Source organism: Flavobacterium sp. 140616W15 (assembly GCF_003668995.1).
Lineage (GTDB): Bacteria > Bacteroidota > Bacteroidia > Flavobacteriales > Flavobacteriaceae > Flavobacterium.
In genome coordinates this window covers 4,613,706-4,671,376 of the sequence record NZ_CP033068.1, presented here as the reverse complement: position 1 = coordinate 4,671,376, position 57,671 = coordinate 4,613,706, and the positions used below count along the sequence as shown (strand labels likewise).

Here is a 57,671-nt window from a genome sequence, read left to right as displayed (position 1 = left end):
TAAGTGATGCTTTTGAGAAATCGTAATTAACTAAAGCTCTTTCACCATAAACCGTTTCAAATGCATCCAAAGCAGATGATGACGAAACTGCGTCATATACAACATGTTTTGCATTAGGGTTTTTAGCTATAAACTCAGCTATTAATTTTTCAGTCGATGGACTTGCTAAAGTATTTGTTAACAAAACAATTTGTCCACCTTTAGCATTTGCCTCAGCAATACTAGATTTAATTTTTAAATCAACAGCAGACCAAGTTGCATTTTTTCCTTCCAACTTTGGTTCTTTCAAACGCATACTATCATACAATGATAATATAGACGCATGAATTCTAGCATTGGCTGAAAATTTCGCTCCTGAAATTGTGTTGTTGTCAATTTTAATAGGACGCCCTTCACGTGTCTTTACTAAAAGATTAGCAAAATCGAAACCATCAAAAACAGTAGTAGCATAATAATCTGCTATTCCTGGTATGATTTGTTCTGGTTGAAGTACATAAGGTATCGATTTGTGAACAGGGCCTTCGCAAGCTGCAAGCGTTACTGCTGCAGTACTAAACCCAACGTACTTTAAAAAGTCACGACGCGATGTTGAAGAAGAAGCCAAAGCTCCTTCATTTCCTAAAAATTCATCAGTAGGAATTTCTTCAACAAATTCGTTATTTCTAAGCGCCTCAACAATAGAACTATTTTCGTCTAGCTCTTCAACACTTTTCCAGTATTTTTTGTTTGATGACATTGTATATAAATATTAAAATCTTAATAATTTGATTAATAGTGGCATTTACCACACTCTAAACCTCCCATTTGCGCTGCAGTCAATTTCTCTACACCGTATTTTTTAGAAAGCTCTTCGTGTATTTTAGTATAATACTCATTCCCTTCCATCTTAACATCAGTTTTTCTATGGCAATCAATACACCATCCCATTGTTAACTTAGAATATTGTTTCATGATTTCATACTCTTGTACTGGACCGTGACAAGTTTGACATTCAATACCAGCAACTGTAACGTGTTGTGAGTGATTAAAATAAACGAAATCAGGTAAATTATGAATACGAACCCATTTTACTGGTTGCGTTTTCCCTGTATACGTTTGAGTTGTTTTATCCCAACCAACAGCGTTGTATAATTTTTGTATTTGTTCATCGTAAAAAGCTTTACTGTACTCTGGTGTAGCAGTAGTTTCAGCAACCTCTGAAATATTTTTATGACAGTTCATACAAACATTTAAAGATGGAATACCTGCAGTTTTACTTACACGTGAAGCAGAGTGACAATATTTACAATTGATCTCGTTATCTCCTGCGTGAATTTTATGAGAATAATGTATTGGCTGAATTGGCTCATAATTCTGATCAACACCTACTTGCATTAAGTAACCGTAAACAAAATAACCACTTGCTAACAATAAGAATATTGAAGCAACTAAAACCAAAAATTGATTTCTAGCAAACGCTTTCCATAAAGAAACTCTAGGCTCTTTAGGAGTAACATCGATTCCATTTGCTTTAGCAACTTTTCTTAAAACATTGTTTACTAAGTAAAGCATCACTACCAACATACCCATTACAAGAGCAAGTGCTCCTAGGATAACATTATTAGAGATAGAACCGCTTTCTCCCCCTGTTCCTGGTACAGCAGTAGTAGCAGTTGCAGCTGGAGCTTCAGCTTTAGGAGTAGATGTATAAGCAATAATATTATCTATGTCTCCCTCTGACAATTGAGGAAACGAAGTCATTACAGCCTTGTTATGATCTGCAAAAAGCTTCACAGCCACAGGATCACCTGACTTAATCATGTCAGAACTATTATGAATCCACTTGTAAAGCCAAGCTTTATCATGTTTTTCCGCCACGCCCCTTAATTCAGGACCTGTCGATTTTCCATCTAGTTTGTGACATGCAGCACAATTTGCATTAAAAAGTTCTTTACCCTTTACCGGATCACCTCCTTGAGTTGCTACTGGAGCAGCTTCAGGCGCTGCTGTAGTAGCAGCATCTTGTGCAAATGAACTTAGCGAGAAAATTAACGTTAGCCCTAAGCTTAAAAATAATTTCCTTGAGATCGAATTATGGTTACCCACCTTTTCCATATTGTATAATGATTATCAACTAAAATTTGGTACGGTTTTTTCTGTATATTAATTACACAAAATAGAATACCTTCTTTTAAAACTTGCACAAAAATACAATTTAAGAACTATTCTCAAAACCTTAAAACAGCCTTAAATACCAATTTATATCAATTCTAAATAATTTTTCCAATATCCATTTATATATTAAATACTATTTTTGCATAAAAACCATCACATTATGAGAATTTTAACTCCTAGAAAAAAAGCACTTTACACACTATTACTACTAATTTCAGCATGTAACATTAATGCGCAAGATCAAAACATTACAGTAAATCAAGACCCAAAATTCGAACAATTATTAAACGAAAAACGTAAAATTAACGCGTCAATTAGCGTTAATGATAGCTACAAAATCCAGATTTTTAGTGGCAAGAGTGAAGAAGCAAAAAAAACACTTATGGACTTCAAACAAGAGTTCAAAAACATAGATGGCACCATAATTTTCAATACACCAAATTACAAAGTTATGGTTGGTAATTTTAAAAGCAGAATTGAAGCTGAAAGAAACTTAGTTGATATAAAAAGAAGATACAAAAATGTATTCCTCATCAAACCAGGGAAATAAAAAACACAAACATTAAAACAATCATACAATTACAAACAAAAAGCCATTCAATTTGAATGGCTTTTTGTATTTATTACAAGCTCCTAAAACAACATAATCATCTAGTTTAATTCCAAAATTAAAACCGAAATCGATATGCGTTCCAGAAAATAATTTAAAGATAAACACATTAAAAAAACAATCAAAACTAATTTTAATGCCAAATTCAAAAAGATCAGACCACCCAATTTTCATACTCATTACGAAATACAAAACAACCAATTAACAAACATAGAGAAGATAATTTTTAATTTAAAAATTACCCTAACAACAACTTAATTTCGTGTTAATTATTTCCAACTAATAACACCTTCTTATTCCATATACAAGATTACTTATCACAATGTATTTAATAAAAAATGACAAATAATTAACGCTATTATTCAGCCATAAGATCACCTAAAAACACTTCAAAAAAAATATTTTTAATACCCGAATCGCATTATACATCTTAAATCCTGAATAAAATATCATTCCATACTTAAGAAATTCAAAAAATAAAACAAGAAGAGCATCTACCTACACACATCTAAAATTAAATAACCGGTACAAAATTCAACTAAAGACGCATAACGAAATAAAATTTATCACACTTAACAGCAAGACTCAGTCATTCCTCTAAATTAATCTCAACACGAAAACTTCATACTTACAAAAATAAAGCTATACGTGGCGTTAAACATTTACAAAAAACACATACAATTATACCACTTTCACACATTTTAAAAACAATATACAAACCAAAAACAATCCCTATAAAGAAAGCGGCAATCACAACAACCCTCCTAACAAACTAATATCTTCACACTTTCTAAGCACGTGAATAGTAATACAATCTAAAGCAATCACAATAGAGAACCGACAACCACAACATCATAATCGATATACTGTGTATACCGATGCGTCAGCATTAAATATCACCCCAAAAAACTATCATTGCTCATTGATAAAATTCAACCCTTAAACCGCTTGCTCTAAAGTCACATTAACTACTCTGAACCCAGATTACAATCTACTTTTTAATATTATATTTTACAGCATAACAGCCTACCCAAAATTCACATTCAAAAAAATCACCCATAGCAAACAAAATTAAAAAACACTTATACTAATACAACTTAATACAAGGATGCAACCGTTTCCTGCCTCATCAAATTCTTCAAATCCAAACTACGAATCAAAACAACTTCTAAAACCAACTTTACTATTTTAATCTACACCGAATTATTCACGAAAAGGCATCAAATTCAAAAAACTACACCTACCCTATCCGTTGGAGACAATAGCACCTTATTAAATACAAATAAATGCTCATTTCATACAAATACAACTCACTTAACTAACAAACTAAAATACCAACCAAACCCACACTTAAAACAAATATTTAACACAACATCAAGAATTAACTTTAATACAAACATTTCCATAATCAACGTTCGCTACGATTAGAACAATCTCATTTTCGCTTCTGGCATAAAAAAAGCTCAACCTAAACTATATAAAACTCGACTTTTACAACATCGGCAACAGTTATAAACAAAACGGCCTCATTGATAAAATATCATCCTTACCTCCGCTTTCTATACAACCGTAGAAACCGTCTCAAAACTTACCTCATATTAAATCTCATTGCAAACACCAAAAAAGAGATCAATAAATCATCTCAACTTATTCATTTTTGATTCAAAAAAAACTTTCGGTATTAAACAAAAAAAAATCCCGACAAGTCGGGATTTTCAATATGAAATCTATAAAATATTATTTCAATTTCTTTTTTATTGCTACTTCATGGTAAGCTTCAATTACATCACGCTCTTCGATATCATTAAAGTTCTTAATTTGAATACCACAATCGTATCCTTTACTAACTTCTTTAACATCATCTTTGAAACGTTTCAATGCTAATAACTCTCCAGTAAATACAACAACACCATCTCTGATAACTCTAATTTTAGAGTTTCTTGCTATTTTACCATCCATTACCATACATCCTGCAATAGATCCAACTTTAGAAATTTTGAATATCTCTCTAATTTCTGCAGTACCAAGAATTTCTTCTTTCATCTCTGGAGCCAACATTCCTTCCATTGCATCTTTCAAGTCATCGATAGCTGCATAGATAATAGAGTAGTAACGGATATCAATTTCTTCTTTATCTGCTAATTGTCTTGCATTACCTGCTGGACGAACATTAAATCCGATAATAATCGCATCTGATGCAGAAGCCAACATAACGTCTGTTTCAGTAATCGCTCCAACTCCTTTATGGATAATATTAATTTGAATTTCTTCAGTAGATAATTTAGAGAATGAATCAGATAATGCTTCTACAGAACCATCAACATCTCCTTTAAGGATCACATTCAATTCTTTAAATTGACCAAGAGCAATACGACGTCCAATTTCATCTAACGTAATATGTCTTTGCGTACGTACAGATTGTTCACGCATTAATTGAGAACGTTTTGAAGCAATTTGTTTCGCTTCTTTTTCATCTTCAAATACATTAAACTTATCACCTGCAGTTGCCGCACCATCCAGTCCTAAAACAGACACTGGAGTTGATGGACCAGCTTGTAAAACTGTATGCCCTCTTTCATCATGCATGGCTTTAATTTTACCATGATGTTTACCAGCCAACATATAATCCCCAATTTTAAGCGTTCCGTGTTGAACTAAGATAGTTGAAACATATCCTTTTCCTTTATCTAAGAAAGCCTCTACAACAGTTCCTTGCGCTGCCTTATTTGGGTTTGATTTTAAATCTAAAATCTCTGCCTCTAGCAATACTTTTTCTAATAATTCTTTTACACCTAATCCTGTTTTTGCAGAAATATCATGCGATTGGATTTTTCCTCCCCAATCCTCAACAAGTAAATTCATACTTGCTAATCTTTCTTTTATTTTCTCTGGATTAGCATTTGGCTTATCAACTTTATTGATAGCAAATATAATTGGCACTCCAGCAGCTTGCGCATGAGAAATAGCCTCTTTTGTTTGTGGCATGATATCATCATCTGCCGCAATTACAATAATAGCAATATCCGTAACCTGAGCTCCACGTGCACGCATCGCGGTAAACGCCTCGTGACCTGGTGTATCTAAAAATGCAATTTTTTGACCATTCTCTAATGTTACTCCATATGCTCCAATATGCTGTGTAATACCTCCAGACTCACCAGCGATAACATTTTCTTTACGGATATAATCCAGTAAAGATGTTTTACCGTGATCGACGTGACCCATTACAGTTACAATTGGTGCTCTAACTACTAAATCTTCTTCTTTATCTTCAACTACCTCAATAGCTTCTTCAATATCTACAGTAATAAATTCAACCTCATAACCGAACTCATCAGCTACAATTGTTAATGTTTCTGCATCTAGACGCTGATTCATGGTAACCATGATTCCAAGTGACATACAAGTACCAATAACTTTAGTAATTGGCACATCCATCATGATAGCAATTTCTCCTACAGTAACAAACTCAGTAACCTTAATAGTTTTACTTCCTTCGTCTAAAGCTCTTTGCTCATCATCAGATTTCTGACGGTGCGTATCTCTTTTATCTCTACGGTATTTAGCAGCTTTTGATTTACCACCTTTACCTTGTAATTTCTCAAGCGTCTCTCTAATTTGGTTTTTTACTTCCTCTTCAGTAGGCTCAACCTTAGCTACAATTGCAGGACGGTTTCCTTTTACGAAACCTGGTCTTGAACTTCTGTTAGCATTAAATCCTCCTCCTGCTCCTCCAGTATTTGGAGTAATTTTATTAGGATTTGGTGTTCCTGGTGGCACAGCCGGCCTAGGCGCACCTGGCTTAGGAGCAATTCTTTTACGCTTATTTTTATTAGCGTTATTAGCAGCTGCTCCTGGAGCTCCTGGTTTATTAGGAGTTATCTTTGGATCTTCCTTTTTCTTTTTTGGCTTATTAAATTGAGATAAATCAATTGTCTGTCCTGTAAGAGTCGTTCCAGATAATTTTTGATATTGTGTTGTTATAGATTCTTCAACAGGAGGCGTAACTACAGCAGGCTCCGTTTTTACAACAGGTGCTTTTTCTGCAAGAACCACTACTTCTGGCTTAATTTCTTTTTTCTCTACAACTGGTTTTTCTTCTTTTTTCTCAGTAACAGCAACTGGTGGTTGTACAGGTTGAACTACCTCTTTTTCAACAGGTTTTTCTTCTTTTACAACTTCCTTAGGTGTTTCAACTTTTTCTGGCTCTGCTGCTACTGAAGGAGTGTTTGGAATAATTGCAGGTTTTTTTGGATTTAGATTTATTTTACCAACTTGAACTGGAGCAGTTACAACAGCTCTCGCTTTTATAACCTCTTGTTGTTTTTGGCGCTCTTCGTCTTGCTTGCGTTTGTCTTCAATTTCTTTTTCACGTTCTACACGCAATGCTTCTTTCTCTTTTCTCTTTTCCTCTCCAACTTCTTTAGAAGCCTCCTTATTTCCCTTATCGCCCGCAAATTGGCTTTGTAGGATATTAAATTCCTGATTAGAAATTTTTGCGTTTGGATTTGCATCAATAGCAATTCCCTTATCTTTTAGATAATCCACAGCTCTTTCTAATGAAATATTTAATTCCCTTAAAACCTTGTTTATTCTTATTACTCTCTCTTCAGACATAAAACCTTTTTATTATTACCTATTCGTTGTGTTGTGAGAAAGATAGACTAACTATCAAACTCTTCTTTTAGTATACGGATTACATCCAGAATTGTTTCCTCTTCTAGGTCTGTTCTTCTTACTAAATCTTCTACTTCTTGTTTTAAAATACTCTTTGCAGTATCCAATCCTATTTTAGCAAACTCCTCGATAACCCATCCTTCGATTTCATCAGAGAACTCAGTTAATTCGACATCGTCGTCTTCACCGCTTGCTACATCTCCTTCTCTAATAACATCAAGCTCGTAGCCTGTTAATTGACCTGCTAGTTTAATGTTATGACCACCTCTACCGATAGCTTTAGAAACTTCCTCTAATTTCAAGAAAACTTCGGCTCTTTTAGTTTCTTCATTAATTTTAATTGAAGATACTTTTGCAGGACTTAAAGCCCTTGTAATATATAATTGAATGTTACTAGTATAATTAATAACATCTATATTCTCATTTCCTAACTCACGAACAATTCCGTGAATACGTGAACCTTTCATACCAACACAAGCTCCAACAGGATCAATTCTATCATCGTAAGAATCTACCGCTACTTTTGCTTTCTCTCCTGGTATTCTAACTACATTTTTAACTGTAATCAATCCGTCGAATACTTCAGGAATTTCTTGTTCAAATAATTTCTCTAAAAACTTCTCTGAAGTTCTAGACATTATAATTTGTGGCTTGTTCCCTTTTAATTCAACGCTTTCAATAATTCCACGAACGTTATCTCCTTTACGGAAAAAGTCTGATGGAATTTGTTTTTCTTTTGGTAATACAATTTCATTTCCTTCATCATCCACCAAAATTACAACTCTTGGGCGAACATGGTGCACCTCGGCAGTATAAATATCACCAATAATATCTTTAAATTGCTTATAAAGATTAGTATTGTCGTGTTCGTGTATTTTAGAAATCAAATTTTGGCGCAAAGCTAATATAGCTCTTCTACCTAAATCAATTAATTTTACTTCTTCAGAAACTTCTTCTCCTATTTCAAAATCCGCTTCAATTCTTCTTGCTTCTGTCAAAGTAATTTCCTCATTTTCAAAATCAAGATCTTCGTCAGCAACAATTACTCTTCTTCTCCAAATTTCCATATCTCCCTTATCAGGATTTATGATAATATCGAAGTTATCATCTGAACCGTATTTTTTCTTCAATGCATTTCTAAATACATCTTCTAAGATTGCCATAAGCGTTACACGATCAATAAGTTTATCATCTTTAAACTCTGAGAATGAATCGATTAATGCTAAATTTTCCATGCGAATTCTTTAATTAAAATGTTACTGTAACAATTGCCTCTTTAATTTCTGTATAAGGTATTTGCTGCTCTTTTTGAACTGTTTCTTTTCCTTTTCCTATTTTCTTAGGTTCCCTTGCTTCCCAAGACAAAATTATGAAATCTTCATTAGCATCAACCAATTCAGCCTCAATTTTTTCACCATTAGTATTTACAATCAATGTTCTACCAATGTTTTTCTTGTATTGTCTAACCAATTTTAATGGGGATCCAACTCCTACCGAAGCAACTTCCAAAGAAAAATCTTGTTCCTCTCTGTCTAAATTATTCTCGATAGCGCGACTAACATCAATACAGTCTTGCAAGAGCACACCATTATCTCCATCCAAAGATACAATTATCTTGAAAGCATCGGTAATGGTCAAGTCTATTAAAAAAATTGATGGTTTTTCTAAAAGACCCTCAGCTATTAATACGTTTACTTTTTCTTTAAATGTCATACTTTTATAAAAAGAGGGGACATTTAGTCCCCTCATTATTTAGATTTTAATAAATAACGGTGCAAATATAGTGTTTTTTTACAAATCAAAATAAATTGATTGCTCTAAAAATTTTTCTTATCTTTATATAAGTACTAAAACACCGCATTTTTCATATAATTTAACACCTAAAAGTTATGAAACGCATATTAGTTCCCACCGACTTTTCTGAACACGCAGAAAACGCTTTAAAAGTCGCCGCTCAAATTGCAAAAAAAAATAATTCCGAAATAATCCTACTTCACACACTAGAATTACCTAGCCAAATGAACGATGCCATTACTGGAGGAATTAGCATTCCCGAGACTATGCTTTTTATGAAAAAAGCCAACGAAATGCTTGCTAAAATCGCCGAAAGACCCTACCTAGATGGACTTTCAATAACTGAGATGGCAAAACTTGACAGGCCGGCAGAAGGAATTGCCAAAGTTAGCAACGAGCATGAAATAGACTTGATTGTCATGGGCTCGCATGGCTCTTCTGGATTCGAAGAATTAGTCATTGGATCGAATACAGAAAAAGTAGTTCGCCATTCTGAAGTTCCTGTTTTGGTAATAAAACAACACACAAAAGATTTTAAAACCACGAATTTTGTTTTCGCTTCAGATTTTTCAAAAGAAATCGAAAAACCTTTCAAAAAATTAATCGAATTCGCAAAATTCTTTGATTCCAAACTACATTTAGTCATGATTTGCACTCCAAATAGCTTCAAACCAACTCATGTTGCCCAAAAAATAATGAATGATTTTATCACCCCGTTTAATTTAAACAATTATTCAACTCACATCTATAATGACACAAATATTGAAAATGGCATCATAAACTTCTCCAATAGTATTGACGCAGATTTAATCGGGATGTGCACACATGGAAGAACTGGATTTGCACATTTTTTTAATGGCAGTATTAGCGAAGACATAGTAAATCATGCAGTACGCCCAATACTAACTTTTAAAATATAAGCAAGCAACAATAAAAACCACACCACAATAAAGAGCAATAAAAAACTTTAAGTCTATTACATAAAAAAAGCCTCTCGATTGAGAGGCTTTTTATGTTGGTCTACAAGGACTCGAACCTTGAAAGACTGCACCAAAAACAGTTGTGTTACCATTACACCATAGACCAGCAGTGCTGTTAAGCGAGTGCAAATTTAAAGCTTTTTTTGGTTTACACAAACTTTTTTTCAATAACTTTTTTACATAAAAAAAAGCCTCTCGATTGAGAGGCTTTTTATGTTGGTCTACAAGGACTCGAACCTTGAAAGACTGCACCAAAAACAGTTGTGTTACCATTACACCATAGACCAGCAGTGCTGTTAAGCGAGTGCAAATTTAAAGCTTTTTTTAGTTTGCACAAGCGTTTTGAATAAAAATTTTTAAAAAAAATGCTTTTTTTTTAAAACAATCTCAATGAGAATACGAAACCAATTCATATACAAGGAATTACTCCGATCAATTACTTTTTTAGAAAAATATGTTAATGCTCGTTTGATTACACAAAAAAACATTTTCTTTGTATGATTAAATAAGGATAAATTTTTAACACCTAAATATGGCACAATTCAACTTTAATAAATGGAATACAATTATTGGTTGGTTAACTTTTACAATCGCTTTAATAACTTACACACTTACTGTTGAACCCACAATGAGCTTTTGGGATTGTGGTGAGTACATCGCTACAGCAGCTAAACTTGAAGTAGGTCACCCACCTGGAGCTCCATTATACCAAATGATGGGTGCGTTCTTCGCAATGTTCGCAATGGATGATCAACATGTAGCATTAATGGTTAATATGATGTCGGTATTCTCAAGCGCCTTCACAATATTATTCATGTTCTGGTCTTCTTCTATTATTCTTAAAAAAATGATCTCTCGCTTTTCTGAGATCAATACAAACAATTCAATTGTAATCTTAGGAAGTTCTTTTGTTGGAGCACTAGCCTACACTTTTTCAGATAGCTTTTGGTTTAATGCTGTTGAAGCAGAAGTTTATGCTATGGCATCCTTATTAATTGCTTTACTTTTTTGGCTAGGATTACGTTGGGAACAAGACATGCATACTCCAAGAGGTAATAAATGGTTATTAATTATATCATTAGTAGTTGGTCTTTCATTTGGCGTACACTTTATGGCGTTACTTACGATCCCTGCAATTGGATTCCTTTATTTCTTTAAAAATTATGAAAAAGTTACCATCAAAAACTTCATTATCGCCAATATTGTGGTGGTAGCAGTCTTACTGTTCATTTTCATATTATTACTTCCGTTAACAATGGCTTTCTTTGGTAAAACCGAAATCTTCATGGTTAACGAAATGGGAATGCCTTTTAATTCAGGAACTATTTTTGTAAGCTTAGTATTTATTGCTTTCTTTTATTTCGGATTACGCTATACTAGACAAAAAGGACTTGTTTTTTACAACACAATAATACTTTGTATCTTATTCATTTTAATTGGATTCTCTACTTGGTTAATGCTACCTATTAGAGCCAATGCTAATACTGTAATTAACGAAAACAAACCTTCGGATGCAACCGAAGTACTTGCTTATTACAATCGTGAACAATATGGTGTAAACCCATTATTTTACGGACCTCAGTATACCGAAATGTTTGCAGGATTAGACAAGAACACTCCTTATCTTGACAAAAAACCAAATTACGAAAGAGATTACACAACAGGTAAATACATCATTACCAACAATTATAAAAATGCTGTACAAAATATGGATGATGCTCAAAAAGCATTTTTACCTAGAATGTGGAGCACTGATCACGCAGAGAACTATGCAAACTTTACAAATCCTCCTGCATTTAAGATAAATACAAACTATCCTTACGAAGATGATTTGCAAAAATACGGTATCGATCCTAGTCAATTATCTGAAGAAGAATACAACAAAGCAACTGCCCAACTAAGACATGAAGTTGAAAAAACCATCATGGATTTTAAAAAGGCATACGCTCAAAAACAGATTGATAACGACGGTTATATGAAATTTTTGAGAAGCTACCAAGACTATTTAATAGTTGAAAAACCAACAACTGCAGACAATTTTGGTTTTATGTTCGAGTATCAATTCGGATATATGTACTGGAGATATTTAATGTGGAATTTTGTTGGCCGTCAAAGTGATGTTCAAGGAAAATATGACAACTTAGACGGTAACTGGATTAGTGGAATCAAATTTATGGATTCTATACATTTAGGTTCTCAAGACAACTTACCATCTGATGTACTAAACAATAAAGGAAGAAATGCTTATTTCTTTTTACCATTTATTCTTGGTCTAATTGGACTAATGTACCACGCTAATAAAGACTTAAAAAGCTTCTATGTGCTACTCGTCTTATTCTTATTTACCGGTTTAGCCTTAAAAATATACCTAAACGAAAGACCTTTTGAACCTCGCGAAAGAGATTACGCACTAGTAGGTTCCTTTTATGTATTTGCTATCTGGATTGGATTTGGAGTATATGCCCTCTATGAAACTTTACAAAAGTATTTGGCACCAAAAATTGCTGGGCCAATAGTTATTGCGGGTAGCTTACTTGCAGCACCAATACTTATGGCTTCTCAAAACTGGGATGATCACGACAGATCAAACAAATATACTGCTGTAGCAATGGCTAAAGCTTATTTAAATTCATGTGATCCAAATGCTATTTTATATACCATTGGTGACAACGACACTTTCCCATTGTGGTATGCTCAAGAAATTGAACATATTAGAACTGATGTGAAAATCGTTAACACAAGTTTATTCATGACTGATTGGTATATTGATCAAATGAAAATGAAAGCTTACGAATCAGATCCGTTACCAATTTCTTTCACACACGATCAATACGTGGGAGATAAACGTGATTACGTTGCTCACATTCCTAAAATAGACAGCAGATGGGATATTAAAGATTTTATAAACTTTATAAAAAACCCTAAGTCAACTGTTGAAATGCAAAATGGACAAACAATTCACTTTTACCCAACTAATAAAATTCGTCTTACTATAAACAAAGACAATATTATTAAGAATAAAGTAGTTGCTCCAAAGTATTATGACTCTATTGTTCCTTATATCGACATCGATATTAAAGGAAGTGCCATATACAAAAATCGTCTGATGATGCTCGATATATTAGCAAACAACGACTGGAAAAGACCAATTTATTTTAGCGGTGGCGCTTTTGATGATGAAGATTATCTATGGCTAAAAAATTACCTTCAACTTGATGGTATGGCATACAAACTTGTACCTATCAAAAACGTTCCTTCTAAAGAAGGCGGACCAATGGATATGGGACAAATTGACTCTGATAAAATGTATGATATCGTAATGAAATGGGACTGGGGTAACAGCGACAGCGATAAAATATATCATGATCCTGAAACTAGACGAAATAGTATCACATACCGTACAAATCTTTCTAGATTAATGAAACAATTAATTGCTGAAGGTAAAATCGACAAAGCCAAAAACATCATCAATTTAGCAATGACAAAAATGCCATTGGACAAATTTGGTTATTACTCATTAGTTGAACCTTTTGCAAAAGGATATTATGATGTTGGTGAAAAAGCCAAAGCGCATGACTTACTTGAAAAATTAATAAACAAATACAAAGAGAACCTTGACTATTACAGTCATTTAACTCCTTCTGAGCAATCAAGTCTTGCTATCGACATCATTACTGATATCGAAAGATACAGAAGCTTATTACAAGTAATGAAAGAAAGCAAAGACTTACCGTTTTACAATAAACAAAAAGCTATCTTTAACACTTATGTAAATGTTTTTGAGCGATTTGGTCGTGAAAAGGAATAAATAATATTCAAAAATGATAATTAAAAAATGTAGCGCTATTGAAAAATACCGCTACATTTTTTATTTTTACATAATCTAAAATTTATGAAAATGAGTTTTTATTGGATTAAAACAAATAAGCTAATCAAACATTTTTTTTCAAACTATTATTGGGACATCCCTAATAAAGAGAACAAAATATATTTGACTTTTGATGACGGCCCTACTCCCGAAATCACTGAATGGGTTTTATCTGAATTAAAAAAACGAAACGCCAAAGCCTCTTTCTTCTGTATTGGGAATAATATAGAAAAACACCCTGAAATTTTCAAAAAAATAATCGAAGAAGGTCATAGTATAGGGAATCATACTTTCGACCATTTAAAAGGATGGAAAACTACCACGGAGACCTATTTAAACAATAGCCTCTTATGCGATAAACAAATTCAAGAATCTTCTTCTAAAACCATTCAGCCAAAGATTTTCCGTCCTCCTTATGGAAAAATAACAAAATCACAATCAACTCAATTACGCCAATTGGGATATAAGATAATAATGTGGGATGTTTTAAGCGCAGATTTTGATCGAAGTATATCTCCTGAAAAATGCTTACAGAATGTAATCAAAAATGTAAAATCTGGAAGCATAATTGTTTTTCACGATAGCATAAAAGCATCGCAAAATCTTAAATTTACATTACCAAAAACATTAGATTATCTAAAGGAAAACAATTTTATATTTGATGTTATTTATTAGGCATAGAACATCCAATAAAATATAAAACACCACAAGTTTGTGGCATATAGAAGAAATTAGAGTTGTTCTTGTACAATCCCAATAATAGTATTTGCATCTAATTCGCCGGATTGCCTCCAAATCATTTGACCTTCTTTGTATATCATCAAAGTAGGAAGGCCTTTAATTCTAAGAGCATCGGCTAATTCCTGATTTTTATCCACATCTATTTTAATCACCTTGGCTTTATCGCCTAGCGCAGCTGCAACATCTTTAATTACAGGATGCATTGACACAGATGATTCGTTCCAATCGGTGTAAAAATCTATTAACACTGGAACTTGAGCATTTATAAGTTCTCCAAATTTTGACATAAAACCGAAATTTAATCTTTTTAAATTGCTAAAAAGAATTTATTATATACAAATGTAGCATTTTTAACTAATTATGCCACATTCTTCCCTTTTTTTAGTTCAATCACGGTTATTTCTGGCATTATCCCTACACGTCCTGGATAAGCATGAAAACCAAAACCACGATTTACATATACATAGCGACCTGCATTTTCATACAAACCAGCCCATTGTTTGTACACATATTGTGCCAAACTCCATTTAAAATAACCTGGAATTTCTATTCCAAATTGCATTCCGTGGGTATGTCCTGACAAAGTCAGGTGAAAATTCTTAGGATGATCTTTTATTTCATATTCCCAATGACTTGGATCATGGCTCATTAAAACTTTAAAGTCATCTTGATGAACATCTTGTGATGCCTTATTTAAATCGCCTGCTTTTTTAAAATTATGCCCCCAATTTTCTACACCAACTAAAGCTATTTTGTCATCTCCTTTTTGGATGTAAGTATGTTCATTCAATAATAACTGAAAACCTATTTGTCCGTATAATTTTTTTATGGCCTCAAAGTTTTCTTCTTTCTTTTCTTCAGATGGCCAAGTAACATATTCTCCATAATCATGATTCCCTAAAACAGAATATTTACCATATTTAGGATCTTTTATTTTATTGAATGTCTCTAGCCACGGATGCATTTCGGTAGCATGTGTATTAACGATATCTCCTGTAAACAAAATCATATCCGAATTTTGTTCGTTTACCAAATCAATGGCATAACTTATTTTTTCTGGATTATCGAAACTTCCTGAGTGTACATCTGAAATTTGTGTAATTCTAAATCCATCAAAGGCATCTGGTAAATCTGGAAAAAATACTGTTTGTTTAAATACTTTGAAATTATATCTTCCTTCAAAAATCCCATAAATCAGAGATAAAAAAGGAACTGCCGCTAATCCTACTGCCAATTGACTTACAAATTTTCTTCGGCTCGGAATCACACTATTTGTTGTTGTGTTTGGATTTTCGATAAAATAATTAACTATACCAACTCCTGCACGAAAAATATCTTCACCCAAAAGCACTAATGTTATTACAATTTTTGGCACATAAACCAATAACATTAACCCCATAGTAAACATGGTTTGCTTGGTTTGCCCAACTGAACGGTCAAATTGCGTAAAAGAATATATTATAAATACAAAAAGCAGTAAACTTATTATTTGGTAACTTATCAAAAGCCATCTTAATTTAATTAAAGTTCGAATAGCTTGAAAAGAATACAACTCTATAAATAAAAAAAGAGCGCAAATAATTATAAAACGAATGACCATTGGTAATTTTTTAGGCAAAGTAACAAAGAATGAAAATGCAAAAACTTTTAATTATCAAAAATTTAACGCAAACTATAACAAAAAAGCTGGCGAATAAATTCACCAGCCTTTCACCTATTAAACTATTATTCTGCTTACCCCCTTATATAAATTATTAACTCTAATTTACAGTAAGCAAAACACCAATCAAACCCTTATTTTTTTGCTTTTGCAGCTTCTGGTTTAGCTGTTTCCATTTTTACAGAATCTGCTTTTTTGTCTGCTTTCTTTTTAGTATGTTTAGTTGCTTTTACTTCTTTTGCTGGTGCTGTTTGTGCTGGTGTTGTTTGCGCACTTACCATTGCTGTTGTTCCTAAAACTGCTATAGCTAGCATTAATACTTTTTTCATAACTGTAGTTTTTATGATTATTAACTCATTATTTATAGGTCAAAGATATATCCGCTAAATGAAGATTAAATGAAGATTTGTCCTACCTGAAATTTTTAACTTTTAATTAAGCTTTTTCACTAATAGGGAGCAATAATAAAACGTTGTCCCTTCATTTGGTATTGAAGTCACCTTAATATCTATATGATGAAATGAAGCAATACTTTCGGCAATAGCCAAGCCTAAACCTTGTCCATCCTGATCTGAACTAATACGGGTAAATCGATTAAAAATATTTTCGATTTGAACTTCATTCATTCCTATTCCCGAATCTGAAATAGATAGATAATAATGCTGGTTTAAAAAACCATCACTTACAACAATACTTCCATTTTCTTTATTATACTTTATTGCATTTGTCACCAAATTGTACAATAAAATATGTAGTAAAGTTTTATTACCTGTAAAATTAAAATCATGCTCCATTTTATTAGAAAACACTAATCCTTTATCATCTATTCTGTCCTGAAGATCTTCATAAAGACCATTAACGATTTCATGAAAATTGATAACCTCATTGGCTTCGTATTGATTATTCTCTATTCGGGAGATTAATAATAAATTATTGATTATTTTCTTCAACATATCCAGTGTCTTTAGCGAACTGGCAATTTTATCTACTGCATTATCGTTCAAGGATTCATTTTGCAATAAATTTTCGAATTTATTTTTCAATAATGCTATCGGTGTTAATAGCTCATGTGATACATTGGATATAAATTGTTTTTCTTTTTAAACAACTCTCCTATCCTATCCATCATCTGGTTTAAAACTGAATCTAATTCTCTAAAATCTGCTGAATGTGCTTTAATTGGAGTATGATCAAAAGCTTCTGGCTCGTTAACCCTTCTTATTTTTGTGTCAATTATTTTATAAAAAGGCTTGAGTAAATACTCTATATAAAAAGTATCTGCTAAGAATGTCACCAAAACTATCACAACCAAAACTATAATTATAAAAAGCTTAATTATAAATGTAAGGTCTTTTACCTCCGCCAAACTGCTTCCTATTTCTAGCTCATATCCTATATTCTCGTAAGTAAAATGATATTGTAATATTCTATATTCATTTTCTTCTCCTTCTATAATCCTATTTTCATTAACAAAGGTGGTTTTTTCCTGGCTTGGCAGTTTTGGCAATCTCGAAAGCACCAAAAACTCACTATGCAAACTCGAAAACTGTGAATACGTTTCGGTAGAATCATCTGCATTTTGGATAAAATCATCTATTTCACTTTGATTTAAATGCTCTATGAACTTCTTTTTCTTCTCTACAAGCCCATTATTAATGTGTCTATAAACTACATTTTCAACCAAAATAGGCAACATTAGCCATAAAACTAAAATCACCAACAATCGTGTTAGTGCATTAAAAATAGCTAATTGATGTTTTATCTTCACGCTAATTTATTTAGATATTAATACGATATCCTACATTTCTTACTGTTTCAAACCAATCTATAGTTGTGTGTTTATCTAATTTTTTTCGAAGGTTTCGAACATGAACATCTATAAAATTAGAATCAGAATTAATCTCCAGAATGTCTCCCCAAATATGCTCTGTTAGTTGCAACCTTGTTATTACTCGGTTTTTATTCAGTACTAAATATTGAAAAATATCAAATTCTTTCTTCGTTAGATTTATTGGTGTTCCATCATAACTCACTTTATAATCTTGCAATTGCAACGAAAATCCATGTACAACCAGATCATTCAATGTATAACCATGCATCCTGCGGATAACCGCAAACAAACGTGCACTTAATTCAGTCAATGCAAAAGGCTTCGTAAGATAATCATCGGCTCCAAGATGCAACCCATCTATCCTGTCGTCTAATTCTCCACGTGCTGTAATAACAATTACTACTATTTTAGATTTGGTTTTTCGAACTGCTTTTAGAACATCAAATCCGTCACCATCTGGCAAACCTAAATCGAGTAGCATCGCATCATAATCATTTCCTCCTATTTCATCCAGTGCCTCATTGCATGTATTTGCAATTTTACATACATATCCTCCATCACTCAAAAAATCACGAACCTCGATAGCCAGTTCTTTATTATCTTCAACTATAAGAATATTCATAAACTGTATTTTATTACTTAAAAGTAAACAAATAATGAAAACGCAATTTTTTAATTATTAAAAAATTAACGCCCGTCTCAATAAAAAAGCTGATAAATTTCTTTATCAGCCTTATCAATAATTATCCTTTTTGTTTTGCCTACCGTTATCAACCCTCATTTAAAGCAAAACAAAAATGATATCTATTTTTTTGCTTTCATAGGTTCAGCTTTAGGTGCTGTTGTTTTTACTGTTTTTGTTTTTTTATCTGCTTTTGCTTTTGGATGTTTGGTCGCTTTAACTTCTTTTACCGGAGTTGCTTTTACTGGTGTTGGAGCTGCGCTAACCATTACACTTGTTCCTAAAACTGCTACTAATAACATTGCTAAATTTTTCATGATTTCAATATTTAAATTAATTATCTCCTTATTTATAGATCAAATGTACATCTGTAATATGAAGACAAAATGAAGAAACTGGTAACATTAAATTTTTAACTTGACATTAACGTTTTGTGATTACTATTCAACCTTACATTGCATTTACGAACAAAGTAACACAATAACATTACCTAAAACACACTGCGGTGCACCGCTACAGATGATAAAAAAAGCATCTCTAATAAAACATTTCAATTCTAATTTGAGTTTGCTCTGATTAAATTTTCAAGAACCGAATCGTTTTTAAAACCCAATTGTTTATTTTTACAGACTAATATTTTTTTTATGTCAACTCAAAAACGTCTTTTTCTTCTTGATGCTTACGCTTTAATTTTTCGTGGTTATTATGCTTTTATAAAAAACCCGCGAATTAACTCCAAAGGGATGGATACCTCTGCAATTATGGGATTCATGAATTCCCTTTTGGATGTAATAAAAAGAGAAAAACCAGATCATTTGGCTGTAGCTTTTGATAAAGGAGGAAGCGCATTGCGTAACGAGATATTCCCAGAGTACAAAGCCAACCGTGATGTAACTCCTGAAGCTATAAAAATTGCTGTACCTTATATACATGAATTATTAAAAGCAATGCATATCCCTATTATAGAAGTCGCTGGCTATGAAGCCGATGATTTAATAGGAACTATTGCTAAACAAGCCGAAAAAGAAAACTACAAGGTGTTTATGGTAACGCCTGATAAGGATTTTGCGCAATTGGTTTCTGAGAATATTTTCATGTACAAACCTGCCCGAATGGGTAACGGAATTGAAATTTGGGGTGTCCCAGAAGTATTAGCTAAATTTGAAATCGAACGTCCTGAACAAGTAATTGACTTTCTTGGTATGATGGGGGATGCTGCCGATAACATCCCTGGTCTTCCTGGTGTTGGAGAAGTGACTGCCAAAAAACTATTGAAAGAATACGGTTCTATGGAAAACCTTTTGGCAAATACAGATAAGCTAAAAGGGAAAATGAAAGAAAACATCGAAGCTAACGCAGAGAAAGGTTTATTATCTAAAACATTGGCAACTATTTTATTAGATTGCCCTGTAACTTTTAATGAAACCGATTACGAATTAACTCGTCCTGATATCGAAAAAACCGATGCTATCTTTCAAGAATTGGAATTTAGAAGAATGGCAGAGCAATTTGACAATCTTTTTAAAGCTGATGGAAGCGGATTAACAGCTACTGCAGCTACTCCTGACCCTAAATTATATAAGAAACCACTCCCGAAAGCTTTCGGGACTAAAAACGAGGATCAATTTGACCTTTTTGGAAGTGCTACTACTGATGAAGAAAATCCAGAAGCTCAAAGAACTTCTTTTTATAGCAATTTAGAAAACACACCTCACTCTTATCAAATCGTACAAGGTGATTTAGGCTTAAAATTGCTTTTACAAAATTTACAAAAGCAAACAGCTGTTTGTTTTGATACCGAAACTACCGGACTAAATGCCTTACATGCTGAATTGGTTGGGATTTCATTTTCATACGAAAAAGGGAAAGGATTTTATATTCCATTTCCAGAAAATCAAGACGAAGCTAAAGCATTGATTGAAAAATTTATTCCGTTTTTTGAAAATGAAGCAATCGAAAAAATTGGTCAGAATTTAAAATACGATTTAAAAATATTATTGAATTATGGTGTTTCGGTAAAAGGAAAACTATTCGATACTATGATTGCACATTACCTGATTAATCCAGATATGCGCCATAATATGGATATTTTATCAGAAACTTATTTAAAATATTCTCCAAAATCTATTGAAGATTTAATTGGTAAAAAAGGAAAGAATCAAAAATCGATGCGAGAAGTTGCACTCGAAGATATAAAAGAATATGCTGTAGAAGATGCCGATGTAACTTTACAACTGAAAGAAATATTTACAACTGAATTAGACAAAACTGAAACCAAAAAGTTATTTGACGAAATCGAGATTCCGTTAGTTAGCGTTTTGGCTGCTATGGAAACTGAAGGAATTCGTCTTGATGTAGATTTCTTAAAATCATTATCAGAAGAATTAGGCAATGATATTAAAACATTAGAAGCCAAAATTTACGAAATTGCTGGAGAACAATTTAACCTTGCATCTCCAAAACAACTAGGTGATATTTTATTTGATAAATTAAAAATTGGTGGAGCTAAGCAAAAGAAAACCAAAACAGGCCAATACGCAACTGGTGAAGAAATTCTGAGCTATTTAGCCAAAGACAATGAAATTGTTGCTGCAATCCTAGATTGGCGTTCTCTTGTGAAATTACAGAATACCTATGTAGAAGCTTTACCATTACAAGTAGATCCGGTTTCTAAAAGGGTCCATACCGATTATATGCAAACTGTAGCTGCAACAGGTCGTTTAAGCTCTAACAATCCTAACTTACAAAACATTCCTATTCGTACCGAAAGAGGAAGACAAATACGTAAAGCTTTTATTGCACGTGATGAAAATTACACCTTAATATCTGCCGATTACTCTCAGATAGAATTGCGAATTATTGCTGCTTTAAGCGGTGAAGAGAACATGATTAAAGCATTCCAGAATCATGAAGACATTCATAAATCTACCGCTTCAAAAGTATTTAATGTAGCTCTGGAAGAAGTAACCCGTGAACAACGTAGCCATGCTAAAACAGTAAACTTTGGTATTATCTATGGTGTTTCAGCTTTTGGTTTAAGTAACCAAACTTCGCTATCTAGAAGCGAAAGCGCAACATTAATCGAAGCATACTATAAAACATATCCAAGATTAAAATCATACATTCAGGAGCAAATAGATTTTGCAAGAGAGAATGGTTATGTTCAAACTATCCTGGGCCGTCGTCGTTATTTAAAAGACATTAATTCACAAAACGCAATTGTACGTGGCGGAGCCGAAAGAAATGCTGTAAATGCACCAATTCAAGGAAGTGCTGCCGATGTTATTAAAATTGCGATGATTAATATTCATAAAAAACTAAGAGACGAAAACTGGAAATCTAAAATGCTACTTCAAGTACATGATGAGCTTGTATTTGACGTACACAACGATGAACTTGAAAAAATACAGCCTATGATTAAACACGAAATGGAAAATGCATTTACAATGGCAGTTCCATTAGAAGTAGAACTAGGCATGGGTAGAGATTGGTTAGAGGCGCATTAATATTTTAAAAACTTAAAATGATAAATTATAACTTTCCATACTTTGAAGAAATCAATTCACAAGAGTTAAAAGAATACTATTCCGTAGAAGTTGATTTTAACGATACAAAAATAAGTATTGATTTAAACTTTGAAAATGATTCAATTGACCAACCCTCAATAGAAACAATTAAAATTTTCCTTGAAAACATCAAGAAATTTGACAAACAGAATAGGTCTTATATTGAAGATGATTTAAAAGAAGAAGATGGGGAAACTCGAGACTATATAAACTTTTATTTTGATGAACTTGAGCAAGTTGAGATATCAAAAATCATAGACTTAGATAACACAAATACTTCAAAAGAGATTTTACTTCTCAATGAATTAAAACTAAATAGAGTTGGGCTTTATCCTGATGGTAAATACAACACAACCTATTATGGAGTCTTTGACTATTCGATAGATATTGATGGAGAACCTTGTGATCAACTTTTAGTAGTTAAAACAAATGAAAAAGGAAATCTAGATCAAATTACTTGGGAAAGTTAAATAATAATAAAAAAATCCATTAGCTGAGCTAATGGATTTTTTTTTATTTAGATTTTCTTGATGACTCCCTTTCTTTCAGTTTGGTTTTGATTACTATCGTTTCGTAATCACTGCTTTCCCCTTCTTTTTCTTCTAATCTTGAGATTAATCGTTTGGCAGCAACTTCCCCAATTTCTATTCCGTGTTGACTTATCGTTGTTAAACTTGGTGACAAACGTCTTGAAGCCAAAATTCCATCAGCAAAACCTATTATTGATATATCTTCTGGAACTCTATATCCTTTTTTCAAACTAACTCTTAAAGCTGCTACTGAATCATTTTCATCTAAAGCAAAAATAGCATCGATTTTATGGTCAAAAATAGCATCAATTTTACTTTTCATATCTTCCTCTGAATCGGTACGAAGAATGATATTCTCATTTACAGGAATATTATTATTCTCTAAAGCTTTTAGATATCCATCAGCTCTCAACTTCCCAACACTTAAGTTATCTACTGAAGAAATTAAGGCGATATTTTTGCATCCTAAATTAATTAAATGCTGCGTTGAATTTAAAGCGGAATCAAAATCATCAACTATCACTTTATCACACTCTACACCTTCTGCAATCCTATCAAACATTACAATTGGCGTTCCGTCATTTATAATTTCTTTAAAGTGATTGTATTCTTGTAATTTTTGTGCCTCTTCAGAAACTGATAATATAAAACCATCAATCGTTCCGTTACTCAACATTTCGAGTGTATGAATTTCTTTTTCCAAAGACTCATTCGAAATACATGTAATTACATTATATCCTTTTTTATCTGCTACTTTTTCGATACCACTAAAAACTTTGGCAAAAAATGAGTTTAATATATTAGGTATAATAACCCCAATCGTTTTTGTTTTACGGTTTTTTAAATTCAAACCAATAACATTCGGTTTGTAATTTTTTAGTTTGGCATACTCTTTAATTTTTATTTTAGTCTGCTCACTAATTTCAGGACTATCATTAAGTGCCTTAGAAACTGTAGACACGGAAACATTAAGTTCTTTTGCGATTTGTTTTAGAGTTGCTTTAGCTTTCATTTAAGATAATTTTATTGAATTAATACAAATATAGTAGAATTACGGAAATTAAAACAAAAAACAGACAAAACATGTATTAAACTTTCAAGTAATTGCACCTACTCCGTAAAACAATTTAAATAAAAAATAAAAAAAAGCAATATTTTAAAACCGCCTTCCTAAAAATTTCGTTTATAACTATTTACGCATGATTATAATTACTATTAATAACCACTTTAAAGAAATTGAATTATGAAAAACGAAGTTAAAATCCAAGAAGTTAACCCCTTACTCAACGACAGAAGGAGTTTCCTTAAGATCAGTGGCCTAACACTTGTTACTACTGGCTTACTTTTGGCTGGATGTAGCCACGATGACAACGAAGACATGCCTATTTACGACACCACACTACCCGGAATTAGAAACGGCATCTTCGACTTAGGTTCTGGAGATTTTGGTGTATTAACATATGCATATGCCTTAGAACAATTAGAAGCAGACTTTTACACTAAAGTTGTAAATGCATCGAGTTTTAACTCTGTTTTTAACGATATCGAAAAACAAGTACTTACCGACTTGTATCATCACGAAGTAATTCATAGAGATTTTTTTAAAGCTGCTTTAACAGGAGCCCTTCCTAACCCAAGCACACAATTACTTCCTAGTTTGGCTTTTAATTATGGATCAATGAACTTTAACAGTCGTACCGAAGTACTTGCTACTGCCAAAGCACTCGAAGACACAGGAGTCGCTGCATATAATGGTGCAGGAAAACTAATTAAGAGTCCTGACTATTTAGTGCTAGCAGGCAAAATTGTTTCTGTAGAGGCAAGACACGCATCGGCTATTAGAAGTCTAATCAACCCTAATTCTGCAGATTTTGCAGGTGACGATATTGTAAATCCTACAACTGGATTAGATGTAGCTAAAGACCCATCTAAAATTTTACCTATTGCTGGAAGTTTTATAACAACTCCATTTACAGCCAAGTATTTACCATAATCCAAACCCATTTAAATCTTAGAAATTATGAATATATTAAAATTTATAGAAACCTTTGCTGACGAAAGAGTAATGAGAAGTACAGGTTCAAGAAGAGATAGCTTTACACAATTTGGTAATATCGGAAAAACCTTGGCGATCGCCTCAATTCCGTTTGGATTATCTTCATTAGCTAATAAAGCTTTAGCCAAAGATATAACTGCAACTCCAGCAACTCCTATAGGTGCACTACAATTTGCATTAACATTAGAATATTTAGAAGACGAATTTTATGCCATGGCATTAGATTCTGGAGTTATTCCAGCATCTGAAAATGGTGGGCGTGATTTAAAAGTTTTTCAACAAATTGCGGCACACGAATCAGACCACGTTAAATTTTTGATTGCAGGACTAGGTGGACCAGCAAGTGCCAATTTTGTTCCCAAGCCTACTTTTGATTTTACTGTTGGCGGAGCATTTGACCCATTTAATGACTACCCAACATTTCTGGCATTGGCACAAGCCTTTGAAGATACAGGAGTAAGAGCTTATAAAGGTCAGGCAGGAAATTTAATTTCTACACCTGATTTATTAACAGCCGCACTGCAAATACATTCCGTAGAAGCACGTCATGCATCAGAAGTACGACGATTACGTGGACTTAAAGGATGGATAAGTGGCAATGAGAGAGGCGCAGGGATGCCTGTTGAAACTCAAGCTGTATACAATGGAGAAGAGTTAACTGTACAAGCAGGATATAATACTGCTACCTTATTTGGAGCCGCTGCAGGCTCAGAAGCCTATGATGAACCCCTTACTACGCAACAGGTTGTAGACATAGCAAATTTGTTTATTGTCTAACAAAATTTACTCTAAAATATCAAAACCAGCTTACTTAATTGTAAAGCTGGTTTTTTTATTCTTTTAAATAAAAAGATACCTCCTGATTTTCAGCAGTTAAAATAATCTTTTAAGGTATTTGTATTTAAAATAATTAATTGTACTTTTGCAACCCCTTTATTGGGGATGGAATGTTTAATTAAAATAATATTATGGACGCATTAAGCTACAAAACGGTTTCAACTAGCAAAGCCACTGTAACTAAAGAGTGGATTGTTGTTGACGCTGAAGGTCATAACTTAGGACGTCTTGCTTCAAAGGTTGCAATGATCTTAAGAGGTAAGTACAAGCCTAGTTACACACCGCACGTTGACTGTGGAGATAACGTAATTGTTATCAACTCAGAAAAAATTAACCTTACAGGTACAAAAATGGATGACAAAATTTACATGCGTCATACAGGTTACCCAGGAGGACAAAGAACTTTAACTGCTAAAGTATTGCAATCAAAAAACCCTGCATTATTAGTAGAAAAAGCAGTAAAAGGAATGTTACCTAAGAACAAATTAGGAGCTGAACTTTTCAGAAATTTAAATGTTGTTGTAGGATCTGAGCACAAACAAGGAGCTCAAAAACCTAGAACTGTTAACCTAAACGATCTTAAGTAATGGGAGTTATTCACAAAATCGGTAGAAGAAAAACCGCTGTTGCACGTGTTTATGTTTCAGAAGGAACAGGAAAAATCACTGTAAACAAAAAAGAATTCGCAACCTATTTCCCAACTGCAACTTTGCAATACAAAGTTTTACAACCAATGTCTATGACAGAAAATGTAAACAACTTTGATGTGAAAGTAAACGTTTACGGAGGTGGTTCAACTGGTCAAGCAGAAGCTGTAAGAATGGCATTAGCACGTGTTATGTGTGAAGTAAATGCTGAAAACAGAGCTATCTTAAAACCAGAAGGTTTATTAACAAGAGATCCAAGAATGGTTGAACGTAAGAAATTCGGTCAGAAGAAAGCTCGTAAGAGATTCCAATTCTCTAAACGTTAATATTACCTGTCTTGTTCATTACGAGCAAGACATATCAATTATTATTGAATTTAAAAAACACAGTTGTTGTTGCTCTCCTATCGAGGTAGGAAATAGTTTAGCATCTAAATGTATAAAGCCTGGGAAACCGCCATTTATGCATTGCTAATCAACAGAACGTAAACTAGTACAAAAATGGCAAACAAAATAGACGTAAAAGAATTACTAGAAGCAGGTGTTCACTTTGGACACATGACTAGAAAATGGGACCCAAACATGGCTCCTTACATTTATATGGAGCGTAATGGTATTCACATTATCAATCTATATAAAACTGCAGCAAAAATTGAAGAGGCTAATGAAGCTTTGAAAAAAATTGCTGCATCAGGTAGAAAAATATTATTCGTTGCTACCAAAAAACAAGCTAAAGACATCGTTGCTGATAAAGCAAAAGCTGCAAACATGCCTTATATCACTGAAAGATGGCCTGGTGGAATGCTAACTAACTTCGTGACTATCCGTAAAGCTGTTAAAAAAATGGCTACTATTGATAAAATGAAGAAAGACGGTACTTTCATGACACTTTCTAAGAAAGAGCGTTTACAAGTAGATCGTCTTCGTGCTAAATTAGAGAAAAACTTAGGTTCAATCGCAGACATGTCTAGACTACCTGCAGCATTGTTCGTAGTAGATATTAAAGCTGAACATATCGCAATAAAAGAAGCACAAAAATTAAACATTCCAGTTTTTGCAATGGTGGATACTAACTCTGATCCAAGAGAAGTAGAGTATGTAATCCCATCAAATGATGATGCTTCTAAATCAATTGATAAAATTTTATCTTTAGTTACAGCTGCAATCGTTGAAGGTCTTTCTGACAGAGGTTCTGACAAAGAGGCTGACTTATTGCCTGCTACAGAAGAAGCAACTCCAGCTGCTGAAGCTGTTGAAGCTCCTGCTGAAACAAAAGAATAAATAAACTTTTAAATTCCAATTTTTAAATTCCAAATCCCATAAAAAAGTTAGAAACATTATGTTGATAATTTGATAAAATTGGAATTTGAGATTTAAAGATTGGAATTTTTACTTTTAACTCATAAAAAAATATACAATATGGCAACAATTACTGCTGCAGACGTAAATAAATTAAGACAAGTTACAGGTGCCGGAATGATGGACTGTAAAAAAGCTTTAGTTGAAGCTGAAGGAGATTTCGATAAAGCTATACAAAACCTTAGAGAAAAAGGACAAAAAGTTGCTGCTAACCGTTCTGACCGTGAGTCTTCTGAAGGAGCTGCTGTTTCTTTTATTAATGCTGACAAAACTAAAGGTGTTATCATCACTTTAAACTGCGAAACTGATTTCGTAGGTAAAAATGAGGCTTTCGTAACTTTAGCTAAAGAATTAGTAGAAAAAGCAATCAATTTCTCTTCTAAAGAAGAATTCTTAGCTTCAGATTTCAACGGAATGACTGTTGCTGAAAAATTAATCGAGCAAACTGGAGTTATTGGTGAAAAAATCGAAATCGGTGGTTTTGAAATTTTAGAAGGTGCTTTCGTTGGATCTTATGTTCACGTTAACAAAATTGCTGCATTAACTGCAATTTCTGCTGCAATTCCTAACGCTGAAGTTTTAACTAAAGATGTTTCTATGCAAGTTGCTTCTATGGGAGCTGATACATTATCTTACAAAGATTTTGATCCTGCTTTCGTTGAATCTGAACTTGCTGCTCGTATTGCTGTAATCGAAAAAGATAATGAAGAAGCTAAACGTTTAGGGAAAACTTTAAAAAATGTTCCTAAATATATTTCTTTCTCTCAATTAACTGAAGAAGTTTTAAAGCAAGCTGAAGAAGATGCTAAAGCTGAATTAAAAGCTGAAGGTAAACCAGAACAAATTTGGGACAAAATTATTCCAGGAAAAATTCAACGTTTCATCTCTGACAATACTACTTTAGATCAAGAAAAAGCTTTATTAGATCAAAATTTCATCAAAGATGATAGTAAAAAAGTTGGTGATTATGTTAAAGAATTCAACGTTGAAATTACAGGTTTCAAAAGAGTTTCTTTAGGATAGTCTATATTCTAAATTACATATAAAAAAGGTTGGAAGAAATTCCAACCTTTTTTAGTTTAAACCATATCACAATATTGATATGAATTAAAATGATGGAGTCTCAAAATCCATCATTATTTTTATTTTGTGACAGAAACATCAAAACCTCTTGCTTTCATTAAAGCATTAATCTCAGGATTATGTCCTCTGAAAGATTTATAAGCTTCCTCTTGATCAGTTGTATTACCAACACTAAAGATCTTATCATGTAACCTCTTTGCTACCTCTTTATCGTATGGTCCTTTTGCCTCAGTAAATGCTTCATATGCATCTGCACTAATAACATCTGCCCATAAATAACTATAATATCCACTTGCATACCCATCACTTGAGAAAATATGTCCGAATTGCGGAATACGATGACGCATCACGATTTCTTTAGGCATTTTTAATTTTGCCAATGTTTCTTTTTCGAAGACAGTAGGATCAATAGCGACAGCTCCTGCTAAGTGCAATTTCATATCTATAAGCGAACTTGAAATTGTTTCTACGGTAGAAAATCCTTCATTAAATGTCGCCGCTTTTGCAATACGATCTACCAAGTCTTTTGGAATAGGCTTGCCTGTTTTATAATTTAAAGCAAATTTATTCAACACTTCTGGAGTTTCTAACCAGCGCTCTAAGATTTGAGATGGAAACTCTACGTAATCTCTAGCTACAGCTGTCCCTGAAAGAGTTGGATAAGTAACATTCGAACATAAACCATGTAATGCATGTCCGAACTCATGAAATAAAGTCGTTGCGTCTGTCCATGAAATCAAAACTGGCTCATTATCATTCCCCTTAATAAAATTACTATTATTAGAAACAATCGTAAGAACATCACCATCTAATTTTTGTTGTTGTCTATACGCATTCATCCATGCACCAGAACGTTTTCCTTTACGCGCATAAGGGTCAAAATACCATAAACCTACTACTTTACCAGTTTTTAAATTGAATACCTCCCAAACTCTTACATCTGGATGATAAACTGGAACATCTGTTATTTGTTTAAATTTTAAATCAAACAATTCACCAGCAACCCAAAACATTCCTTCACGTAATTTTTCAAGCTGAAGGTATTCTTTAACCTCATTTTGATCTAAATCGTATTTCGCTTTTCTAACCTTTTCAGCATAATAGCGATAATCCCAAGGCTCTATTTCAAACTTACCACCTTCCGCTACAACAATCTTTTGCATGTCTGCAACATCTTTGTGAACCTGATTTACAGCTGGCTCCCAAACAGCCTCCATTAAAGCCATCGCTCTTTCAGGAGTTTTAGCCATCCGATTAGTTAAATTCCAATGTGCAAAAGTAGGATACCCCAAAAGTTTTGCTTTTGTAGCACGGAGCTGTAATATTTCGACTAAAGTCGATTTATTATCATATTCATTACCATTATCTCCCCTGTTTATAAACATTCTCCACACCTTCTCTCTCAATTCTCTATTGGTAGAAAAAGTCAAAAAAGGCTCCACAAAAGAGCGTGTATTTGCAATACATCCCATTGCAGAAAGCTTTCTTTCTTTGGCTTGAGCCATAGCTGCTTTCTTTATTTCATCTGGCAAACCATCAAAATCGGTTTCAGTTGATAATGCAACATATTGATCATTTTCCTCAGCCAGTAAGTTTTGACTGAATCGTGAAAACAGAGTTGATAATTGTTTGTTGATTGCTCCAACTTTTGCCTTATCAGCATCACTTAAATTAGCTCCTTGCTTATTAAATTCTGTATGATAAACCCAAATAAGTCTTTGTTGTTCACTAGTTAATTTCTTTTTATCAGAAGAATTATAAAGTTTTTCAATTCTACCAAACAACTTTCTATTTTGATAAAAATCAGTAGATTGCATCGCTAATAAAGGCTCAATATCCTTTTTTACCAATGTAAATTCTGGAGTACTAATATTCGAAGAATAAATCCCATAAACCGTCATAACTCTTGACAACGTTTTCCCAGATCGCTCCAGTTGAGCAATAGTATTATCAAAAGTTACAGGCTTTGGGTTATTTGCTATAGCATCAATCTCCTCTTTTTTCTGCTTAATAGCAACATCAAAAGCAGACTTAAAATCGGCAATTTTATATTCTCCAAAAGCAGGTACGCCACCATAAAGGCCAGTCCATTTTTGTAATAATGGATTAGTCGAATTTGTTTGCGCCTGAATAGAAGTTAAAGAAGTAGCCATAATTAGAATTGTTACAATTTTTTTCATGTGCATTATTTAAAACATTAAAAGCAAATATAACAATCAAATACAACTATCAGTCGATTTTAACAAACAGAGAAAAAGCACTCATAAAACAGATATCAACTATATTTTTCATAAAAATGAATACTCCAAATAATATCTTAAATTTGAAACGTAAAACTTTATTTATGTTTAAGACCAAAAAAGAGGTTGTCTTTGTAATTCTTGCAGGAATTTTTATCACCAATGCCGTTGTGGCTGAGTTAATTGGAGGGAAACTAATTCAAATTGGTCCATTTGTAATGAGTATCGGAATTTTGCCTTGGCCAGTCGTTTTTTTAACTACCGACTTAATCAATGAGTATTTTGGAGAAAAAGGGGTTAAAAAACTGTCACTCATAACAGCCTGTTTAATTGCTTATGCCTTTATTATATTATTTATGGCAATAGTAATTCCGGCCGCAAAAGGAATAAGTCCTGTAAATGACGAACAATTTCAAGCTGTATTCGGACAAAGCATGTGGATTATTGTAGGGAGTCTTATTGCGTTTATGGCATCACAACTAATAGACGTTTGGATATTCTGGTTTTTCAAAAAAGAACAGGTGAAAAGAAAATTTGGCTTAGAACTACTGGATCAACTGTAATATCTCAATTATTCGATTCTTTTATTGTATTAGGAATTGCGTTTTGGTTACCCGGAAAAATAGATTTTGACACTTTTATTTCATCAGGACTTACTGGTTACACATTTAAACTTACTGTTGCAGTTTTATTAACTCCATTAATTTATCTTGGACATCATTTAATTAAAAAATACCTGGAAGAAGATCATCCAAAAGAAAAAAAAGAGAATTAAACCGCATGAAAAATTACAATACCATTTTATTTATTTTAATTATATGCTTCTTGTCTAGCTGTAATAAAAATGATAGAAAACAATTATTACAATCAACATCAAATGTTACTGAAAAAATAAAAAATATTTCTAACAGTGCAATAGAAACTATAACTTCTGTTAAAGATTCAATTACTAAAACAATAGTTGCATCAGGAAATATAAAAAATAATAAAACGATCACAGAAGAAACAATCTCATCAAAAGATAGCATCGGAATAGAAAGTATCGAAACCGAAAAACTTAAAGGTTTTACTTATTTCAAAAAATTATTATCAACTTGCAAAACAGGAGAAACGCTAACACAAAAAGAACTTATTGAGAATCATAATATCCCAAAAGACGGTGTTAAATTAATCAAAAGCATAACAAAAACTGCCGAAGATGAAATCGATATCAAATGGAATTCTACTTGGTTTATCGAAAAGATTTCGGATGCCAAATTTGCCGATGCCCGAATAAAAATCAAATTTGAAGCCAATAAAATGCATACCTCTGGAAAAGCTATTGGGATAAAACACAACAAAAAAATCTATAACGACTTAATAATTATTGGAACCTCGGCCTATATTCCTTCAGTTAAAGGGTACCATTGGAAAATTGGAAAATAAACAACACACACATAATCAATAAACTAGCTTTTATTTAATAAATTAACCCATAAAAACCTGTTTATTTATTTTAACTTACCTATTTAAATACTAGTTTTACACATTAATTTTAACAATAAAAAAAGATAAAATGAAAAAAAATTACATTTTAATTTTATTAATGGTAACTCTAAGTCTATCTATTTCATCATGCAGTAATGATGATGACAACAATTCTATTGAATCAACTTGGGAAGCTACACATGAAGGATTAATCGTTGATGGTGTAGAGACTTTAACGCCAATTAGCAATGAAGGTGGTTGCGATAAAAACACTATAACATTCCTTAATAATGGTACTTACACAGAAACCTATTCAGAGTTTAATGACTCGGAATGTGCTACTTTTAGTGAAAGTGGAACTTGGTCAAAAGAAGGTAATTCACTAACAACAAAATACACAGCTTATGATGATGACGAAGCTGTTATAGCAGAAATTTTAGAACTAAATAAATCTACACTTAAATTAAAATACATACATACCGACCCTCAAGGAAAAGTAGTAGAAATATACGTTGTAGTATTAAAAAGAAAATAATTTCACCCGAAATACAATCATACTAAACCTCAAATTCACAAAATTTGAGGTTTTTTTATACATTTGAAATAAAAAATGGAACCAATAAGATGTGGCTGGTGCTCAGCAAGTGATTTATATAAAAAATATCACGATGAAGAATGGGGTGTTCCTGTTTACGACGATGCATCATTATTTGAATTTTTAATTCTAGAAACCTTTCAGGCTGGATTAAGTTGGATAACAATATTAAACAAAAGAGAGAATTTTAGAATTGCTTTTGATAATTTCGATTACAAAAAAATGGCACAATATTCTGAAGATAAAATTGAATCGTTATTACAAGACACAGGAATAATCCGAAACAAATTAAAAATACATTCGGCGGTTAGCAATGCGCAAGCGTTTATAAAAATACAAGAGGAATTTGGAAGTTTCTCTGACTATATCTGGAAATTTACTAATGGAAAACCCATCGACAACAATCCGAAAACCCTAAAAGATGTTCCAGCCACTACTCCACTTTCTGATGCGATTAGCAAAGATTTAAAAAAAAGAGGATTTAAATTTGTAGGCTCAACCGTTATTTATGCACATATGCAAGCTACTGGAATGATCAATGACCATGTCGAAGATTGCTGGACGCGAACAAAATAAAAGAGTCTTCAGTTGCCGTTTTCAGTCTTCTTTGATAAACCTGAAACTCGAGACTTGAAACTTTTATAGTTCCAAAACATTTTTTTCATACATTTGCTTCACACTTTAGGGGTGTCTACAATAAAGTAGGCTGAGATTTTACCCTCTGAACCTGATCTAGTTCATACTAGCGTAGGGAAAAGTAAGATGACTTCTGCGCGCATTTTTATGCGTAATAGTAGCCATTCCTAAAGTATAACTATATACTAAATTCTGAAGGAATGGAACTAAAAATCAATCAACAAACCAAACAATTCAATACTGAAACTCTTAGCGTTCAGGCATTGCTCGATCTCGAAATTCCGAACAAACAAAACGGAATTGCCGTTGCCGTAAACAATACTGTCGTTCCAAAACTCAACTGGAACGAATTTCACGTACAAGAAACTGACGAAATTTTAATTATTTCTGCCACTCAAGGTGGATAAAAGTCAAATTCCATTTTTTTTAAAATTCCAAATTCCAATTGATATATCATGTGTAGACGCACTGCTGTGTGCCTCTACGGAAAAAACAAACGCAAAAAAACCACAATCAAGGCCAAACTTGAAACCTGAAACTTGAAACAAAATACTATGACTACAGAAGAACAAATTTCCAGAACTCCTTTTCCCAACTCCAATAAAGTATATGTAAACGGAGAAATACATCCTATAAAAGTAGCCATGCGTGAGGTAGCACTTAGCGATACCAGACTTTCTAATGGCGGTATCGAAAAAAATCCATCTGTAACAATTTATGACACATCAGGGCCATACACCGATCCAAATATCCAAATCGACATTCGAAAAGGATTGCCTCGTTTAAGAGAAGAATGGATTCTAGATCGAAATGACGTAGAAATTCTAGACGAAATTAGTTCCGATTATGGACAAATGCGATTAAACGATGAGAGTTTAAATCACTTGCGTTTCGAATATTTACATCAGCCAAAACGTGCCAAAAAAGGGGCGAACGTTACGCAACTTTATTATGCCAAACAAGGAATCATTACTCCCGAAATGGAATATATCGCCATTCGCGAAAACCAACGTATTGAGTTATTAAATGAACAGACTAAAGTTATGCAATGCCAGCATGTTGGTCATAGTTTTGGAGCAAATACTCCAAAAAGCAAAATAACCCCTGAGTTTGTACGAAGTGAAGTAGCCATTGGTCGTGCTATTATTCCAAATAACATTAACCATCCCGAAAGCGAACCTATGATCGTAGGTCGTAATTTCTTGGTAAAAATAAATGCTAATATTGGTAATAGCGCTGTGACTTCTACCATCGAAGAAGAAGTTGAAAAAGCCGTTTGGGCTTGTCGCTGGGGAGCCGATACTATCATGGACTTATCTACAGGAAAAAACATTCATGAAACCAGAGAATGGATTATTCGTAACTCGCCAGTACCAATTGGGACAGTTCCTATTTATCAAGCTTTAGAGAAAGTAAAAGGAATTGCAGAAGATTTAACTTGGGAAGTTTTCCGCGATACTCTTATTGAGCAAGCAGAACAAGGAGTTTCCTATTTCACCATTCATGCAGGTGTTTTATTACGTTACATACATCTTACTGCCGAACGTGTTACAGGAATTGTTTCTCGTGGTGGATCTATAATGGCAAAGTGGTGTTTATTTCATCATAAGGAAAACTTCTTATATACTCATTTTGAGGAAATCTGCGAAATCATGAAACAATATGACGTAGCTTTTTCTTTAGGAGATGGCCTTCGCCCAGGCTCTATTGCCGATGCGAATGATGCTGCACAATTTGCCGAATTAGAAACTCTTGGAGAATTAGCCAAAATTGCTTGGAAACATGATGTTCAGGTATTTATTGAAGGTCCTGGTCACGTACCAATGCACATGATTAAAGAAAACATGGACAAACAATTAGAACATTGTAATGAAGCTCCATTTTATACTCTTGGGCCATTAACCACAGATATTGCACCGGGTTATGATCATATTACTTCGGCTATTGGAGCTGCACTGATTGGTTGGTACGGTTGTGCAATGTTGTGTTATGTTACCCCAAAAGAGCATTTAGGTTTACCAAACAAAAAAGATGTGAAAGATGGAGTCATCACTTATAAAATCTCAGCTCATGCTGCCGATTTAGCCAAAGGACATCCAGGAGCACAATATCGTGACAACGCATTAAGTAAAGCACGTTTCGAATTCCGATGGGAAGATCAGTTTAATTTATCATTAGATCCTGATACAGCACGAGAATTTCACGATGAAACACTTCCTGCCGAAGGTGCAAAAATTGCTCATTTCTGCTCTATGTGCGGTCCAAAATTCTGCTCTATGAAAATATCTCAGGAAATTCGTGATGTGGCCGCCGCCGAAAAAGGAATGCAGGAGAAATCAGAAGAGTTTATCGAACAAGGAAAAGAGATTTATATTTAATTTCAGAAGTATAGAAAAAACAAAAAATACAGTAAAGAAGAAAGATTATGATAGTTCTATCAAATCCAACTGCAATAGCAAACGAAATAAATGTAATCCATTCTCTTCTTGAGGAAGGATTACAATTGTTTCATATTCGAAAACCTGAATATTCACTTAAGGAAATGATTTCATTTATAGCACAGATAAATCCTGAATTCCGCCCTCGATTAGTATTGCACAGTCATCATGAATTAATAGAAACATTTAAGATTAACAGAATTCACTTTACAGAAGAGACAAGAAGAAGAATCACTCTAGAAAAATATAAAAATAAAGAGATCCATTTATCAACTTCAACACATTCAATTACAGATTTTAATTCATTAGCTCCCGAATTTGAATATGCTTTTTTGAGTCCAGTTTACCCAAGTATTTCAAAGGCGGACTATTTTCCTAAAACTGATTTATTTGAATCCATAAAAGACAGAACCAATACTAAAACTAAACTAATTGCTTTAGGCGGAATTAATGCTGAAAATATAGAAACCCCGCTGACAAATGGTTTTGACAATGTTGCTTTATTAGGAACTATTTGGAATACTGAAAATCCAATTAAAAATTTTAAATCATGCCAGAGAATCGCCCTTTCGTACTTACAATAGCTGGTTTTGATCCTTCTGGTGGCGCTGGAGTTTTGGCAGATTGCAAAACTTTTGAGCTACATCATGTGGCTGGACTTGCCATAAATACAGGAAATACAATTCAAACAGAAAAAGAATTCTTTGAAATAGAATGGACATCGCTTGATTTTGTGTTACGTTCCATAAAAATACTATTCGGAAATTATGATATAAAAACCGTAAAAATCGGAATTGTTCCTTCTCTCAGTTATTTAAAAGAAATTATTTTCTGTATAAAAAAGCTTTCGCCTGCAACGCAAATAATCTGGGATACGGTTTTAAAATCTACTACCGAATTTGATTTTATCACAATCGAAAACAAATCCGATTTAATCGAGATACTTAATAAAATCGATTTGATTACTCCAAATTACAGTGAAATAAAAAAACTATTTCCCAATTTCGATTTTAAAGACAATCTATTAGATAAAAAAATCCCAACCGCTATTTTATTAAAAGGCGGACATAATACCAAGGCAATTGGAACTGATTATCTATATAGTCAAAATGAAATTTTTGAGCTTTCACCAAATAACACCAAATGTTATCCAAAACATGGCTCAGGATGCGTACACTCTGCAGCAATAACTGCCAATTTAGCTTTAGGTCAGGAAATGAGATTTGCTTGTGCCAATGCTAAAATTTATATCGAAAAATATTTGAATTCAACTTTAACTTTAATCGGTTACCATCATGTATAATAAACTACAATATATATCACAAGGAAACACAATCGAAGAACAATTATACAATATTCATGAAGCTCTTGATAATGGCTGTGATTGGATTCAGATGCGTTTTAAAAATCAAAGTGTCAAAAACTCTTTTGCTTTAGCAGAAGCAGTAAAATTTTTATGCGAAGAGTATCTCGCCAATTTCATTATAAATGACAATGTCTATCTAGCTCAACAAATTGCAGCCGATGGAGTTCATTTAGGTCTTTTAGATACAAAAATAGAAGAAGCACGAGCTACATTAGGGAATACTAAAATCATCGGAGGAACAGCCAATACATTCGAAGATATTTTAAATCATATCCAAAACGGCTGTGACTATGTTGGCCTTGGCCCTCTTCGATTTACAAAAACCAAAGAAAAACTAAGTCCAATTTTAGGCTATGAAGGCTATTATGAAATTCTTCAAAAATTAAAAGCTAATCATCTCGAAATTCCAATTTATGCCATTGGCGGAATTATCATAGATGATATTGACAAATTAATAGAAATTGGAATCTATGGCGTTGCTGTTTCTGGAGTAATTACTAAAAGCTCTGAGAAAGGAAAACTTATTACACAACTTAACGAAAAATTATATGCAAACGTCATCATTTAAAATAGGCAATAAACTCCTCGAATCCCGTTTGTTTTTAGGAACTGGAAAATTTGGATCCAATCTGGAAATGGAAAAAGCGATCTTGGCTTCGGGAAGTGAATTAGTTACGGTTGCTTTAAAACGCATCGATTTAGAAACTGAAACCGATGCTATTTTATCACATTTAAAACATCCGAGAATTAATTTATTACCAAATACATCGGGTGCTAGAAATGCAAAAGAAGCAATATTTGCCGCGCAATTAGCACGTGAAGCACTTGAAACCAACTGGCTAAAACTCGAAATTCATCCTGATCCTAAATACTTAATGCCCGATGCTATCGAAACTCTAAAAGCTACCGAAGAATTAGCAAAACTAGGCTTCATTATTCTGCCCTACATTCACGCTGACCCTGTTTTATGCAAACGCCTTGAAGATGTAGGAACAGCTGCTGTTATGCCCTTGGGCTCTCCTATTGGTAGTAATAAAGGGCTGAAAACAATAGATTTTTTAGAGATTATAATAGAACAAAGCAATGTTCCTGTAATTATCGATGCAGGAATCGGAGCTCCATCAGATGCGGCAAAAGCAATGGAACTTGGTGCCGATGCAGTTTTAGTTAATACTGCAATTGCTGTAGCAGGAAATCCAGAATTAATGGCTGAAGCTTTTAAAGAAGCTGTAATCGCCGGCCGAAAAGCTTATGAGGCTAAACTAGGAAGGCAATATCATCAAGCAGTAGCTTCGAGTCCATTGACTTCTTTTTTATATGATTAATTTTTAATCTCTCGCAGATTTTGCAGATTGAGCAGATTTATTTCAATAGAAACATGCCCAAAAATAATCTCCTCAATCTGCAAAATCTGCGAGAAAAAGCTCGCTTAAAATGTAAGATTTTTCATTAAATTTGATTTAAGAATAAAATCCAATATTATGTCAGAAAATGAAATTTCATATAAAATAAGAGGTGCTATATTTAAAGTATACAACGCCTTAGGTCCTGGATTATTAGAATCAATTTATGAAAGTGCTTTATATTATCAATTAAATAAAGATGGATTAAAAATCGTTAAACAAATTAATTTACCCGTTAAATATGATAATGTAGAATTAGATATCACTTTTCGATTAGATTTATTAGTTGAAGACAAAGTAATTATTGAATTGAAATCTGTGGAAGAATTGAAATCCATTCATTTTAAACAATTAAATACTTATTTGAAATTAACCAACAAAAGACTGGGATTATTAGTCAATTTTAATTGCGTAAATATTCTAGACAATATACATCGAGTAGTAAACAAAATTTAATTTGCGTGAAACCAATCAACCTAATGAATACATTCAAATCTGTTTTTAATCAATACGACTGGAACACCATCCAATCCAAAATATATCAAACTTCTCCTCAGGAAGTAGAACTTGCTTTGACTAAAAACAAACGAAATCTTGATGATTTCCTTGCTTTAATTTCACCAGCTGCACTTTCTTATTTAGAACAAATGGCTCAAGAATGTCATAAATTAACCAAGAAACGTTTTGGAAAAACGATTCAGATGTATGCTCCTCTTTATTTAAGTAACGAATGTCAAAACATTTGTACCTATTGTGGTTTTAGCTTGGACAATAAAATCAAACGAAAAACTCTTTCAGACTCAGAGATTAAACTAGAAGTTGAAGCTTTAAAAAGCATTGGATTTGATCATGTTCTATTGGTTACTGGCGAAGCAAATTATACAGTAAATATTAATTATTTTCTGAATGCAATTACCCAAATAAGAGAACACTTTTCGATTATTTCTGTTGAAGTTCAACCACTTTCTACTGAAGAATATGAAAAACTTCATAAAGCTGGCGTATATTCTGTTTTAGTATATCAGGAAACGTATCATCAGGAAGTATATAAAAAATACCACACCAAAGGCAAAAAATCAAATTTTGACTTTAGATTAGAAACCCCTGATAGAATTGGAACAGCTGGTATCCATAAAATTGGATTAGGCGTTCTTTTAGGTTTAGAAGATTGGCGCACAGATAGTTTTTTTAATGCACTGCACATTGATTATCTCCAAAAAAAATATTGGCAGACAAAGTATTCCGTTTCTTTCCCTCGATTACGTCCTGCAGAAGGAATTATCGAGCCTAACTTTATTATGGATGACAAAGATTTAACGCAACTTATCTGTGCTTACCGATTATGGAATGAAGATTTAGAAATTTCGATATCAACACGTGAAAATGAAAAATTTAGAAATAATATCATTCCGATTGGAACAACAAGTATGAGTGCTGGTTCAAAAACAAATCCTGGCGGATATGCCGTTGATCCACAATCGTTAGAACAATTTGAAATTAGCGATGAACGTTCTGCTGAAGAAATATCCCAAATCATAAAAAAATCAGGCTATGAACCCGTTTGGAAAGATTGGGATAGAACATATAACCAAAAGTCTTAAAGCCCTCAACTTTACTTTATAGTTTGACTTTTAACTTTTGACATCATAACTTTCTAACTCTAAGACCTAAATTAAAATGAGCATTATACAAGATTTTTTACGCTATAATCGCCAAATGATGTTACCTGAAATTGGTGATATTGGACAAGACAAAATAAAACAAGCTAAAGTACTAGTCATTGGTGCTGGTGGCTTGGGCTGTCCTATTTTACAATATTTAGCAACCGCAGGAGTCGGAACAATAGGTATTGTAGATTTTGATTTAATAGAGATTCATAATTTACATCGCCAAATTTTATATACTGAAGATACCATTGGTCAAGCCAAAACTCCAACTGCTAAAGCTGTAGTCAAAAAGCTAAATCCATTAATTACTGTTGTCCCTTTTGAAGAAAAACTAACTCTTGAAAATGCATTTAATATTATACACGATTTTGATATTGTAGTAGATGGATCTGATAATTTTGGAACCCGTTATTTAGTTAATGATACTTGTGTGAGCTTAAACAAAACATTGGTTTATGGGAGTATTTTAAAATTTGAAGGGCAAGTGGCCGTTTTTAACCATAATGGAAGTAAAAATTTACGTGATTTATTTCCTGAAATGCCCAATCCTAAAGACGTTCCAAATTGTAATTTAAATGGAGTTCTAGGAACATTGCCTGGAATAATTGGAACTATGATGGCACACGAAACATTAAAATTAATTCTAAATTTACCAACTTTAAATAACGAATTAATCCTTTATAATACACTAAACTGGGACTTTACTAAACTGAATTTTTAAGCAGGAAAAATCAATTAAGAAAACTTATTGGTTATTACTCTTTAAATTAATTTAATTTACTAATATTGTCGTTAAATTTATTTAAAAGCCACAAATTGTATTCCTAAATGATTAAAAAATTACAATCTTTCTTTCCTTTCTTTTTTTTAGTTTTTTTTCAGGTACAGCCCAAAGTACAAAGCAAAAATCATATATAGCAGAAAAACAATCTTCCTATAATATTACTGTAAAAAATAATCTTCCTTCAATTATTCTTTCTTCAGCTGAAAAAAGATGGGTTGGTGATAAAGATGACAAATCTATTTTAGGAAACAAAATAAACTATGCAGACTCTTTTGAAAAAGTTTTTGACATTGAAGCTTATAGTATTTCTCCAAACAATAAAAAGCATAAAGTTTCGTATATTGGAACTGAAGATCGTGAAATAGGCAACATATTTGTTCATGACATGAAATTCAGATATTACACTTTTCCAAATATTGAAGAGGGCTCACAAACCTATTCTTTATACAAAAAAGAATATCAAAAACCTCAGTTTTTAGAAAGCTATTATTTCAAAGATTACCTCGATTGCAAATCATCAAGAGTTATTCTAAAAGTTTCAAAAGACATAGAAATTGGCTACATCATTCAGGGTAATACTAGTAATGAAAACATAGAATTTACAAAAGAAATTAATGGTGATTTTACAATTTACTCATGGCAAATGGTAAACATCGAAAAAGAAGAAAAAGAAAGTAGTTCTCCCAATTTTTCATATTACAGCCCACATTTGATTTTTTATATTAAAAACTACAAAAATAATTCAGGCACTCAGAATGTTGTTGGAACTATAGATAATCTTTATCGTTTCTACGCACAAACAATTAAAGACATCAACAAACAAGACCAAACTCAGGTAAAAGAAAAAACAGCAGAACTGATTACTGGTCTAACAAAAGATTTTGACAAAGCTAAAGTAATTTTTGATTATGTTCAAAGTAAAATAAACTATGTTGCTTTTGAAGACGGAATGGGAGGATACATTCCGCGAGAAGCAGCTTCTGTATTGCAAAAAAAGTATGGCGATTGTAAGGATATGGCCAACTTACTAAATGAAATGCTTCGTTACGCCGGTATAGAGTCTAATATAGCATGGATTGGAACTCGCCATAATAATTATACCTATAAAAATGTTCCAAGCCCAATTGTAGACAATCATATGATTACAGTTGCCCGAATTAACAACCAAGACTTGTTCTTGGATGCAACTGGCCAATACTCTTTATTTCCAAATGTAACTCCATTCATACAAGGAAAAGAAGCCTTAACAAAAATAGACGATTTAAAATACAAAATTACCACCGTTCCAGTTATCCCTTCTGATCAAAATAAAACGAACGGCAAGCTAAAGATAGAATTTAATTCGAATTCATTAATTGGTCAAGCAAATTTTAATTTAAATGGTTTTTTGAAAACGCAATTTATTAGTACATATAAAGCTTCAACTGATAAAAATGAAATGTTAAAAGGTTATTTTGCACGTTTTATCCAGAATATTCAAACATCAAATGTTGATATTAAAAATGATGATTTATCTCAAATCCCACTTGAAATCCGATATCAATTTGAATTAGACAAATGGATTAAAAAAACAGACAATCAACTACTTTTTAAACCAATCTTATTCTTCCCTTATTCAGATGCAAGAATTAATGTTGAGAAAAGAAAAACTCCTCTTGAAAATGACTTCAAAAAATCATATAATTTCGAGTATGAATTTGTTATCCCACAAGGATATACTATAGATTTTTTACCTGAAAATTTTAATTTCACTAATGCCTTTTTTACAGCAAGTATAACCTACAAAAAAGTTAATAATACGATTATAATAAATCAAGAAATGACAATGGATACATTACTAATTGAGAAAAACAATTTTGAAACATGGAACATTGCTATCAAAAACATTACGAAACAATACAATCAAAATATTATTCTCATAAAAAAATGAAAAAACTAATTTTCTTCATCACCATATTACTTGCACAAATTTCATTCGCTCAAGAAGAAGAGGTAAAAAACTACAAATGGGATGAGGTCCCTAAATTTCAAGAAATTCCTGCTGAATTTGCTACGTATCCAGCAGTTGTTTTAAAAGACTATAGACTTTATGAAAACAAAGTGGGAGGCTATGCCTACAAAGCTTTTATTGTAAAACATCAAGCTATAAAAATTTTATCTGAAACAGGAATTAGTGAATATAATAAAGTAGCAATAAACAATCGTTATGTAAGAGATTACAGAGATTTAAGAGTCCGTGTTATTAAACCTAATGGAAAAATTGAAGAACTTCCGAAAGAGAGAATTGTAGAAAAGCAAGGAACCAGCGAAAAGCAATTTGCTTTTGAAGGTGTTGAAAAAGGTGACATTATTGAATACTATTATGTAATAAAAGATTATCCAGATTTTAGTGGTTCAGAATATTTTCAAAGAGACATTCCTGTTCTTGACGCTAAATTTCAAATCAATAAAATTGGGCAGGCATATACATACACAGCGGCCTATAATGGAATGAAAAATCAAAGTATAGATAAAACTACAATTTACACAGCATCTAATTTACCTGCTTATAAGTTTGAAAGAAATGCTACAAATATGGCTAATCTTGCAAAAGTTTATTATTTCATTAACACATCCAAAGCATATAATTATATCAGCTATTATAATTCTCTTTATAGTTTTGCAGATGGTGTAAATGCTAAATCAATGATTAAAGGTTTCGTAGAAGATTTAAAATTAAATGACTCAGCAATTACAACTGATGAAAAAATAGAAATCATAGATACATTTTTAAAAGAGAATATTGAAATTGACAAACAGTATAATTATAAGAAAGTGATCGAAACCAAAAAGATGACATCAAATATGGTTTTATATTTTTATAAAGATGTTTTAGATTATCTTAAAATTAAATATCAATTTGCAGCTTCGACAGATAAATTTGACGACAAATTTGATAAAGAAAATGTTATTCCTGAAGCTCTATCGGAAATTTTAATCTACATTCCCGAAACAAAAAAATATCTCGCGCCTTTTCAATTCTGGATGCCTTATGGACAGCCAAGTGCTCTTTCTGTCAACAATGATGCTGTTTATTTTAATCAAGAACCTCGTAAGCAGGTTACATATGAGTTCAAGAAAATCGAAAATGTTTTAATGGATGATAATATTACAGAAATAACTAGTAGTATTACGATTGACGATGATATGGAAACGGTTTTAGTGAATAAAAAAAGTACATTTACTGGCTATCTTGCTTCTTATTTTAGATATATTGTCAAATATATTCCTCAAGATAAAATCAATGATTTTGTTAAAAACAATATTTTTAGTGATATTGATGTCGAAGTCCAGAAATATAATTTTGAGAATAAAGAATATAAAAATAATTATACTCCTGAAAAACCTTTTACTATCAACAGTGATGTAAAAGTAAAAGAATCATGGATAGAAAATGCAGGAAAAAATAACTTAATTACAATTGGAAAAGTTTTAGGAAAGCAAGCCAGTTTATATCAGGAAATCAATAGAACAAACCCAATCGTATTATCTTATCCAAAGAAAAATATAAACTATATCAATTTAAATATCCCAGCAGGTTTTAGCGTCAAAAATGTTGCTAATTTGACTTTTAACAAAGAGATTACAAACGATAACAAGGAAGTTATCGGTTTGTTTAAATCTAGCGCAAAAGTCGAAGGAAATACTGTAAAAATAACAGTCGAAGAATTTTATAATTTTACTTATTTAGAGAAAGAAAAATATACTGAATATCGAGATTTAGTCAACGCTTTGTATGATTTTAATAATGCTTCATTGCTTTTGACTAAAGTCAATTAAATACTATTTTAAAAATATAATCTGATTTTCAATGCTAAATCCTTCCATTATTTTAAAATTTCCATAAAGACTTCACGCTCAATTTCACGACAACCTAAACTTTCTAAATGTGGATTATAAACCTGACAATCCAAAAGTTTATAATTCTCCTTTTTTAATTGAGTCACTAAGGCAATAAAAGCAACTTTGGATGCATTTGATACTTTCGAGAACATACTTTCTCCACAAAAAACATGTCCTAAATCTACTCCGTATAAGCCACCTACCAATTCATCATTTTCCCATACCTCAACCGATTTTGCAAAGCCCATTTCATGAAGTTTACAATAGGCTTCGATCATGTTATTAGAAATCCATGTTCCATTTTGACCATCACGTTTAGTCTTCTGGCAATTCGAAATTACATCTCTAAAATTTTGATTGAACGTGACCTTAAAACTATTTCTGTTAAGAATATTACGCATACTTTTGGATACGATTAATTCATCCAAAAACAAAACCATTCTAGGGTCAGGTGACCACCAAACTATAGGCTCACCTTCATTAAACCAAGGAAAAATTCCGCTACAATAAGCCAATTGCAATCGCTCAGTAGATAAATCTCCTCCAATTGCCAAAACCCCATCATAATTGGCTTCTGAAACTGGTGGAAAAAATAAAACTTCAGATAAATGATACATCTCTAAATAAAATATAAAACCCGACAAATTTTAAAAATTGCCGGGTTTGCTTATTATAAAATCAAAACCTATTGATTAAAATGGTAAATCATCTGGTTCGTCTTCGTTTAAGTTTGTTGCTGGAGCAAAAGCTTCTGCAGCAGGCATTGGAGGTGTTTGAGCTGGAGCAGCATCTAATCTTTCGATTCTCCATCCTTGAATACTATTAAAATATCTAGTTTCTCCTTGTGGATTAACCCATTCTCTTCCTCTTAAGTTAATTGAAACTTTTACTGGATCTCCTGTTTTATAATTACTCAACAAATCGCATTTATCTTGAGTAAATTCGATCATGATGTGTTGAGGATATTGCTCTTCTGTAGTAACTACAAGTTCTCTTTTCTTGAATGATGCACTAACTTGTTGTTCTGGATTAACAACTTTTACTTTTCCTGTAACTTCCATCTCCGTTTTTATTTAATTGTTATTTATTTTTTTATTTTTTTAGCTAAAAGTACTTTCCAAGCCGATATTACATCGTTTTCATTTAGATACTTTTTAGCTTCTTGGTGCACTTTAACCTCATCATCTGAACTCAACACACCTTTCACAGAAAAGTTTTCTTTCACAAATATACTAACTTCTTCTGTTGTAGGCAAGGCTTCAATATTCCCTAATTTACCTAAGTCATTCCCATCAAAAACAGAACTTGCTTTTACAAAATCAGGTACAGCATCTACTCCTATTCCCAGGGTTGTAAGCGGTTTTTCGACTTCAAAAAGTCCTTGATTTGATCTTGAATACCAATTACTTCCTAAGCGAGAAACCAAGTCAATTTTATGTTGATCTATTGCTCCATTTTCATCTAATATCTCCTCGTGAATATGAATTTTAACTACTTCACAAAGAATTAGATTTCCTGCTCCTCCTTCTGTTCCTAACGGAATAATCTGAGTTACTTTGCATTCAAACTGTACAGGAGACTCTTTAACTCTGTATGGCTTTACTATGTCTGATGGAATTTGTGTTAATCCCGATTTTATAAATTCATTAACTCCATCAGCATATTCTGTACTTGCTAACGATGTTTGTTGCACAATATCATAATTAACTACATTAATAACGACCTCACGTGTTGCTTCAGCATTTATTAAAGTATGTTTTATAGAATTATCACGTACTCTTCGAGAGGGTGAAAAAACTAAAATTGGTGGATTGGCACTAAAAACATTAAAAAAACTAAATGGTGATAAATTCGGTTTTCCGTCTTTATCTATAGTACTTGCAAAAGCAATAGGCCTCGGTCCAACCGCACTTTGTAAATAGCCTTGTAATTTTGCTGTCGGAATTTCCTTTGGATCAATACTAATCATACTTTTATTTTTCTAATCGTTTTAGAAGACAACAAAAGTACATAAATCGTTTAAGTTTCAAAAGAAGTCTATTCATTTTAAAAATAAAAATCTTTGTCTGCATACAAAATATATAGTGTGTTTATTTCGTTATATTTATACCTCAAAATTTAATTTATGTTTTTTTCAGAAAGAAGAAATACAACCCGCTGGATCATTATTTGCGCTTCCTTTTTGATTATTTCCTTAATCCTTTGGAACACTTATACCTTTTTTCAGATTTTTAAAAATGAAGAACGGCTAAAAATGAATCTTTGGGCAAATGCTCAAAAAACTTTGATTAATGCGGATGAAAATAGTGATGTTGAATTACCCCTTCAGATATTTAGTAACAACACTTCAATTCCTATTATTTTAACCGAAAAAGATAGTATTATAAGTGCCATAAATATTGATGAATCTATCATAAAAGATAAAAAGGAAGCAACATCGATTTTAAACAAATTGAAACGGGAAAACGAAGCAATTGTAATCGAATATGCTCCAGGAAAACATCAGGAACTTTATTATGGCAATTCGGAATTATTGAATAAACTCAAGTATTATCCAGTTGCTTTGTTATTGATTATTTTCTTATTTGCAGGTTTGGTATACAATTTTTACAAAAGTACAAAAATGGCTACCCAAAATAAACTCTGGGCAGGAATGGCAAAAGAAACGGCACATCAAATAGGAACTCCCCTATCTTCATTGATTGGTTGGGTCGAATTATTGAAGACTGAAAATATTGATGAATCGATTACTTCTGAGATTGAGAAAGATATTGAACGATTACAAACTATTACGGATCGTTTCTCGAAGATTGGATCTACTCCTGTACTTGAAAACAAGGATATCGTAGAGGAAACATTAAACACATACGATTATCTGCAATCTCGTTTTTCAAAACAGGTTAATTTCTCATCTCAGATACCAAAAACTCCGATTATGGTTATGATTAATCCAATTCTTCATAGTTGGACTATCGAAAACTTGGTGAAAAATGCTATTGATGCTATGAAAGGAAAAGGTAATTTGGCATTAAAAATTGAACAAGACGGAGATATAGTAAAAATAAATGTTTCAGATACTGGAATCGGAATTCCTAAAAACCAATTTAAAACTATATTTGAACCTGGTTTTACAACCAAAAAAAGAGGTTGGGGATTAGGTCTTTCATTAACAAAAAGAATTGTCGAGGAATATCATAGCGGAAAAATAAAAGTTCTACAATCTGAAGTAGGCAAAGGAACAATCATTCAACTGAATTACAAAGTAAACGCTCCTTCATAAAAAGAAAAAACCACAAACTCTTTTATTGAATTTGTGGTTTTATTTTATTAAAAACTTACTAATCTTAGGTTACAAATTTGCCTGAATACTTTTGGCCAAATCTTCAAACTCTTCTTTAGTAAGTGATACTTTATTATGGAAACGCATTTCATCCATTTCGTTAAGCGGAATTAAATGCACATGTGCATGAGGAACTTCAAGTCCTACTACTGCCATTCCAACTCTTTTACATGGAACTGTTTTCTCTAAAGCAATAGCAACTTTCTTAGAAAACTGCATTAACCCAAGATATAATTCATCATCCATATCAAAAATCTTATTGATTTCCTGCTTCGGAATACAAAGTGTATGTCCTTTAGCATTTGGATTTACATCTAAAAATGCCAAAAAATTAGCATCTTCAGTAATTTTATAACTTGGAATTTCTCCGTTTACTATTTTGGTAAATATTGTTGACATTGTTTAATTGTTTAATCGTTTTTCCGTTTAACCGATTAAATAAATTAACGGTTAAACTTTAAAAAAAATTTAATCTCTTGTGATTTCTAATATTTCAAATTTCAAAACACCATTCGGAACAGTGATTTCAGCAACTTCGCCTACAGATTTTCCTAGTAACCCTTTTCCTATTGGAGAAGTAACTGATATTTTTCCTGTTTTTAAATCTGCTTCACTTTCTGCAACAAGAGTATAGGTCATTTCCATACCGTTGCTTTGGTTTTTGATTTTCACATTAGAAAGCACCAATGCTTTAGAAACGTCTAATTGCGACTCATCGATTAATCTAGCGTTTGAATACACCTCTTCTAGCTTAGAAATTCTCATTTCAAGTAAGCCTTGGGCTTCTTTTGCCGCATCATATTCGGCGTTTTCAGATAAATCACCTTTATCTCTTGCTTCGGCTATATCTTGAGATGCTTTTGGACGCATTACACTTTTTAAGTGCTCCAATTCATCTTTTAACTTTTTTAATCCTTCTGCTGTATAATAAGATACTTTACTCATAACTTCATCGTTTATATAAATAGAAAAAATCCCATCGGGACGGGATTTCTTATTACAAATATACTATTATTTTTAATAGTACATAATTATATGTTAATCATATAGATTTCAAATCTAATTAAATTATTTTTGTTTCACTAATTCTTTTTACAATAATGAAAAAAATCTGGTTTTTACCCCTGTTTATTGTCTTACTTGTATCTTGCAGCAATAGTCGCGAGAGAAGTAAGAACCCAAATATTCCGAATTATTCTGTAAATCTTACTATAGATACAAATTTACCTTTGTACAGTAACTTAAAATTCACTAGTAGCCCTGTTTACATTCCTAACTATGGTGCAAAAGGTATAATTATAATGAGAACAGGTGAAGGAACGTATAATGCTTTTGATGCTGCATGTCCTAATCAAGCCTTAGCAAGTTGCAAACCTATGACTATTGATGGCATTATGGCAATTTGCTCTTGCGATAAAAGCAAGTACAATCTATTTACAGGATTAGGTGATTTAGAATATCCTATGAAACAATATCGTGTCGATGCCGCTGGAAATGTATTGCGTATCTACAACTAAAAATAAAAAATCCTGAAAGTTTAAACTTTCAGGATTTTTTATTTTTCTTAAAATTTTCTTTAAAATTTCAAAGTTAATCCTGCTAAGAAGTTAATTCCTGCCTGAGGATAATACGACGGATAAATATCCCACATAGCTCCATTTGAAACATATTTTTTGTCCAGAATATTATTCACCAACCCTGTAATCAGAATTGATTTGAAAATAGATTTTGGCTTTATTTCATAAGAAACATTAAAATCGTTTACAAAATAATCGGCTAGTTTAGCTTCTCGCAATTCTATATTGTTCATGTATTGTTCTCCAACAAATTTCTGCAATAATGAAATATGCAAACTCTTAATCGGGCTATAAACAATAATATTCCCTGCAATTACAGACGGAGAATAAGCAATATCTGTTGTTCCATAATTTTGTCCCTCAACAGCTAAATCAACATTTTTATTACTGCTTAATGTAAAGTTAGGTCGAAGTAAGAATTTTTCAGACAATTTAATCGTCGCATCAACCTCTAATCCTAAACGGTAACTTTTATCAGTATTAGAGCGTATTGGCGCACCAACATCATCTAATCTTCCTGTTAGAATCAATTGATCTTTGTATCCCATATAATAAACATTCGAACTCAATTGGAATTTCTCTGAATTGAATCTCCAACCTAATTCAAAATCATTCAATTTCTCTGGCTTGACATTTCCGCCTTCGTAATCGGTTCTATTTGGCTCTCGATTAGCTCTTGCATACGAAAAATACAAAGTACTATTTTCATTGAGCTCATAATTCAAGCCCGCTTTAGGATTAAAGAAATTAAAAGTATCATCTACTACACCCGTTTCATTACTATTGGCTTTATAAGTAACTCGTCTGTATTGTAAATCTCCGTAAAAACTTAATTTTTCTGTAACTTGATAATTGGCTTTCGCAAAAATATTTCCATCAGTCTTAGCGGAATAATCATCATAATAATGATCTCCTAACTCAACCTTTCCCATATTTCGCGCCCAGATTACTTTTCCGAAATGATCTCCTTCGTACTTATTCCAGCCTCCACCCAAAATAACATCTAACTTCTCCTCTTTATATTTTGCCGAAAAAGTGGTTCCGTAAAAATCATTATCTAACCATTTCTGACGAATTAAATCTGTTCCTGGAACTAATTCTCCTTTATCATTTTCAACCATTTTAGTAGGCTCAATTCCTCCATAACCTTCAACAGGTGTATCGTATTTATAATTCTCATAATAGCCTAATCCTTTTGTATAATGAAATGCTAAATTAGTACTCCATTTATCAGTAAGAGATTCATTCCAATGCAACTGGTAATGGTCTTGTTTATAATTATCAGTTTCATTATCATAATAACGAATATTACCAGCTTCATCTTTGTACTTTCCCGCAGAATTATAAGTTCTATCTGTATTTAGTTTTTCAGCATCAATTCCGTTCCAAGATTGATATGTTCTTTGATTCCCTCCAAATACCAATGCTTTAATTAAAGTCTTTTTACCTACATAAGTTCCTTGTAGAAAATAAGATTTTAGATCTGAACTTGCTCTATCCACATAACCATCCGATTTTATTACAGACAAACGTCCTGCGATTTCAAAATGATCATTTAATAGACCAGTGCTAAACTTTACATTATGTTTATGAGAATTGAAACTACCAAAAGAATTTGAAATTTCACCATTCCCTTTTGAAGCGTAATTGTCAGTCAGCATATTTAAGCTGGCTCCAAAAGCTCCTGAACCATTTGTAGAAGTCCCAACGCCTCGCTGTAATTGCAAACTCTCTACAGAAGAAGCAAAATCGGGCATATTAACCCAAAATGTACCTTGGCTTTCGGAATCATTGTACGGAATCCCGTTAATCGTAACATTAACTCTCGTTGCATCGCTACCACGCACTCTAATTCCGGTATATCCCATACCATTTCCTGCATCAGAAGTAGTAACTACTGAGGGCAAATAGTTCATTAAAATTGGAATATCTTGACCTAAATTTCTGAATTTGATTTCTTTTTTATCCATATTACTAAAGGAAACAGGTGTTTTTATAGTAACACGAACAGCAGAAACCAACACATCATCAAGCTTATTGACTTTGGTAGTATCTTGTACTTGTGCAAAAGAAAAGAGAGAATAGAAGATAGAGAATAGAGAATAGAAAATAGGTTTTCGGCTCAACTCTGAACCTTTGAACCTTTGAACCTTGGTAGTATCTTGTACTTGTGCAAAAGAAAAGAGAAAATAGAAGATAGAGAATAGAGAATAGAAAATAGGTTTTCGGCTCAACTCTGAACCTTTGAACCTTTGAACCTTTGTACCTATAAAAGTACCTTTTTGAAAAATAGTTTTCATCCGTAAAAAAATTACGAATAAAAGGGGGAATTATTCTTTTGTTAAATTAATAAATGATTGTTCCATGACAAAATACAGCATGTACGCCAACAATTGTCATTTTTTCCCTTAGCAACATTACTTGCTCAGGTTCTTTGGGTATGATCTCAGCTCGTTATTTAGAGCACCCCTTTGAGACGTGGCAAAAGTAGAAAAGATTTTTAGATTTTCTACCTGTTTGCCTGTTTGATTTTTTAAATTAATTAAAATCAAAAAAACATTAATCTAATTTTGGCTTTTTACGAGATTGCTTAATCTCTGAAACATTTTTTTTATCCTTAATTCGCTTACGAATTACAGATTTAGGAATCTTTGTAGCTTTCCGAGGTTTCTGAATTATTAATGCATTTTTAATCAATTCTAAGAAGCGTTTTGTTACAATACTTTTATTTTTTAATTGACTTCTATCCTCATCGCAGGTTAAAATTAAAATTACATCTAATGTCAGTCTTGTCGCCAGTTTTATTTCTAAAAGTGTCTTTTCTTCGTCTGATAATGCTTGTGAATTTCTTAAATCAAAAGTCAAAACTACCTTTGAGGACACTTTATTCACATTCTGACCACCCGCACCACTACTGCGAACTGCCTTATAAGATAGTTCTGTAACAATTTTTCCTATTTCCATTATTGTGGTTGGTGTGCTGGTTTTAGTAAGTCATTCACTGTTTTCACAGGGTTAAAAGTAATTATTGGAACCGCTACAAAAACGGTTAGCCAATTTGCCATTGCTCCGTTCCATAACCCTGGTAATTCATATCCTTTTACAGTATTTGTACCTATACTTTTCTCTACAATAAAACCTGATTTTTTATTAACAAATTGCTTTAAATCAAATTTTTCGTTTTTATAATTTTTCGTTCCACAAACCAAATCAACTGGATTAAAATGAGTTGCATTAGCTAGAATTGCAATTTGATTTTTATCTGTTAAATCCACTTGAGATGTTTCAACAATTTGAAGCGATACTACTCCTTCTTCATCCTGAACCCAAAATGGTCCTCCTCCTGGTTCTCCTTCATTCTTAACCATTCCACATACGCGAATTGGTCTATCTAATGCTTCTTTTATTTTATCTATTTTACTCTCTAAAGTTAGATCTTCAAAATCTATTTCTAAATTAAGATTTTCCTTTAAAAATAGCATAACCTCAACTATCTTATCTGCTGTAATTTTCTGATTTTCGATTTCCTTCAAGTAACCAAAAATCTTACTCTGCAATTCTATTAATATGCCTGCTAATCCTTTTTTATACAAAGAAATTTCCTCAATATGATTTTGAATTACGTTGTCGATATTCTTAATAAAAATAATATCTGCATCAAGATTATTTAAATTTTCAATTAAGGCACCATGTCCACCTGGTCTAAAGATCAATTTCCCTTCTTCAGTCCTAACTGGTTTATTATCTAAATTAACAGTAATTGAATCTGTACTTTTATTTTGATAAGAATAACTAATATTTATTTTTGTTCCTGACTCTTCCTCTAATTTTTCTTTAACTGCATCAACACATTCTTCAAATTGACTTTGATGTATTTCTGAGACTGTAAAATGTAAATTTGACACAGAATTTGAGCTACCATAATGAGCACATTCGTGCAAATGCTCTTCTATGGGATTTGCAATATGTGTTTTATATTGATGAAATTGTAAAACTGCTTTTGGCTTATTTGCAAAGTCAAAATAATCCGAAGCCAATAGCATTTTTATAAAATAATAATTTTTATAATCTACACTTAGAGAATCAAAATCCGAGTATACCTCTTTTAATTTTTTATCTACAATTTCGAAAAAAGGAAATTTATCCATTCCAATAATAAAAAGAGACAATTGACTTTCTTTTTTTCTGTTGATGTAGGCATTAATACTTTCTTTTTCGATATTGAAATCATTTAAGAAAGTATTCAAAAACTTAAACATTCTACTTGCTGCACCCGATGCAGGAACAAACTTTTTTAATTTTAATTTTGATTTACTCGCATCAAACAAAGTAGCTTTTACTTCAAAATCTGCTTCTGACAAACTCAAAATTCCATTTGAAACTGTAGCTGGGCTTATTAAATTGCTTTTGTTAATTCCATTTTTAAAAATCTGCAATTGTTCCTTTATCTTTTCAAAAGAGATACCATACTCATAAATTTGCACAAAATCGGCAGAAGAAAAACCTAATTCTTTAGCAAGTACTAAGTTGTTAATTATTTCTACTGCTTTAGCCAAGCGTAATTTTTTATTTCCCGAAAGGGTTATATATGGTTTTTTAGTTTCTATTAATGTTTCTTTAAAAACTGAAAAAACTGATTCTCTTTCTTTCGGACTATCTCTTATATCATCTTTCTCCCAAGGCACATCGATATCAGTAAGAAAAAACAAATCATATTCGTGCTCTAATGCAGCTTCATTTAACAATGGATTACAATAATCATAATACATCTCTGAGAACACCTTAGTCACCATAAGATTTGTATCACAAAATAAAAATTTATTTGCTAAAGCTAATTTATCGTTTTCTAATTTGGTTTGTCCATAAGCAATTGGCATCATATCTTCTTCTACACAAATATGCTGATTTTCTTCCCATTTCTCCTGAAGATAATCACGTGCAAACTCAGGCACCCACTCTGTTTCATAATACGAAGCAAGTTGCTTAGCTAAAGTTGTTTTACCGGTACTCTCTGGACCAAACAAAGCAAATTTTAATATTCTTGTATCTTGTTGTTTAAGATTTTCTTCCATTCTAAATAAGCTGAAATAGCCAAAATTGTAAAAATTAAATATTGGAACGATAACATTCCTAACCCACGATATGCATATAAAGGCACTACAATAATGTCGCCAATAATCCAAAGTGTCCAATTCTCTATCTTTTTCTTTGCCATATACCACATTCCAGTAAAAAACATCCCTGAAGCTAGAATATCGACATAGTTATCTTTATGTAGCTCATAATCAAAAAACTTATAGATTCCGAAAACTACAAAAACAGTAACACAAAACAAGATAACTCCTATTAACTTTTCTTTATTATTGGTACGCGTAATTGGTAAATTATCTTCCTGACCAGTTCCTTTTGACCAATTATACCAGCCATAAATACTCATAATCGAGAAATACCCATTAATCATCATGTCTCCTAAATAGCCTGCAATATAAAGCAAATAAACAGAAATAATTGTAGCAATTAATCCTGTAGGATATACCCAGATATTCTCTTTTTTAGCAAACCAAACACTTAATATCCCAAATACAAAAACAAGAAATTCGAGTCCGATGTGCCAAAGTGGAACATTTTTATACGCATTAAGAAAAAAATCAATCATTGAGTTTGTTTATTTTCATTTATAATACTTTACTTATGATTCAAAAAAATGAATATCATTTTCAAAAGCTGTCCCTATGACAACTACATCGGCTCCCATTTCATAAGCTTTCTGAATTTGCGACAAAGCTACAATTCCACCTCCAACAATTATAGGAATATGTACATTTTGAGAAATCAGCTGAATCATTTCTAATGGAACTGTCTGTTTTGCTCCACTTCCTGCTTCCAAATAAATCAATTTATTCCCTAACATCTCCCCTGCTTGTGCAGTAGCTAATACCAAATCTAGGTTTGTTCTATCCATTGGCTTGGTTTTACTTACTCTTGCCGCTGCCGTTTCATTGCCACTTTCTATTAAAAGATATCCTGTTGGAATAATTTCCAAATTCATTTTTTTTAAAATCGGTGCTGCTTGAACCTGATATTCTATCAAATAATCTGGATTTCGACCTGACAATAACGACAAAAACAAAATTGCATCGGCTTGCCCTGAAATTTGCGATGGGTCTCCTGGGAAAATTACGATTGGCAAACTCGTCTTTAATTTTAATTGAAAAACTAAATCTTCTAAAATGGTACTTTCTACTAAACTCCCTCCTACAAAAATATGTGTAGCTGGAGATTGGTTTATTTTTAGTATCAAATTATTCAAGTTTTGCCAGTTTATTTTATCTGGATCCAAAAGAATCGCTAGTAATTTTCGATTCTCAGCTTTAGCTAATCGTATTTGTTTGTATATGTCTTGTACTTTTTGTTCCATAACGAGTGTAAAAGTAAAAGTTTTTTAATGCAGGAGAACTATTTTGAATCAATTATATTTGCGTATTCACTTTCACTAAAGAGAGAAACAAATTTATGATTACTATCGAATTGCTCGAGAAATATGATGCAACACAAAAATCTTATGCAAAGGCAACTTCTATTTTTAAAGAAGGTAAATTGCCTACGCATTACTATCAAATTCTTTCGGGTGAAGTAAAAATGAACAATTATAACGATGACGGTCGGGAATTTATTCAAGGAATATTTTATAAGAATCAATCTTTTGGTGAACCACCTTTATTCTTAAATCAAAAATATCCTGCTAGTGCAGTTGTTGTAGAAGATGCCGAAATACTATGTGTTCCTAAGGAAAGTTTCATGAGATTATTGAATGAGAATCCCGCAATAAGCATTAAAATTATCCAAAACTTAGCACAACGGTTGTATTACAAATCAGTAATGGCAGCTGAAATATCTACTCATGAACCCGAGCATCGTGTGTTACGATTAATAGATTATGCGATTGCCAATTTTAATTTCAAAAAAGATGCTAATGGCTACCTCATCAATTTTACGAGACAACAAATTGGAGATTTATCTGGACTTCGAGTTGAAACTGTTATACGTGCTATAAAATCACTGGAGAAAAAAGGCGAATTAAAAATCATAAACAGAAAAGTATATCGATAATTATTCCTTTATGATTTGAATCATAAATACGAAGGGAGTGATGAACGTAATTTTGCTATTATAAAATTATACATCATGACACTTTATAACTC

54 protein-coding genes, 2 tRNA genes, 1 pseudogene and 1 riboswitch (2 of these 58 cut by a window edge) are annotated in these 57,671 nt (G+C 32.4%); of the genes and pseudogenes, 31 read left to right on the top strand and 26 right to left on the bottom strand.

The window, feature by feature from the left end; translation table 11 throughout:
- Both EAG11_RS20500 and EAG11_RS20495 read right to left on the bottom strand, forming a co-directional pair.
- A protein-coding gene (locus EAG11_RS20500) for a TAT-variant-translocated molybdopterin oxidoreductase (RefSeq protein WP_129540816.1) crosses the window boundary here: on the bottom strand, positions 1–736 show its 5' end (the start). The gene continues 2,321 nt to the left of window position 1, outside the view; only the first 736 of its 3,057 coding nucleotides appear in the window; it begins with the start codon at positions 734–736; the stop codon falls past the left edge of the window.
- Between the two features lie 32 nt (positions 737–768).
- On the bottom strand, positions 769–2,094 hold the full coding sequence (locus tag EAG11_RS20495; protein ID WP_129540815.1) for a c-type cytochrome: 1,326 nt from the start codon (positions 2,092–2,094) through the stop codon (positions 769–771).
- A 220-nt stretch (positions 2,095–2,314) separates the two neighbouring features.
- Here EAG11_RS20495 and EAG11_RS20490 point away from each other — a divergent pair, with 220 nt between their 5' ends.
- Entirely contained in the window at positions 2,315–2,704 is a 390-nt protein-coding gene (locus EAG11_RS20490; protein WP_129540814.1) for an SPOR domain-containing protein, read from the top strand.
- Between the two features lie 1,797 nt (positions 2,705–4,501).
- Here the strand turns inward: EAG11_RS20490 and infB are convergent.
- Genes infB through rimP form a run of 3 tightly spaced genes read right to left on the bottom strand, consistent with a single transcriptional unit; the run spans position 4,502 to position 9,154 of the window.
- A complete protein-coding gene (infB, locus tag EAG11_RS20485; protein ID WP_129540813.1) occupies positions 4,502–7,381 on the bottom strand; it encodes a translation initiation factor IF-2 in 2,880 nt (959 codons plus the stop codon).
- Between the two features lie 47 nt (positions 7,382–7,428).
- Entirely contained in the window at positions 7,429–8,676 is a 1,248-nt protein-coding gene (gene nusA, locus EAG11_RS20480; protein WP_129540812.1) for a transcription termination factor NusA, read from the bottom strand.
- Positions 8,677–8,689: 13 nt separating this feature from the next.
- A complete protein-coding gene (rimP, locus tag EAG11_RS20475; protein ID WP_129540811.1) occupies positions 8,690–9,154 on the bottom strand; it encodes a ribosome assembly cofactor RimP in 465 nt (154 codons plus the stop codon).
- A 176-nt stretch (positions 9,155–9,330) separates the two neighbouring features.
- Between rimP and EAG11_RS20470 the strand changes: the two genes are divergently transcribed.
- On the top strand, positions 9,331–10,155 hold the full coding sequence (locus EAG11_RS20470; RefSeq protein ID WP_129540810.1) for a universal stress protein: 825 nt from the start codon (positions 9,331–9,333) through the stop codon (positions 10,153–10,155).
- Between the two features lie 95 nt (positions 10,156–10,250).
- On the opposite strand, the gene EAG11_RS20465 is transcribed toward EAG11_RS20470, so the two are convergent.
- Positions 10,251–10,321: transfer RNA gene (locus EAG11_RS20465), tRNA-Gln, on the bottom strand.
- A 110-nt stretch (positions 10,322–10,431) separates the two neighbouring features.
- Positions 10,432–10,502, bottom strand: a tRNA-Gln gene (locus EAG11_RS20460).
- 245 nt (positions 10,503–10,747) lie between these two features.
- On the opposite strand from EAG11_RS20460, the gene EAG11_RS20455 reads away from it, so the two are divergent.
- Positions 10,748–14,023, top strand: a complete 3,276-nt coding sequence (locus tag EAG11_RS20455) for a DUF2723 domain-containing protein (RefSeq protein WP_129540809.1) — start codon at positions 10,748–10,750, stop codon at positions 14,021–14,023.
- A 90-nt stretch (positions 14,024–14,113) separates the two neighbouring features.
- The gene (locus EAG11_RS20450; RefSeq protein WP_129540808.1) at positions 14,114–14,758 is read left to right on the top strand and encodes a polysaccharide deacetylase family protein; all 645 of its coding nucleotides are present in this window, start codon (positions 14,114–14,116) and stop codon (positions 14,756–14,758) included.
- Positions 14,759–14,814: 56 nt separating this feature from the next.
- Here EAG11_RS20450 and EAG11_RS20445 read toward each other — a convergent pair whose 3' ends face one another.
- From EAG11_RS20445 to EAG11_RS20420, 7 genes are all read right to left on the bottom strand, one after another.
- On the bottom strand, positions 14,815–15,111 hold the full coding sequence (locus tag EAG11_RS20445; RefSeq protein ID WP_129540807.1) for a co-chaperone YbbN: 297 nt from the start codon (positions 15,109–15,111) through the stop codon (positions 14,815–14,817).
- Between the two features lie 71 nt (positions 15,112–15,182).
- The gene (locus EAG11_RS20440) at positions 15,183–16,424 is read right to left on the bottom strand and encodes a metallophosphoesterase (RefSeq protein WP_129540806.1); all 1,242 of its coding nucleotides are present in this window, start codon (positions 16,422–16,424) and stop codon (positions 15,183–15,185) included.
- Between the two features lie 194 nt (positions 16,425–16,618).
- The gene (locus EAG11_RS20435) at positions 16,619–16,813 is read right to left on the bottom strand and encodes a hypothetical protein (RefSeq protein WP_129540805.1); all 195 of its coding nucleotides are present in this window, start codon (positions 16,811–16,813) and stop codon (positions 16,619–16,621) included.
- 102 nt (positions 16,814–16,915) lie between these two features.
- Entirely contained in the window at positions 16,916–17,527 is a 612-nt protein-coding gene (locus EAG11_RS22515; protein ID WP_242499216.1) for a cell wall metabolism sensor histidine kinase WalK, read from the bottom strand.
- Positions 17,528–17,541: 14 nt separating this feature from the next.
- Positions 17,542–18,252, bottom strand: coding sequence for a hypothetical protein (locus EAG11_RS22510; protein ID WP_242499215.1), 711 nt, complete (start codon positions 18,250–18,252; stop codon positions 17,542–17,544).
- A gap of 10 nt (positions 18,253–18,262) precedes the next feature.
- Positions 18,263–18,937 carry a response regulator transcription factor gene (locus EAG11_RS20425; RefSeq protein WP_129540804.1) on the bottom strand — a complete coding sequence of 225 codons (675 nt, stop codon included), beginning with the start codon at positions 18,935–18,937 and terminating at the stop codon, positions 18,263–18,265.
- Between the two features lie 182 nt (positions 18,938–19,119).
- Positions 19,120–19,314, bottom strand: coding sequence for a hypothetical protein (locus EAG11_RS20420; RefSeq protein WP_129540803.1), 195 nt, complete (start codon positions 19,312–19,314; stop codon positions 19,120–19,122).
- A 327-nt stretch (positions 19,315–19,641) separates the two neighbouring features.
- Between EAG11_RS20420 and polA the strand changes: the two genes are divergently transcribed.
- The gene (polA, locus tag EAG11_RS20415) at positions 19,642–22,503 is read left to right on the top strand and encodes a DNA polymerase I (RefSeq protein WP_129540802.1); all 2,862 of its coding nucleotides are present in this window, start codon (positions 19,642–19,644) and stop codon (positions 22,501–22,503) included.
- 17 nt (positions 22,504–22,520) lie between these two features.
- Positions 22,521–23,033: a DUF2004 domain-containing protein gene (locus EAG11_RS20410; RefSeq protein ID WP_129540801.1), complete on the top strand. Its 513-nt coding sequence runs from the start codon at positions 22,521–22,523 to the stop codon at positions 23,031–23,033.
- A gap of 43 nt (positions 23,034–23,076) precedes the next feature.
- On the opposite strand, the gene EAG11_RS20405 is transcribed toward EAG11_RS20410, so the two are convergent.
- Complete coding sequence (locus EAG11_RS20405) at positions 23,077–24,105, bottom strand: LacI family DNA-binding transcriptional regulator (protein ID WP_129540800.1); 1,029 nt, start codon at positions 24,103–24,105, stop codon at positions 23,077–23,079.
- A gap of 231 nt (positions 24,106–24,336) precedes the next feature.
- Here EAG11_RS20405 and EAG11_RS20400 point away from each other — a divergent pair, with 231 nt between their 5' ends.
- From EAG11_RS20400 to tsf, 6 genes are all read left to right on the top strand, one after another.
- Positions 24,337–25,086 carry a ferritin-like domain-containing protein gene (locus tag EAG11_RS20400; protein WP_129540799.1) on the top strand — a complete coding sequence of 250 codons (750 nt, stop codon included), beginning with the start codon at positions 24,337–24,339 and terminating at the stop codon, positions 25,084–25,086.
- A 27-nt stretch (positions 25,087–25,113) separates the two neighbouring features.
- Positions 25,114–25,926, top strand: coding sequence for a ferritin-like domain-containing protein (locus EAG11_RS20395; protein WP_129540798.1), 813 nt, complete (start codon positions 25,114–25,116; stop codon positions 25,924–25,926).
- A 191-nt stretch (positions 25,927–26,117) separates the two neighbouring features.
- A complete protein-coding gene (gene rplM / locus EAG11_RS20390; RefSeq protein ID WP_129540797.1) occupies positions 26,118–26,573 on the top strand; it encodes a 50S ribosomal protein L13 in 456 nt (151 codons plus the stop codon).
- Positions 26,573–26,959, top strand: a complete 387-nt coding sequence (gene rpsI / locus EAG11_RS20385; protein ID WP_007808909.1) for a 30S ribosomal protein S9 — start codon at positions 26,573–26,575, stop codon at positions 26,957–26,959. The genes rplM and rpsI overlap by 1 nt, the downstream gene beginning before the upstream one ends.
- Positions 26,960–27,133: 174 nt before the next feature.
- Entirely contained in the window at positions 27,134–27,913 is a 780-nt protein-coding gene (gene rpsB, locus EAG11_RS20380; RefSeq protein ID WP_129540796.1) for a 30S ribosomal protein S2, read from the top strand.
- Between the two features lie 138 nt (positions 27,914–28,051).
- Positions 28,052–29,014 carry a translation elongation factor Ts gene (gene tsf / locus EAG11_RS20375; RefSeq protein WP_129540795.1) on the top strand — a complete coding sequence of 321 codons (963 nt, stop codon included), beginning with the start codon at positions 28,052–28,054 and terminating at the stop codon, positions 29,012–29,014.
- Positions 29,015–29,133: 119 nt separating this feature from the next.
- Here tsf and EAG11_RS20370 read toward each other — a convergent pair whose 3' ends face one another.
- Positions 29,134–31,254 carry a M3 family metallopeptidase gene (locus EAG11_RS20370; protein ID WP_129540794.1) on the bottom strand — a complete coding sequence of 707 codons (2,121 nt, stop codon included), beginning with the start codon at positions 31,252–31,254 and terminating at the stop codon, positions 29,134–29,136.
- 164 nt (positions 31,255–31,418) lie between these two features.
- Here EAG11_RS20370 and EAG11_RS20365 point away from each other — a divergent pair.
- The 15 genes and pseudogenes from EAG11_RS20365 to EAG11_RS20295 all read left to right on the top strand — a co-directional run bounded on the left by EAG11_RS20365 (position 31,419) and on the right by EAG11_RS20295 (position 45,489).
- Positions 31,419–32,089 (top strand): annotated as a pseudogene (locus tag EAG11_RS20365) (queuosine precursor transporter).
- 5 nt (positions 32,090–32,094) lie between these two features.
- Positions 32,095–32,739, top strand: a complete 645-nt coding sequence (locus EAG11_RS20360) for a hypothetical protein (protein ID WP_129540793.1) — start codon at positions 32,095–32,097, stop codon at positions 32,737–32,739.
- A gap of 130 nt (positions 32,740–32,869) precedes the next feature.
- Positions 32,870–33,316 carry a lipocalin family protein gene (locus EAG11_RS20355; RefSeq protein ID WP_129540792.1) on the top strand — a complete coding sequence of 149 codons (447 nt, stop codon included), beginning with the start codon at positions 32,870–32,872 and terminating at the stop codon, positions 33,314–33,316.
- A gap of 75 nt (positions 33,317–33,391) precedes the next feature.
- Complete coding sequence (locus EAG11_RS20350; RefSeq protein WP_129540791.1) at positions 33,392–33,952, top strand: DNA-3-methyladenine glycosylase I; 561 nt, start codon at positions 33,392–33,394, stop codon at positions 33,950–33,952.
- 97 nt (positions 33,953–34,049) lie between these two features.
- Positions 34,050–34,147: riboswitch (TPP riboswitch) on the top strand.
- Positions 34,148–34,212: 65 nt separating this feature from the next.
- A complete protein-coding gene (gene thiS / locus EAG11_RS20345; protein ID WP_129540790.1) occupies positions 34,213–34,419 on the top strand; it encodes a sulfur carrier protein ThiS in 207 nt (68 codons plus the stop codon).
- 147 nt (positions 34,420–34,566) lie between these two features.
- Positions 34,567–36,390, top strand: coding sequence for a phosphomethylpyrimidine synthase ThiC (gene thiC, locus EAG11_RS20340; RefSeq protein WP_129540789.1), 1,824 nt, complete (start codon positions 34,567–34,569; stop codon positions 36,388–36,390).
- Between the two features lie 47 nt (positions 36,391–36,437).
- A complete protein-coding gene (locus EAG11_RS20335; RefSeq protein WP_129540788.1) occupies positions 36,438–37,034 on the top strand; it encodes a thiamine phosphate synthase in 597 nt (198 codons plus the stop codon).
- Positions 37,001–37,753 (top strand): hydroxymethylpyrimidine/phosphomethylpyrimidine kinase, encoded by a 753-nt coding sequence (locus EAG11_RS20330; RefSeq protein ID WP_129540787.1) that lies wholly within the window; start codon positions 37,001–37,003, stop codon positions 37,751–37,753. Before EAG11_RS20335 ends, EAG11_RS20330 begins: the two co-directional genes overlap by 34 nt.
- Positions 37,746–38,384, top strand: coding sequence for a thiamine phosphate synthase (locus EAG11_RS20325; RefSeq protein WP_129540786.1), 639 nt, complete (start codon positions 37,746–37,748; stop codon positions 38,382–38,384). Before EAG11_RS20330 ends, EAG11_RS20325 begins: the two co-directional genes overlap by 8 nt.
- Complete coding sequence (locus EAG11_RS20320; RefSeq protein WP_129540785.1) at positions 38,365–39,141, top strand: thiazole synthase; 777 nt, start codon at positions 38,365–38,367, stop codon at positions 39,139–39,141. Before EAG11_RS20325 ends, EAG11_RS20320 begins: the two co-directional genes overlap by 20 nt.
- 156 nt (positions 39,142–39,297) lie before the next feature.
- Positions 39,298–39,675, top strand: a complete 378-nt coding sequence (locus EAG11_RS20315; RefSeq protein WP_129540784.1) for a GxxExxY protein — start codon at positions 39,298–39,300, stop codon at positions 39,673–39,675.
- Positions 39,676–39,698: 23 nt separating this feature from the next.
- The gene (gene thiH, locus EAG11_RS20310; protein ID WP_129540783.1) at positions 39,699–40,820 is read left to right on the top strand and encodes a 2-iminoacetate synthase ThiH; all 1,122 of its coding nucleotides are present in this window, start codon (positions 39,699–39,701) and stop codon (positions 40,818–40,820) included.
- Positions 40,821–40,896: 76 nt separating this feature from the next.
- The gene (locus tag EAG11_RS20305) at positions 40,897–41,607 is read left to right on the top strand and encodes a HesA/MoeB/ThiF family protein (RefSeq protein ID WP_129540782.1); all 711 of its coding nucleotides are present in this window, start codon (positions 40,897–40,899) and stop codon (positions 41,605–41,607) included.
- A gap of 118 nt (positions 41,608–41,725) precedes the next feature.
- Positions 41,726–43,600 (top strand): transglutaminase domain-containing protein, encoded by a 1,875-nt coding sequence (locus tag EAG11_RS20300; RefSeq protein WP_371414650.1) that lies wholly within the window; start codon positions 41,726–41,728, stop codon positions 43,598–43,600.
- On the top strand, positions 43,597–45,489 hold the full coding sequence (locus EAG11_RS20295) for a DUF3857 domain-containing protein (protein WP_164998743.1): 1,893 nt from the start codon (positions 43,597–43,599) through the stop codon (positions 45,487–45,489). The genes EAG11_RS20300 and EAG11_RS20295 overlap by 4 nt, the downstream gene beginning before the upstream one ends.
- 47 nt (positions 45,490–45,536) lie before the next feature.
- Here the strand turns inward: EAG11_RS20295 and aat are convergent, their stop codons facing one another.
- From aat to EAG11_RS20280, 3 genes are all read right to left on the bottom strand, one after another.
- Complete coding sequence (aat, locus tag EAG11_RS20290; protein WP_129540779.1) at positions 45,537–46,169, bottom strand: leucyl/phenylalanyl-tRNA--protein transferase; 633 nt, start codon at positions 46,167–46,169, stop codon at positions 45,537–45,539.
- Between the two features lie 75 nt (positions 46,170–46,244).
- Positions 46,245–46,613, bottom strand: a complete 369-nt coding sequence (locus EAG11_RS20285) for a DUF3127 domain-containing protein (RefSeq protein ID WP_129540778.1) — start codon at positions 46,611–46,613, stop codon at positions 46,245–46,247.
- Positions 46,614–46,636: 23 nt separating this feature from the next.
- Complete coding sequence (locus EAG11_RS20280; RefSeq protein WP_129540777.1) at positions 46,637–47,521, bottom strand: flavin reductase family protein; 885 nt, start codon at positions 47,519–47,521, stop codon at positions 46,637–46,639.
- A gap of 156 nt (positions 47,522–47,677) precedes the next feature.
- Between EAG11_RS20280 and EAG11_RS20275 the strand changes: the two genes are divergently transcribed.
- Complete coding sequence (locus EAG11_RS20275) at positions 47,678–48,832, top strand: PAS domain-containing sensor histidine kinase (RefSeq protein WP_129540776.1); 1,155 nt, start codon at positions 47,678–47,680, stop codon at positions 48,830–48,832.
- A 69-nt stretch (positions 48,833–48,901) separates the two neighbouring features.
- Here EAG11_RS20275 and EAG11_RS20270 read toward each other — a convergent pair whose 3' ends face one another.
- Together EAG11_RS20270 and greA are read right to left on the bottom strand one after the other, a co-directional pair.
- The gene (locus EAG11_RS20270) at positions 48,902–49,291 is read right to left on the bottom strand and encodes an HIT family protein (RefSeq protein ID WP_129540775.1); all 390 of its coding nucleotides are present in this window, start codon (positions 49,289–49,291) and stop codon (positions 48,902–48,904) included.
- Between the two features lie 69 nt (positions 49,292–49,360).
- Positions 49,361–49,837 (bottom strand): transcription elongation factor GreA, encoded by a 477-nt coding sequence (gene greA, locus EAG11_RS20265; RefSeq protein WP_129540774.1) that lies wholly within the window; start codon positions 49,835–49,837, stop codon positions 49,361–49,363.
- A gap of 155 nt (positions 49,838–49,992) precedes the next feature.
- Here greA and EAG11_RS20260 point away from each other — a divergent pair, with 155 nt between their 5' ends.
- Complete coding sequence (locus EAG11_RS20260; RefSeq protein WP_129540773.1) at positions 49,993–50,409, top strand: hypothetical protein; 417 nt, start codon at positions 49,993–49,995, stop codon at positions 50,407–50,409.
- 59 nt (positions 50,410–50,468) lie between these two features.
- On the opposite strand, the gene EAG11_RS20255 is transcribed toward EAG11_RS20260, so the two are convergent.
- The 5 genes from EAG11_RS20255 to EAG11_RS20235 form a co-directional block, all read right to left on the bottom strand.
- On the bottom strand, positions 50,469–52,769 hold the full coding sequence (locus EAG11_RS20255) for a TonB-dependent receptor (protein ID WP_129540772.1): 2,301 nt from the start codon (positions 52,767–52,769) through the stop codon (positions 50,469–50,471).
- 259 nt (positions 52,770–53,028) lie between these two features.
- Positions 53,029–53,433: an alternative ribosome rescue aminoacyl-tRNA hydrolase ArfB gene (gene arfB / locus EAG11_RS20250; protein ID WP_129540771.1), complete on the bottom strand. Its 405-nt coding sequence runs from the start codon at positions 53,431–53,433 to the stop codon at positions 53,029–53,031.
- The gene (locus tag EAG11_RS20245; protein WP_129540770.1) at positions 53,433–55,541 is read right to left on the bottom strand and encodes a DUF4301 family protein; all 2,109 of its coding nucleotides are present in this window, start codon (positions 55,539–55,541) and stop codon (positions 53,433–53,435) included. The genes arfB and EAG11_RS20245 overlap by 1 nt, the downstream gene beginning before the upstream one ends.
- Positions 55,502–56,125 carry a nicotinamide riboside transporter PnuC gene (gene pnuC / locus EAG11_RS20240; RefSeq protein WP_129540769.1) on the bottom strand — a complete coding sequence of 208 codons (624 nt, stop codon included), beginning with the start codon at positions 56,123–56,125 and terminating at the stop codon, positions 55,502–55,504. The genes EAG11_RS20245 and pnuC overlap by 40 nt, the downstream gene beginning before the upstream one ends.
- 33 nt (positions 56,126–56,158) lie before the next feature.
- Positions 56,159–56,887: a geranylgeranylglyceryl/heptaprenylglyceryl phosphate synthase gene (locus EAG11_RS20235; RefSeq protein WP_129540768.1), complete on the bottom strand. Its 729-nt coding sequence runs from the start codon at positions 56,885–56,887 to the stop codon at positions 56,159–56,161.
- Between the two features lie 95 nt (positions 56,888–56,982).
- Here EAG11_RS20235 and EAG11_RS20230 point away from each other — a divergent pair, with 95 nt between their 5' ends.
- Entirely contained in the window at positions 56,983–57,579 is a 597-nt protein-coding gene (locus EAG11_RS20230) for a Crp/Fnr family transcriptional regulator (RefSeq protein WP_129540767.1), read from the top strand.
- Between the two features lie 15 nt (positions 57,580–57,594).
- Positions 57,595–57,671, top strand: the 5' end (the start) of a protein-coding gene (locus EAG11_RS20225; RefSeq protein WP_242499213.1) for a hypothetical protein. The gene runs 265 nt beyond the window's last position; only the first 77 of its 342 coding nucleotides appear in the window; its start codon is at positions 57,595–57,597; its stop codon lies beyond the right edge, outside the window.

Excerpts from the sequence above, each read along its gene's own strand:
- EAG11_RS20495 (WP_129540815.1), bottom strand. The coding sequence starts at position 2,094 with ATGGAAAAGGTGGGTAACCATAATTCGATCTCAAGGAAATTATTTTTA.
- EAG11_RS20490 (WP_129540814.1), top strand. The coding sequence starts at position 2,315 with ATGAGAATTTTAACTCCTAGAAAAAAAGCACTTTACACACTATTACTA.
- infB (WP_129540813.1), bottom strand. The coding sequence starts at position 7,381 with ATGTCTGAAGAGAGAGTAATAAGAATAAACAAGGTTTTAAGGGAATTA.
- nusA (WP_129540812.1), bottom strand. The coding sequence starts at position 8,676 with ATGGAAAATTTAGCATTAATCGATTCATTCTCAGAGTTTAAAGATGAT.
- rimP (WP_129540811.1), bottom strand. The coding sequence starts at position 9,154 with ATGACATTTAAAGAAAAAGTAAACGTATTAATAGCTGAGGGTCTTTTA.
- EAG11_RS20470 (WP_129540810.1), top strand. The coding sequence starts at position 9,331 with ATGAAACGCATATTAGTTCCCACCGACTTTTCTGAACACGCAGAAAAC.
- EAG11_RS20455 (WP_129540809.1), top strand. The coding sequence starts at position 10,748 with ATGGCACAATTCAACTTTAATAAATGGAATACAATTATTGGTTGGTTA.
- EAG11_RS20450 (WP_129540808.1), top strand. The coding sequence starts at position 14,114 with ATGAGTTTTTATTGGATTAAAACAAATAAGCTAATCAAACATTTTTTT.
- EAG11_RS20445 (WP_129540807.1), bottom strand. The coding sequence starts at position 15,111 with ATGTCAAAATTTGGAGAACTTATAAATGCTCAAGTTCCAGTGTTAATA.
- EAG11_RS20440 (WP_129540806.1), bottom strand. The coding sequence starts at position 16,424 with ATGGTCATTCGTTTTATAATTATTTGCGCTCTTTTTTTATTTATAGAG.
- EAG11_RS20435 (WP_129540805.1), bottom strand. The coding sequence starts at position 16,813 with ATGAAAAAAGTATTAATGCTAGCTATAGCAGTTTTAGGAACAACAGCA.
- EAG11_RS20425 (WP_129540804.1), bottom strand. The coding sequence starts at position 18,937 with ATGAATATTCTTATAGTTGAAGATAATAAAGAACTGGCTATCGAGGTT.
- EAG11_RS20420 (WP_129540803.1), bottom strand. The coding sequence starts at position 19,314 with ATGAAAAATTTAGCAATGTTATTAGTAGCAGTTTTAGGAACAAGTGTA.
- polA (WP_129540802.1), top strand. The coding sequence starts at position 19,642 with ATGTCAACTCAAAAACGTCTTTTTCTTCTTGATGCTTACGCTTTAATT.
- EAG11_RS20410 (WP_129540801.1), top strand. The coding sequence starts at position 22,521 with ATGATAAATTATAACTTTCCATACTTTGAAGAAATCAATTCACAAGAG.
- EAG11_RS20405 (WP_129540800.1), bottom strand. The coding sequence starts at position 24,105 with ATGAAAGCTAAAGCAACTCTAAAACAAATCGCAAAAGAACTTAATGTT.
- EAG11_RS20400 (WP_129540799.1), top strand. The coding sequence starts at position 24,337 with ATGAAAAACGAAGTTAAAATCCAAGAAGTTAACCCCTTACTCAACGAC.
- EAG11_RS20395 (WP_129540798.1), top strand. The coding sequence starts at position 25,114 with ATGAATATATTAAAATTTATAGAAACCTTTGCTGACGAAAGAGTAATG.
- rplM (WP_129540797.1), top strand. The coding sequence starts at position 26,118 with ATGGACGCATTAAGCTACAAAACGGTTTCAACTAGCAAAGCCACTGTA.
- rpsI (WP_007808909.1), top strand. The coding sequence starts at position 26,573 with ATGGGAGTTATTCACAAAATCGGTAGAAGAAAAACCGCTGTTGCACGT.
- rpsB (WP_129540796.1), top strand. The coding sequence starts at position 27,134 with ATGGCAAACAAAATAGACGTAAAAGAATTACTAGAAGCAGGTGTTCAC.
- tsf (WP_129540795.1), top strand. The coding sequence starts at position 28,052 with ATGGCAACAATTACTGCTGCAGACGTAAATAAATTAAGACAAGTTACA.
- EAG11_RS20370 (WP_129540794.1), bottom strand. The coding sequence starts at position 31,254 with ATGAAAAAAATTGTAACAATTCTAATTATGGCTACTTCTTTAACTTCT.
- EAG11_RS20360 (WP_129540793.1), top strand. The coding sequence starts at position 32,095 with ATGAAAAATTACAATACCATTTTATTTATTTTAATTATATGCTTCTTG.
- EAG11_RS20355 (WP_129540792.1), top strand. The coding sequence starts at position 32,870 with ATGAAAAAAAATTACATTTTAATTTTATTAATGGTAACTCTAAGTCTA.
- EAG11_RS20350 (WP_129540791.1), top strand. The coding sequence starts at position 33,392 with ATGGAACCAATAAGATGTGGCTGGTGCTCAGCAAGTGATTTATATAAA.
- thiS (WP_129540790.1), top strand. The coding sequence starts at position 34,213 with ATGGAACTAAAAATCAATCAACAAACCAAACAATTCAATACTGAAACT.
- thiC (WP_129540789.1), top strand. The coding sequence starts at position 34,567 with ATGACTACAGAAGAACAAATTTCCAGAACTCCTTTTCCCAACTCCAAT.
- EAG11_RS20335 (WP_129540788.1), top strand. The coding sequence starts at position 36,438 with ATGATAGTTCTATCAAATCCAACTGCAATAGCAAACGAAATAAATGTA.
- EAG11_RS20330 (WP_129540787.1), top strand. The coding sequence starts at position 37,001 with ATGCCAGAGAATCGCCCTTTCGTACTTACAATAGCTGGTTTTGATCCT.
- EAG11_RS20325 (WP_129540786.1), top strand. The coding sequence starts at position 37,746 with ATGTATAATAAACTACAATATATATCACAAGGAAACACAATCGAAGAA.
- EAG11_RS20320 (WP_129540785.1), top strand. The coding sequence starts at position 38,365 with ATGCAAACGTCATCATTTAAAATAGGCAATAAACTCCTCGAATCCCGT.
- EAG11_RS20315 (WP_129540784.1), top strand. The coding sequence starts at position 39,298 with ATGTCAGAAAATGAAATTTCATATAAAATAAGAGGTGCTATATTTAAA.
- thiH (WP_129540783.1), top strand. The coding sequence starts at position 39,699 with ATGAATACATTCAAATCTGTTTTTAATCAATACGACTGGAACACCATC.
- EAG11_RS20305 (WP_129540782.1), top strand. The coding sequence starts at position 40,897 with ATGAGCATTATACAAGATTTTTTACGCTATAATCGCCAAATGATGTTA.
- EAG11_RS20295 (WP_164998743.1), top strand. The coding sequence starts at position 43,597 with ATGAAAAAACTAATTTTCTTCATCACCATATTACTTGCACAAATTTCA.
- aat (WP_129540779.1), bottom strand. The coding sequence starts at position 46,169 with ATGTATCATTTATCTGAAGTTTTATTTTTTCCACCAGTTTCAGAAGCC.
- EAG11_RS20285 (WP_129540778.1), bottom strand. The coding sequence starts at position 46,613 with ATGGAAGTTACAGGAAAAGTAAAAGTTGTTAATCCAGAACAACAAGTT.
- EAG11_RS20280 (WP_129540777.1), bottom strand. The coding sequence starts at position 47,521 with ATGATTAGTATTGATCCAAAGGAAATTCCGACAGCAAAATTACAAGGC.
- EAG11_RS20275 (WP_129540776.1), top strand. The coding sequence starts at position 47,678 with ATGTTTTTTTCAGAAAGAAGAAATACAACCCGCTGGATCATTATTTGC.
- EAG11_RS20270 (WP_129540775.1), bottom strand. The coding sequence starts at position 49,291 with ATGTCAACAATATTTACCAAAATAGTAAACGGAGAAATTCCAAGTTAT.
- greA (WP_129540774.1), bottom strand. The coding sequence starts at position 49,837 with ATGAGTAAAGTATCTTATTATACAGCAGAAGGATTAAAAAAGTTAAAA.
- EAG11_RS20260 (WP_129540773.1), top strand. The coding sequence starts at position 49,993 with ATGAAAAAAATCTGGTTTTTACCCCTGTTTATTGTCTTACTTGTATCT.
- EAG11_RS20255 (WP_129540772.1), bottom strand. The coding sequence starts at position 52,769 with ATGAAAACTATTTTTCAAAAAGGTACTTTTATAGGTACAAAGGTTCAA.
- arfB (WP_129540771.1), bottom strand. The coding sequence starts at position 53,433 with ATGGAAATAGGAAAAATTGTTACAGAACTATCTTATAAGGCAGTTCGC.
- EAG11_RS20245 (WP_129540770.1), bottom strand. The coding sequence starts at position 55,541 with ATGGAAGAAAATCTTAAACAACAAGATACAAGAATATTAAAATTTGCT.
- pnuC (WP_129540769.1), bottom strand. The coding sequence starts at position 56,125 with ATGATTGATTTTTTTCTTAATGCGTATAAAAATGTTCCACTTTGGCAC.
- EAG11_RS20235 (WP_129540768.1), bottom strand. The coding sequence starts at position 56,887 with ATGGAACAAAAAGTACAAGACATATACAAACAAATACGATTAGCTAAA.
- EAG11_RS20230 (WP_129540767.1), top strand. The coding sequence starts at position 56,983 with ATGATTACTATCGAATTGCTCGAGAAATATGATGCAACACAAAAATCT.